Source organism: Rhodococcus sp. NPDC057529 (assembly GCF_042802055.1).
Classification (GTDB): domain Bacteria; phylum Actinomycetota; class Actinomycetes; order Mycobacteriales; family Mycobacteriaceae; genus Rhodococcus_F.
Map to the genome: position 1 here is coordinate 1 of NZ_JBHVEY010000033.1, position 44618 is coordinate 44618.

Here is a 44618-nt window from a genome sequence, read left to right on the forward strand (position 1 = left end):
CTGCTCCCGGTGCTCCGCACCGGGAGACGGGGCGAGTCGCTGCGCTCCCCGCCAGGGAGCCGCTGCGCGGCTCGCAGTGGGCCGGTTCCCGTTGCCGCCGATCGAGTCGCTTCGCTCCTCTGAGTTTCCGAGATTAGGTTCTCACCTGTATCTTTACTCGGAACGTTCGATCCGGTCCCCCACACCCCAACGAGGCTGGGGATGCGGGAGACCCGCCCCCTACTCGCCTTCCCGCGCCGCTCCATGTCATACCCACAGCATACCACCCCACCTTCGCGCAACCCAAAACAGTCGAAAACCTCGAAACACCCAAAACTATTGTTTTACAAGAGATTACGAACATTACAACTTCATATTTGTGCATAACATGTGTAAAGTATTATTGTTCAATTGATTACCCAAACATATTGCACATCAACAACTTTCAAAATCGCCTCCAAAGCGGGCGAAACAGACACCCCGCGCCCTCCACGCCCCGGCGCCGGCACTCCCCACACAGGTCGCCGGCAGCCTCCACATCACAAACCGGGGACATGTCATCACACCAGGTCACAACACCATCACACCCCCACACAGGCGGACCATCGAGCACCTCGCGCGCCGCCGCAGAGGCACCGCAAGCAACTCGTCCCGATGCCCGCCTTCGCGACCGGGTTTGCGGTGATGTGCGCACGCGACCGTGTTCCGAGGATCCCGGGACGTGTCATCTTTCCAGGTCAGAGCGTTCAGCGAGGCCGCGGCTCTTGCCGTCCATCCACGCGATCACATCAAACACCCGCAGCACGGAGATCTCATCTGGGAGGCCGGCCTCCTCCCGGATCGACAGCAACCGGCGATGCAACGCCCCGTCGTCGGCCCGCAGCGCCTCCCGCACCGGATTCAGATGTGCTCGCTCGGTGCCCAGGACCTGACTGACAACTGAGTCCCAAATCGGGAACAGCCGGGGACGTTTGCGGGCGATCAACTTCACCGCCTTCGTCCGGCCGATCCCCCGCAACGCCCACAGGGCAGTTTCCAGGTCCCACGCGAGCCACCCCGGGGCCAGCGGGGCCGGTTCGTCACCAGGGTCCCGATCCGGGCCCATCCCCGTCAGAAGGGCATTCAGCGCCTCCGCCTGAGCGTGCAAGATCGCCCGCGCGCCGTCGCGGGGGTCTGCACGGACAAGAATGCCACCGCGACCAGATCGTCCGCAGTGAACCGGTCCGCCTCCCCCACCCGGTCCCCGGTACTCAACCAGGAGTCGAAGTGCGCCCCGACATAGGCGCCGTCACCGAGGTACGGACGGCCGCAATACCTCGTCAGGGCCGCGACCGCCGAAATGTTCAAGTCGGTCGCAAGAGTGGTCGGCAACCGCAACGTCATACCCCGCACCCTCTCACCCCCTGAGTGCCGGCGACCGAGAACGGGACTGCCCCGGCTCTGGTTGACACCTGACCCGTGAGGGATCTGCCCTCACGGTGGAAGGATGATCGACATGCCGAAGCCGTATCCGGAAGAGTTCCGCCGCGACGTCGTCGCCGTGGCCCGCAAGCGCGAAGCCCCGCTGGAGCAAATCGCGAAGGATTTCGGGATATCCGAGACCTGCCTGAAGAACTGGCTCCGCAAGGCCGACATCGAGGACGGCACCCGCCCCGGCGTCACAAGAGACGAATCCGACGAGCTCCGCGAGGCCCGCAAACGGATCCGGCTACTAGAACAGGAAGCGGAGGTGATGCGCCGGGCGGTGGCCTACCTGTCCCGCGACATCAACCCAAAATGATGTACCCGCTGGTCCGTGACCTTGCCGCCGACGGAATCCCCGTCGCGGTGACCTGCCGGGTACTGGGATTCTCCCGCCAAGCGTTCTACAAGTGGAACACCGATCCGGTCTCGCGGCGGGATTGGGACGATGCCCATCTGATCAACGCCGCGCACGACATCCACGCCGACGATCCGGAGTTCGGCTACCGATTCATAGCCGACGAACTACCCGCCCACGGTATCGTCGCCGGCGAGAATCGCGTCCACAGATTGTGTTCACTGCAGCAGATCTTCTCGGTGTTCGCCAAGAAGCGAGGGCTTCATCGTCGATCCGGGCCGCCGGTCCATGACGACCTCGTCAGGCGGCAGTTCACCGCGGAGCAGCCGGATCGGCTGTGGTTGACCGACATCACCGAGCACTGGACGGACGAGGGCAAGCTCTATCTCTGCGCGATCAAGGACTGCTTCTCCACCCGGATCGTCGGCTATTCGATCTCCGACCGGATGACCGCGGACCTGGCGTGCACGGCGCTGCGGAACGCAATCGCCCTCCGCAACCCGGACGGCACCGTGGTTCATTCCGATCGGGGAAGCCAATTCCGTTCCGGAATGTATGTAGAAGTATTGGGCTGCAATGGTTTACAAGGCTCCATGGGGAAAGTTGGGGCATGTGGCGACAATGCGGCGATGGAATCGTTCTTTGCGTTGCTGCAACGCAATGTCCTCGATCGTCGCCGCTGGAGCAGCCGTGAGGAACTACGGTTGGCGATCGTCGGATGGATCGAGAAGACTTACCATCGGCGGCGCCGACAACGTGGCCTCGGTCGACTAACGCCCATCGAGTATGAGACGCTCCATCAGGCCGCACACGCGGCCTGAACTGCACACCCCGAGTGTCAACCACGGTGGGGGCAGTCCCAACCAGGAACCAAGCCAAGGTCAACCTTGACGAGTATGCGCCGCGGATTCGACCTCGAAGCCCCACCTCGCGGGGCTCCGTCATGCGTCGAGATGGCTCCGGCTACAACATCGTCGCCAGGACCGAATGCGAAGCGTGATCTCCTACAAGATCGTGAAGCGCGGACTGAGTAAAAAAGTGCCAAGTTTGAGGCGGATGATAGGCGCGGTGTGCCCGTAGATCGGCCAACGTAACCGCCGGACTCAGAGCGTTCACCTCCACCAAACGGATCGCCGTGGCAGCCGTACACCCGCGAAAGTAGGCGTCAAACTCGCTTCCCGTGATCGCCGACTGCCCTAAGACTGCACGCTTGAGCTTCGTCGGGACACCACTCACAACTTCACTAACCCGACACGTGGCGACCACTGCGGACACCGGTGCGGTCGCATAGATCGCAACCGGTTGACCGGGATCAATCTGTGGTCGGATCCGTCGAAGTTCAACGGTCTTATGCCCCGTAAGGATATTGGCTACATGGCGGGGTTGGATCGAGAGAACCATGAGCCCTCGATGCCCATTCTCAGTTGCTCTCGTCGCCACAGCCAGCCTCCTCCATCAGGTCGGTGAATAATTGCGAACTGATCCTGGTGGCCGACCATAGCTGAAGACTCTGACCATGTTGTGCTGCTATCTGTTTCAATTGAGGAAGGGGTATTGGCCGTTTGAGCAGCTCTGTATCCGCCAGGCGAAGGGCCCGGATAGATCCATCGTTTGCCTTGCTTCTCACCTGCTCGTGTGTGTAGACGCCAAGCCGCTGGAACTTGCGGTGCGCACGGTCTGGGGTGGTGTCGGTGACCTGGATGAGGGTGCTGATTGCGAAGAGTTTCTGCTCGGGTTCGCTGGCGTACCAGAGGATTCGCGCCGGTGCAATCTCCCCTGATTGTTGTCCGCGGTAGTACACGTGCTCGCGGCTCATGCCCAGGTTCGTAGGCCGCTCGAATAGTTGAGGGGGATAGCCGAACAATTCGGTCGCGAAGCCAGGTTTGATTGACAGAATCCATGATTCGATCGGCGCATCGCTCACTCTCAGTGGACGTAGCTGCCGCTCCATCGCGGAGATCTTCGCCTGTGTCGGTGTTTGGACTGCGGCTAGTAAGGGCATCAGTGCGTCTTGCTCGGTCGACGACGATCGCTGTTTGATGGCGTCCAGGCGGATCTGCACTTCGTCGATCGTAAGTACACCGTTCAGCGTCACGGCCAGCAGGCCGCCTTCGAAGGGGTGGAATCCGTCTTCGAGCAACGCCGTGTAGATCACGGTATGTATGTGCGGGTCGCGCACGATGATTGTGTCTAGTGCGTGCTCGCGTGCGAGATGCCGCAATTGTCCGACTAGTTGGGTTGCGACACTAACCTGAAGCGCACATGGCCGTACCCGCGCCAACTGGACTTCCAGTGCGGTCGCACCCGGCACAGTGCCTACCAGCGCAACAGGGAATCCTTCCGGGTCACGAATGATCACGCGCCGCGACCGAGGCCGCTGGGATGCCAGATACTCACAGATAGTGTCGTAAGAATGGCGGCGCTCACTGGCAGCGGTGTTGATGAAGTCACTTAGTTCGGAGCCATCACCTGCTGCCTCGGCCAGGGTGTAGCCGGTGGAGTGCAGGGCCTCGGGCGAGTAGGACGGTTTCCCTTCTCGTTCATCCAGTACCGCCACGAGATTTGCTGGGCTGGTCAGCACAATGTTGCCGAGTTCCCGGGCCACGTCGGCAAGCCGCGAACGGGCCTGCCGATCCCGAGTGACAATCACGTCCACCCCAGCGGCGAGCGCGTATGCGACATGGGTGAGATCGCTGCGGTCCTGTTCCCGTGCCACTGGTCCGAGTCGATCGATGATCTCTCGTGTGTACCGTTCGACAGCCGACGCCGGAACCGGCAACCTGGGGTAGCTCTGCGCAATCGCCAACAGCCGCCCTCGTTCGGCTGGGTTGTTGTTCTTGTTGATTTCGTTACTCAGTTCAGGGGTGACCAGCACCTGGAGGCGGTCCTCCATTCCCGCCATGATGGCGACTATGTCGTCGTTCGGCTCGGATCCGTGGAGATCGAGGAAGACATTGGCGTCGATCACTGCTGGGACAACCGACTGGTCTCCTCCCTGCCAGGTCAGCAGGTCGTGGTGACCGAGGTCGTACCACCAGTCAGTGAGAAGGTGTCCCGCCGTACTTCGGCCCGGCCGGTCTCCGCGGGCTACGAAACCCAATCGCGGCCACATTCCGTGAGCGGGAAAGTTTCGTCGGCAACGGGCACTGATCCCGCGACGACCCGAGTGTCGACGTGCCAACTCGCCGACCAACCTTCGGGCCACTCCGCGTCCTCGGTGCTGGGGGTCGACGACAAGGTGAGCCAAGGTGAGTTGCTCGCGCGGCAGGCGGAATGCCGCATATCCCAGCAACTCCCCGCAGTCCTCATCGCCAGAGTCAGAGTCGACCACACACAGAATTCGTCCTTGCTCGGCGTACTCCTGCCACGCGGCGAAGGGCAGCATGCCCAGATATTGGGACTGGGAATCGCCCAGTTTCTGGGCACCACGAAAGAGTGCGGACTCCGGCTCCGCAGTTCGTAACTCCACGCATCCCCATCTCTGAACTCATTGGCGATCACCATCACCTGGACCGAATAAGACAACCGAACCACAGCCATCGGGCCGGTGGTGTCAGCGACACACGGCAGCGGCCCTGTCGACGTGGCCCCCTCCCAGGTCAGCGGATTTACTGAGGGCACAGTTCGAGCCGACATCTCCGCATGGTCACCGCTGGCAACGAACCGAGTACCCCCGGAAAACTCCAACGATCGCGGAAAGAAACCGAGGCTGTGCGAGGTGCGCCTTCATGGCCACAGCTCTGGTGCTAGCAAGGATGTCTGTTCGATCGGCAACAGCCCGTCGTCGCAGGCGCGCAACTTGGTATAGACCTCGCGCATCGTCTTCCTGTCCGGCACGTGTACACCGCCAGCGGCTTTGCGCAGGATCGACACGGTGTTCACCAAGGTGATCGATCCGACCGGCTTCCCCTGAGCACGGATCCGGTCCAGACGGCGCTTCTCCGACATCGCGACAGTGGCGCCGCCCCGGTCGTCAATGATGACGATGACCCTGTCGCCGGCTTCGGCTTTGACAACGGCGTGGGCGACGACCATCGTCTCGCCCAAGTCCTTCGCCATCATCTTGCGCTCGGCCATCGGTAATTGGCTCAGTCGCCCCACGACCGCGGCCAATTCCGGGGTTTCGTCGTCGGAGAGCAGTTCGATCCAACTGGGTCGCATTTTCGCCCATACGCCGGTCACCGTGCGAAATCGTGGGTCCCGTTTCGCCTTCTCCAGCACCTCGCTCTCAACGGTCTCGGGGGTGCTGATCCGCCCGACAGCACTAGTCAGGATGCGTTCTCGGTTGATGGCAAGGAAATTCAGGGCGGGACCGGCATCGATGATCGGTCTCGCGCTCATCCAGCCGGGCCTTCATCCACGTCGCCATCCGCGTCGCCGAACTCGACATCGGGGAGATCGCCCACGTCCTCCCAGACCACGGTAGACGCCTGCTGCTCGATTCCCTGATCGGTGAGCTCCCGGATGACGGCGGCAGCTTCTATACCCCGCAGGGTCGCGAGGGCCTGCGCAGAGACGACGTTCTCGACATATCCCTCGATGGCGCGGGCGAGAAGCTTCTGCGGTGCACGCCGTCTGTCGGACTGTTGCTGCAGCGCCTTGTACTGATCCGTCCATCCGAACCGTGCGGCCAGCTTCGGCGTGCTGATCGTCATCCACAGCTCTTTGGTGCCCGAGTCCAGCAAGCCGGCCTGGTACATCGCGATGGCCGCCACCGCGGGCGAGACCTGGAACCACTGGACAAGTTTCGACAGCACAAGCGGGGTGGCAGGGGCGTCCCCGACGACCTCTCTGACCCCCGCGCCCGGCACCAGCAGGTGCCGGGCGAAGGCGTCGGCCCGGATCTCCTTGTAGGGGCGGGGCACGCTGTCCGTGGGCTGCTCGTCGGTCCAGTCCTCGAACAGCACGTGCGCCAGCTCGTGCGCCAGGGTGCTGCGCTGGCGCATCGGATGTTCGGTGCGGGCGACAGCAATGAACACGGCCCCCCGCGCGGGGTCGCGCATGGTCAGGCCGTGCTCGTCCGGTCCGACATCGAGCACGGCCACGTCGATTCCGGTTGTCTGTTCGATCAACGCGACCAGATCGCCGAGGGGCTGGGTACCGAGGTGATGCTCGCGGCGGAATCCTTCTGCCGCACCGCGGGCGTCGTCTTCTGCGGTCATGCGACGGCAGCGATGCCTTGGTCGTCGAGGTAGGCGTCGAGTTCGAGGAAGTGCAGCAGCTGCTCACGCATCTGCTCCATGTTCGCACCGTTGGTGGCGCGGGCCGCGCACTGGACGCGGCCGGCCACCGTGGAGGTACCGGTCAGCTCGGCGACGGTACAGCCTGTCGCCGTGGCGATGGCCAGCAGCTCGTTCATCTTCGCCGGCCGGGCGCCGGCCACCAGCCGCGAGAGGGTGGGCTGGGAGATACCGGTCCGCTCAGCCAGAGTGCGCTGGCTCAACCCGGCCGCGGTCAGGGCGCGTGCGATCCGCACGCCGGTCGAGGATTCGGTCATCACAACCCCCCTTTCTGAATCACTGTTCTTTGATGTGATTCAGTTTACGTCTCCCGAGTTCACGACAGCAAGATTCCTGCTCAACGGGCCAGAATCGGCACAATACGGCGCTGCTGGCTGCGCCTCGATCCGACCACGATCACCAAGCCACTCAGTGATAGTGGTTGGGTTCGTTGATGCAGCCGGTCTGACTCGTTGCCACCCTGACGCCCGCAAGGACTGCCCTTCACGTGATGTGTCGACCGACCGCGTCGACGAACGCACGCGGCCGGTCGGGCGGAGTGACCTGATAGGAGCTAGAGCTCGGTCCGTGTGTCGACGCCACCGAGGGGCCTGGTCACAACCCCAGTCCGGTGCTTCATCGGGTCGACATGCACTTCGAGCCGCCGCGCGAGGTCGGCGACAGATGCACACCACACGTCACACTCGGGCATTCCACGCCGCCGGTGACCACGACAAGACCCATGAGGAACGCCAGACTGGCGACGAGGCCCGCGTTGCCAGCCTGGCGGCCTTCCCTCGCGGCCGAGCGGGCAACGAACTCTCAACACAACAGTTCCGCCTAGCCAGGCTCCCGGCATTGACGCCAACCAGCCGAGATGTCAGACTTCATTTCCAAGTGAGATTTTACTCTCATTCCATATGAGTACCTCACTCAAGGCAAAGTCCTGGGGCGAAGAGATCGGAGCGATATGTCAGCTGAAGTCGGGCCCGGCATGGCTAACCGCGAGGCCCCTCTCATGCGTCATACCAGTGAGAGGAATCGTGTCGTCCCCGCTCTGCCCGGAGACAATGTCCGTACGGGGTTGGCGAGTTCCGGTCCTATGTGCGATTCACCTGCCATCGTGCCGCTGCCCCCACTAGCTTCTCGGTCTCCCGATTCCCTACTGGTGGGTACTGCCAGTATCGCCCTTGTCATCCTGCTTACGGTGAAGGAAACGGCACGAGCGAAGCTGGCGACATGAACACCACACTTAGCCACGTATCGAGGCCCGGTGACTGGCTGACCATGTGCTCATCCAGGTATGCGATCACCACGACCGCGGGCGTTCTGAGTTCCACCAGCGGGCGAACCTCGCAGCCGTTCCCCACGCAACTCAGGCTCCCCACGCTCGGAGCCGACAACGTCATCCACTACTACCGCCACTTGTTCGTGTTCGATCGTCATGTCGACGACGACCTGGGCACTGTCCCAAGCACGCGGGCCTGACCCGAATCGAACCTCCGCAACAGTGAAAGAGAAGACAATGAATCGAATGGTCGATCTGGTCGCCGATGTCGGCGAAGGTTTCGGCGACTACCGCATCAGCGATGATGCATCGTTGCTTGAGTTGGTCTCGTCGGCGAACGTGGCGTGCGGTTTCCACGCAGGGGATCCGCGGATCATGGACACGACCGTGGCACGGTGCATCGCCCAGGGTGTGTCGATCGGTGCGCATCCCGGTTTTCCGGACCTGGTCGGTTTCGGCCGCCGAGCAATGGATCTGACCGCGGAAGAAGTACGGACCGATGTGCTGTACCAGATCGGTGCACTGTCGGCTTTCGTCCGCAGCCGCGGCGCGACACTCGCGCACGTCGCCCCGCACGGCCGATTGGGCAATCTGTCATGGACCAAGCCCAGCTATGCCGACGCCATCGCCGATGCCGTACTCGCCTTCGACCCCTCACTGATCGTTCTGAGCCAGGAGGGTGAACTCGCACGGGCCGCACGCGAGCGCGGCCTCAAGGTCGGGATTCTCGGGATCGGGGACCGGGCGTATCGCGACGACGGCACACTCGTGCCTCGGACTGAGCACGGCGCGGTGATCCACGACCCGCAGGAGGTCGCGGCACGGACCGTGCGGATGGTGACCGAGGGGCTGATCGAGTCCGTGAGTGGAACCGACCTTCCTGTCACTGTCGATACAGTCCTGTTGCACGGCGACAATCCCGCTGCCCTGACTGTGGCTCGCCAGGTCCGCAGCGAGCTCGAAGTCGCCGGCGTCGAGATCCGGCCCGTCGCCGCGATCCTCAAGTCACGAGCCCAGGTGCACTCGTGACTGATGCGGTGACTCTTCTCACGCCACAGGTCGAGGTCGAGCACTATGGAGACTCGGCGGTCCTCGTCCTCGCGGTGGGCGGCGCGTCCGAGCAGCGGTGGCAGCTGGTCAACGCCATCGCCGACAACCTCCAGGCGCGGGCCGTCCCTGGCATCTATGGCCTGATTCCGGCGTTCGACAGCGTCCTCGTGGAATTCGATTCGTTGCTGATCTCGCATCAGGCAATCCGGGCGTTGGTCGAAGGCCTCACCACGGCGACGACCTACGCGCCGATTCCGGCGGCCACCTTCACCGTGCCGGTCGTCTACGGCGGCGATCACGGCCCCGACCTCGCCGAGGTCGCACAACATCTCGAGCTAACCCCGGACGAGGTTGTCGAACTGCACGTCTCCTCGACGTACACCGTGCGGATGCTCGGCGGACCCGCGGGTGCCCCGATGATGGACGGCCCACCGTTTCCCGCTCGGATTCCGCGCCGCTCCACCCCTCGGATCCAGTGCCCGGCCGGCTCGATCGCCGTGGCCGGCAATCAGGGCACCATCTATCCGTTTTTCAGCCCCGGCGGCTGGCAGCTGATCGCGCGCACCCCACTCAAGGTCGTCGATCTCGACGCCAACCCCATCAGCGCTTATCGTCCGGGCGACCGGATCCGTTTTGAACCCATCCCCGCTGAACGATGGGCGGATTATGCCGGCAGAAAACTGGAACGACACGATGGCTGAAACACTGACAATTTATCGCGCCGGCATGGCCACGGTCACCGATCTCGGCCGGTTCGGGTGGGCCCGCCACGGGGTCTCGGTCAACGGCGCACTCGATCAATACTCCGCCCAGGTCGCCAACGTGGCCGTCGGCAACGCGCTGAACGCCCCGCTGATCGAGATCCCAGTGATGGACTTCGTCTGCACCGCCTCCACGGACCTGCTGATCTCCGTGACGGGCGCCCCCGCCGACGTGACCATCGGGGGTCGGGCACAACCACAATGGGAACCCGCGGTCGCCCACCGCGACGAGCGGATCGTGATCAGCAATATCCGGCGCGGCCTGCGCACCTATCTGGCCGTTCACGGCTCAGTCGCCCAACAACACACCATGGGAAGTTGTGCACCCGATCCGCTGATCGGGGTCGGGCACCGCTTGACCGACGGCGATCAGCTGGCACTGGCCGGGGAATCGGTGTACATCGACCACCCCTACAGCCGCCAGGCGCTATTCCGGCTGGCCGCGCCGCTCCCCGACTTCCCGGACCGTTGGACGATCGATGCCGTCGACGGCCCCCATGCCGCGCAGTTCGGTGAGTCCCTCGGCCTGCTCTATAGCCGCGAATACACCGTGAGCCCGAGCAGCAATCACGTGGGCATGCGCCTGAGCGGTGAGACCCCGAAACGTCAACAGGGATCCGAATTGCTCTCGCGCGGTGTACCGGTCGGCGCGATCGAGAAGCCACCCGGCGACGAACTACTCGTTCTGCACCGGGGCCGCAATGTCACCGCCGGTTATCCGGTTCTCGCGGTCGCGACCTCGACGGCTTTGTCACGTCTCGGCCAGGTACGCCCCGGACAGACGATCACCTTCCGCCAACAGACGATCGACGAGGCGGTCGCGGCGCGACGCGCGGAGGCGGTCGCCCTCACCGAACTTCATCATCGGGTCAAGATCGCATTCGGCACGGTCGGGATACCCGTGAAAACCCTGTCGTTCACGCCACCGCCGAGCCAACCGCTCGCGAGCGAACTCGAGCACCAACTCCCGACACGCCCCACCCCCGACTAGCGTCACCCGACACCTCCCAATAGTGAGCCCAACCCCATGTCAGACACGCAAGAATCGAAGAACCCCATCCCGGCCGGCACCGTCACCAGCTACCAGGACAACGCCAAGACACGAAAGAGCCGTCGGCTGAGCAAGTACGACGGTGCAATGATCGAGTTCGATCGAATCTGGGCGCCATACGGCGGCCCGAGCGAAGCCGACATCTTCCGTGAATTCGGCATTACACGAGAGGATTTCGTGGGTCGGGTGAGCACGATTCGCCAACAGCGACAAACGGCCTATCCCCCGTAATCCAAGCTCAGGAACTATCCATCCTCCGCCGGGCAACACGCGACGCCACTGCCTCCGGCAGGTCACCAGACTTGGTTCGCCGTGGTGACCGATCATTTTCGTTGATGCCCTGTTCGCCCTGTCGACGACTGGGCGAACAGGGCATCAATTCTGCGCGTCGTCCCGCGACCATCACCGGAAAGGCCGATTCACAGAGTCCGTTAGTTTCATTGGGGTGAAACGCCTTTCGTAGTCGGATGCGATGGCGCAGATACGTTCTGCGGCAGTACCCGTACGCCGAGGAGTTGCTGCAGCGTGCCGCGCCGGGCGGCGCCGTCTACTGCCAGAAGTCATATTCGCTGTCACCGCCACTGGCGCGGACAGGACAAATTTGCTCCGTCGACGCCCGCCACCGCCCCGCCGAAGCACGCGAAGTCTTGCAGACCCGACAATATGATACTACTCTCTCATATAGTATTTTTATCGCAGTTCAACAATGTGCGTCGAGGTCCAACCCTCCGCACGGCCGATGTGACAAGGACGCAGGCTCATGAGCAGGTACACGGACTCCGTGGATATTTCCGCACCCGACTCCCTCGATAGACTGCCCCACCCCCTTCCAACCGAGGAGACTGCGCTCCTCGACGCCCTGCCGATAGGGGAGGTCGATGCGCGCCTCGCCCTCGCCGGCGGAAGCGGTTCCCGGGAGGCGGTGATGTCGCTGTATGTTGCGGGCACCAGCGTGCGACTCTCGCGAATCCTGCCGATTCTGCATGGTCTCGGGACCGAGGTCATCGACGAGATACCCACTGCCGTAGTGCGATCTGACGGTGTCCGGGGATGGATCTATCGGTTCAGCATCGAGCTGGGGACAACGATAGCTCCGGGTGCGGCGGCCGAGCGTTTCATCGATGCCTTCCTCGCCGTGTGGCGGGGCGAGACGGATTCCGACCTATTGAACGCCCTCGTCGCCGAAGCCGGCCTGACCTGGCGCGAGGTGTCCGTGGTGCGGGCGTACGCACGGTATCTCCGACAGACCAAATTGCCGTTCAGCCATTCCCGCATCGAAACCGTGCTGCGGGAGAATGCGGAGGTCACCACCTCGCTGATGGCGCTGTTCACCACCCGGCACGATCCCACCGTCGCCGACGGCGACCGTGCCGACGCCTGCCTCCGCCTCACCGCGGCGATCGAGGCCGCGATCGACAAGGTGGCAGGGCTGGACGCGGATCGGATCCTGCGGGCGTACCTCGCCGCGATGACGACCACCACACGCACTAACTTCTTCGCCGGCACCAGCGATGCGCTCGCACTCAAGCTCGAGCCCAGGAACCTGAGGTTCTTGCCGAAACCGCGCCCTCAGTTCGAGATCTTCGTTCATTCACCGCGAGTGGAGGGCGTGCACCTGCGCTTCGGCTCCGTCGCCCGGGGCGGACTGCGGTGGTCCGACCGCCCCGAGGACTTTCGCACCGAAATCCTCGGCCTGGCAAAGGCACAGGCCGTCAAGAACGCGGTGATCGTACCCGTCGGCGCCAAGGGCGGTTTCGTCGTCAAACACCCACCCTCGAGCACGGGGAACCCGGCGGTGGACCAGACCACCCTTCATGCCGAAGGCGTGGCCTGCTACCGCAGTTTCATCGCGGCCATGCTCTCGGTCACCGACAATCGCGATCCCGTCAGCGGCGCCGTCATCGCTCCGGCGGGCGTCGTCCGGCACGACGGCGACGACCCCTATCTGGTCGTCGCCGCGGACAAAGGCACCGCGAGCTTCTCCGACATCGCCAATACGGTGGCCATCGAGCGTGACTTCTGGCTCGGGGACGCCTTCGCCTCCGGGGGCTCCTCCGGATACGACCACAAGGCGATGGGCATCACCGCGCGCGGGGCGTGGGAGAGCGTCAAGCGCCATTTCCGCGAGTTCGGCGTCGACGTACAAACGCAGGATTTCACGGTCATCGGCATCGGAGACATGAGCGGCGACGTCTTCGGCAACGGCATGCTTCTGAGCAGACATATTCGCTTGGTCGCCGCGTTCGATCATCGTCACATCTTTCTCGATCCCAACCCCGACAGCGCCGCATCCTTCGACGAGCGCAAGCGGCTGTTCACTCTGCCGCGATCATCATGGAAGGACTACTCGCCGGCAGTCATCAGCAGCGGAGGTGGTGTGTATTCCCGCTCCGCCAAATCGATCCCGATCACCACCGAAATTCGTGACGTACTCGGCCTCGAGCATGCGGTCACCACCCTTGCTCCCGAGGCACTGATTCAGCGGATCCTGCAGGCCCCGGTCGACCTGCTCTTCAACGGCGGAATCGGAACGTACATCAAGGCCCGCGCCGAGGATCACCTGACGGTGGGCGATAAGGCCAACGATGCCGTTCGCGTCGACGCCGATCAGCTCCGATGCCGGGTGATCGGAGAAGGCGGCAACCTCGGGCTGACCCAACGCGCCAGGATCGAGTTCAACGAACGCGGCGGTCGGATAAACACAGACGCTCTCGACAATGCCGGCGGAGTCGACTGCTCCGATCACGAGGTCAACATCAAGACCTTGCTGCAGGGGGCGGTCAGGAGCGGAGAGCTTTCCTCGACGGACCGGGAGACACTGCTGGCCTCGATGACCCACGAGGTCGCCGAACTGGTCGTGGCAAACAATCACCGTCAGAACGAAACACTCGGCATTGCCCGCACCAACGCCTCCCGCGTCGCCGAGATGCATCTACGGCACATCTCCGTGCTCGCCGAGACCGGGCGACTCGACCGCACTCTCGAAGTTCTGCCCACCGCCAAAGAACTCGCCCAGCGGCCGGAAACCGCGCGTGAGCTGACCTCACCCGAACTGGCCACCCTCCTCGCTCACATCAAGCTAGCGCTGAAAGCGGAACTGCTCACCGACGATCTGGTCGACGAGAGGTTCTTCGACCCACTGCTCGCCTCCTACTTCCCCGTACCTCTGTGGTCCCGGTTCTCCTCGGCGATCGCCACGCACCCGCTGCGACGCGAAATCGTCGCCACCGTCGTCGCGAACCAGGTCGTCGACCGTGGCGGTATCACCTACGCCCATCGCCTGGCCGAGGAGGTCGGCGCCCTCGGACCGGATGCAGTGCGGGCCTACTACATCGCCGCTGAAGTCTTTCAGCTCGACCAGGTCTGGCAACAGATCCGCGACGCTGGACTGCCAACCCGGATCGAAGACCTACTGTTCATCGAGTCCAGCAGAATCCTAGACCGCGCCGCGCGCTGGCTTCTGATTCATCGCCCGCAACCGCTCGACATCACCGACGAGATCGCGCGGTTCGCCCCGGACGTGGCCTCGATGGTCCCCAAGGTCCGAAGCTGGCTACACGCCACCGACCGACGGATCCTCGCCGAACGCTCAAGCGAACTGGTCACCGCCGGTGTACCCGCCTCCCTCGCGGACGACATTTTCCGCCTCCTCGACCTTTTCGGGTTGCTCGATGTCGTCGAGGTGGCGCACGCGAGCGGGCAAGATCCTGATCGGGTCGCCGAGTTGTACTACGCGGTCAAGGACCACTTGGGCATCAACTCGCTACTGCAGAGTGTTTCCGGCCTCGACCGCACGGATCGCTGGAACTCCCTCGCACGCATGGCGCTACGGGAGGACCTCTACTCGTCGGTGCGGGCCGTCACCGCCGAGGTACTCACTCTCTCCACATCACCTAGCGCATCCGCTGGCGAACGACTGCGCGCCTGGGAGGACTTGAACGCTCCCAGACTGAGGCAGGCACGGGTCACCCTGGACGAGATAACGGCATCGGAGGTACTCGATCTGGCGCGCTTGTCGGTCGCCGCCCGTCAGCTCCGGAGCATGATTACGACCGCCGGCTAGCAGCCCTGGGGACGTCGGACGGGGCGGCTCCCCAAAAGGGACCACCGTTCCGACACCCGCCGAGGTGGCGGGAGGGCTGTCAGGACGTCGCCGACTCCCAGCCCCACACGACTCCTTCGCAACTGACAGCAGGTACCAGCCGAGCACAGACTGCGGGATTCGGCCGTCTTGCCGGAGATCAAGGGCCTCGCGTGGGTCAAGCATGTGTATATACAGGAACATCGCATGAGCAGCGGCCGCCGAGTCGATGCCCTTGGCCGACATGACTGCGTCATCGGACCCACCATGCCGCCTCGATGGCGGCGATGACGTGGCCCCCGGCATGCAGTCGCTGCAAAAGAACCCGCACCGGGAGCTTTGACCATGACCGGACCGTGGGTGGTGATCAACTCAATCCAATCCCCGAGCACATAGGAAACAACTACTCGTCGGCGCCCAGGTTTCCGCGCTGATCGACGCCAGATTCTCGATCACGGCGAGCACATAGGCGAAGATCAGCATCTCCACCGAGGAATAATGTCGGTACGCGGTCGCGAAATCCGCCCGTTCGGCAACCTTCTACATCGTCAGGTACTCGCCCTCACGGACCATCGTTGACGGCAGTCAACAGCCGGAGCCGATGGCGCCTGGTGCCTGGTGCCGCATACCGATCCCCTTTCCTGCCACCAGTCCGGGCGTGCGTTCGGCGGCGAGGAACTCCTCGGAAAACGCCAACGCAGTGCCCCCGAGGCTCGAACCCAGGCAGAGCGCACACCCACTACCGGAAAGTGCGAAGGCCCCAAATCATTTCTCCATTCGTCCGTCGCCAGCACGTGCGGGGCGCGGATGCAGCAGCGGCCTGCGTGTGGGCGCACGACATTTCACCGGCGAGGCGATTGACACCTCAAATACGAGATCGTATTCTCATTTCATACGACAATTCTATTTGAAAGCCTAGTCCGATTCCTCCGACACGGGAGCAGCCAGTGTTCATCGACGCACCTGCCGACAACTGCAGGGTCACCCAGGGCGGCCCGCGGCCGGATCCGGCGATCCTTGCCCAACTCGAGCCGTACCCCTCCGCCAACGTGGGCGACGCCCAGGACCGGCTCAACATCATGAGTTCGACCATCAAGGCCCAATGGCCCGGTGCGCGATGCGTCGGCGTCGCCCTGACCGTGCACACACGCGAGGGTGACAATCTGGCCATCCACCGAGCGCTCGACGACGCGCAGCCCGGTGACGTGCTGGTGATCAACGGCCACAGCGACTCCAACCGTGCCGTGTTCGGTGACTTGCTCGCCGAAATCTGCCTGACCAAACGCGTCGCCGGTGTGGTCATCGACGGAACGACCCGCGACCGCGATCCCATCGCGGAAATGCAACTGCCGCTGTGGGCTACGGGTGTGACTCCGACCGGCCCCACCAAGAACGGGCCCGGCATTATCGGAGAGCCGATCGCATGCGGCGGTGTGGTCGTCGAGACCGGCGACATCATCGTCGCCGACGGAGACGGTGTCGCGGTCATCAAACGCGACCGTCTCACCACCGTCGTCGACCGCCTTGCCGCCGTAGACGAGGCCGAGAATCGCATCCGCGCGCGCATCCGCGAACACGCCGCCGCGCAGGAAGGTGCACTGGCATGACGATCTCGTTCACCCCGTCAGCAGCCGTTGACCGAGTCGCGCGGACGTCGAAGCGGCCAGCCATGGGACCGGCGCCTGCCGGCGCAGTGTCCCTGGCCATGGGAGAACCCGACTTCGACACCCCCGCACCCATAGTCCACGCCGCAGAGACTGCGCTGCGCGCAGGCGAGACCCACTACGCCGACCAGAACGGCCTACCCCGACTACGCGAGGCACTGGCGGCGAAGTTGTCGGCACAGGGAGTACGCGACTTCGGCGCCAGCGAAGTCCTCGTCTCCCACGGTGCCACTGCAGGACTTGCCGCCGTCATCACCGCAGCCGTCGGGCCGGGCGACCGGGTTGTCATCCCCGAACCGTGCTACTCGCTCTATGCGGATCTGGTCCAACTCGCCGGCGGCGAACCAGTGCTTGTGCCCCCGGCATCGGACATGCACTGGGACCTCGACAAACTACGCCACGCCCTCGTCGGCGCGAAAATGATCGTGTTCTCCAACCCGTGCAATCCCACCGGAATCGTCCACACCCAGAACGAACTGATCGCACTGGGCGAAATCCTGAAGGACACCGACACGCTCGTCCTCTCCGACGAGGCGTACGACGTGATCGTCTACGAGCCGACGACCTTCGTCTCCGCCTTGGCGATCGAATCGCTGCGCGATCGGACCATCTACTGCCAAACCCTGTCCAAGACCTACGCCATGACAGGCTGGCGCATCGGATACGTCGCCGGCCCCACCGACGTCATCGCCGCCGCCTCACGGGTACACCGCACGTTCAATGGATCCGTCAACTCCTCAGTACAAGTCGCCGCCTGCGCGGCACTGGAAACCGATCAACGCATCGTTGACGACATGGTGGCCAGCTACCGCGATCGCCGAGACCTGCTGCTGGACCGACTGGCCGCGATCCCGCAGGTCACCTCGTACGACGTCGACGGCACCTTCTACTCGTTCGTCCGGTACAACGCGGACCGACCATCAGAACACGTGACCGCCGAACTCCGCGAGGCCGGCCTCATCGTGAGGGCCGGTGCGGAGTACGGGCCGAGCGGCGAAGGCCACATCCGGCTGTCGTTTGCGGCGGACTCAACCAGCATCGGTCGAGCCGCTGACATCCTCCAGCAGTATTTCGCCTCGGTTGCACCGGCACTGGAATCGTCGCCGGTATAACGACCTCTCGGCAGACCGTCGTGCGGAATGCTCAGTGGCCGCCCACCGGCACACACCACTGTAGATCGTCCAGATCGGGTCACCAGGTGTGCCGTACTGCCGAACACATTCAGGCAATACGGCACACCCTGATCAAGCCTGAGCCGCACCCTCGACACAAGACATGCACGGCACGACGGCGCGCTCCCGAGCCGAGACCTCCGATCACCACCGGGTTCCAGGCCACCGAATCTTACGATCGGGGCGCCACAGCCATGCTGCGGTCTCAGCCAGAGGATGCGGGATATCAGCCTGGTTGTTCACGACACAAAAGCACTCCAAGGATTGGCAAATCCATTGTGCGCCTGGCACACTGGAGAAATGACCATTCGAAACAACATATCCTCAGGCTCCCAGTGGGAAGCAAAGATCGGGTTCTCGCGAGCAGTGCGATTCGGCCAGTTCGTCTCTGTCTCGGGAACGACGTCCGCCGGCCCCGACGGGAATCCAGTCGGCGGCAGCGACATCGGAGAGCAGACACGTGAAATCCTGCGTCGCCTCGAATCCATCCTCGAAGAAGCCGGCGCAACGACCTCCGATGTAGTTCGCACACGCATCTACCTCACCGATATCAGCCGGTGGGAAGAGGTCGCGGTGGCACACGGCGAAGTATTCGGGGAGATCCGGCCGGCGCACTCGATGGTGGAAGTCAGCGCTCTGGTCAATCCGCAACTACTCGTAGAGATCGAAGCTGACGCAATACTTTCGGACTGAGCGAGATTCACACCGAGGGGTGGGTCGGGCGGAACTGCCGACCCACCCCTATCGACGGCCGATCGTTCCGCATGGCAACCGGGCACCGCGCCAGTCACCCAACTTCCGAAACCCCGGGAGGCACTGGCAAGCTCGAAGTAGGCCCACAACCGGCGCCCCGGCACTCCTACACCGGACCCTCCCGTTTACCAGGCGAAAGCGACCGATTCGGATGGTGCAGCACCATTCGACACCACCCGAATCGACCCCGGCCGATCACGGCATGTGCGTGCCCATCGTCGGGCGGTTCGACCACGCTCGTCACGTGCCTGGACATGCCGGCCCTGATCTCGCGGGCAGCCGAAACCGGCTACCGCTGGCAACTTCGAGGAGGTACTTTGGCTGGCCAACACGGCCATGTGACCCCGAAGCCCGTTGTGTGGTTCTGGGATTGGCAGATACGAGCTCGGTGTCGCGCTATGGACACCGAGTTGTTCTTCCCGCAGGATCCCGAACCCCGGCCCGACAGGATTCGGCGCGAGCGAAAGGCGAAGGAAGTCTGCATTGACTGCCCGGTGCTTCGGGAGTGCCGGAACTACGCGCTGGCCGCCGGCGAGGTGTACGGCGTGTGGGGCGGCACGTCCGAGTCGGAGCGTAGAACCATGCACCGGACCGAGATCCGCATCGACCGGGTGAAGGCACCGTTGCGATTCGCCGAACGCTACCGTCACGCCGGTCCCGTTCGAGGTTGACATCGCATGCGCACCCCCCGACGAGCATGATGCACTTCGCCGACCTCAGGGTGCGGGCGGTCCCGCGAGGAGGCAGGTAGTAGGCCTGCGTGTCGCCTGCCTCAGTGCCCCGGTGCCCACCCGGGTGAGCACGGAAAGGGCACCAGAACACAATGCCCGTCTGCCGACCCGGCCACGGGCGAGTGCTCGCGGTAGACGACAAGCCGACCCCGCGCTACGGACCTGCCTTGATCGGGTCCCACCGGCCAGATGGTGACACGGCGGTGCAGGGCACAGCAAGACTATGAGCTACTTTCCCGCACCGGCCCATCCGTGTAAAGCACCGAGGAAGGCGGCAGTCAGACGTTCTGACACCTCGGCGTGACTGAGGTTCGCTGCGGTACGTAGGTCGTGGACCTCACGCGGATCGAAGATCATGTTGCACAAGAACAATGCGTACTCGATCAGGTCAGTCGACAATCCCAGCTCGTCGAGCAATGCAACGAGCGGGGGACGCCACGCTCGCTCGACCGTCACGATGATGTCGTTCTCGGCATGAAGACGCTCGAGAAATCCGCGGCGGGAGCGCAACTGGACCATCGCCGCTCCGTGCTCGTCGAGCAATTCCAGCCAACACGCAACGACTGCGTCGAAATGTTCTCGACCACCGAGAGTTGATTCGGCGCTGAAAGACCGGAGCTGTTCGATCACCCCGAGAACGTACGCGGCGAGTACGTCATCCATCGTCGAGTAGTAGCGGTAGGCCGTCGCAGGGCCGATCTCGGCGCGTGCGGCCACGGCCTGCATTGTCAGATCCTCCGGTGATTCCCTGGCAATCTCGCCGACCGCTGCCATCAAACGACGATGGTTGCGCCGGGTGTCGCTGCGGAGCGGCCGGGCCTTCTCTGACTTCGTTTTTGCGGTCATCGCCTTCTCTACGACGTCGGTGCTAACGAGTAGAGGTGATACTATCACCTCAAATGAGAGTGCTCACGCTAAAGGGTCGGGGAGATCGCCACGGGCCCGAACGGGTCACCGATCGCTGAAGCCGGTGACCCGTTGCACGATGCCCGACGCGTCGCCCGCATTCGACGGGCGCGGGCGACGTCAGGGTGCTCGCTCGTCAGTTCGCCTTGCGATGGCGAACGGCATCGGCCATGCCGGAAACGGCATAGCGCGCTATCTCCGGGTTTTCCTTCAGCCTACGGATCGACCACAGGTGCAGGTCGGATCCGAAGTGCACGGTCGCTCGAACAGGATGACCGGCGTCGACGAGGCTCTGCCTGAGCGTCTCCTGCACCCCCATGATCATCTGGAACTCGTAGTTTGCCGGGTCGACACCGAGTTCGCGAATCATGTTCAGCGCCCGAACGATGACGTATTCGTCATGTGTCGCGATGCCGACGAACACGCCAGCCTCAAGGTACTGCCGTACGAGAGCAACGAAGTTCTCGCGCACCGATTCGTAGAGCTGGAACGCCTTGAGGGGCTCCTTGTAGGTGCCTTTGACGATTCGGGCGGGGATGCCGTCGCGGATCAACTGCTCGACGTCGTTGTTGGTGCGATGCAGATAGGCCTGGACGACGGCGTAGACATTGGAGTACGACGACAGCTTCGCGGATCGCACCATGTCGAGTGTGCGATCGACATACTGCAGTTGCTCCATATCGACTTCGACGATCCGGCCTGCATCCTGCGCGTTGCTGGCGATCGCAATCAGGTTCTTGGTGGCAAGTTCGTTGCTCACGTCGATGCCCAGCGCGGTCGGCTTGATACCCAATCGCACGTCCAGGTCGGAACGTCCCGCCTTCCGGAGAGCGTCGAACACCGACTCGAGTTCACGCATGTGCTGATCGGCATAGCCCTCGGTCGTCGCCGCCTCGCCGAGGACGGCGACCGTCGAGTTGATCCCAGCATCCCGCAGCTCTCCAACGACGCGCATCGCATCGTCGACAGTGGCTCCCGCGGCATACTGCTTGGCCATCGATCGGATGACGCTCGGAGGCAGCGTGCCGACGACACCGCCCATAACCTTTCCGGTAAAACTCATCGAACGAGCTCCTCGGCCTCTGCGGACAGGGGGAAGTCCAGTCGGTAGCGGTGCCCCGGCATGACGCCGGCCGCCTTCGCGCCGTCGATCGGAAGAGCGACACCATTGATGAATCGCGCGGCATCCGAGGCAAGGAACACCACCGTGGCGGCGACCTCCTCGGTGGTGGCGACCCTGGGGTCGGGACAAGTCGCCAAGATGCGGTGCAGAGCCTCGTCCCGCGGAACGTCCTTGAAATTCCCCCACAGCATCGGTGTGTCGATCGGCCCCGGGCAGATCGCGTTGACCCGGATGCCCTGATGCGCATGAGCAAGCGCAAGCGACTTGGTGAAGCCCACGACACCATGCTTGGTCGCGACGTACACCGGGTCCGGGGCCCTGCCGATCACTCCCCCGTTGGACGCGTTGTTGATGATCACGCCACCGGATTCATTGTTGAGCAGGTGAGGCATGGCCGCTCGGCAGACCAGGATCGTCGCGCGCAGGTTGATGTCGAGCAGGTCATCGATGTGCTGGTCGGAATGATCGACCAGTAACGCATTGAACCCGGCACCGGCATTGTTGAAGACGACGTCCAGTCCACCGAAGTCGGACACCGCCTGCTCGACCGCCCCGGCGACCGCATCTGCCGAACGCACGTCGACGGAGGCGAACCGCGCAGCGGAACCGATCCCGTCGACAACCTCGCGTCCCGCCTCTTCATTGCGATCGCATACAAGCACTTTGGCACCGGCATCAGCGAAGGCACGCGCGCATTCCGCGCCGATGCCTGATGCGCCGCCGGTGACCAGAGCCACCTTTCCGTCAAGTTCTTTGGTCATTTCGCCTCACTCCGATGGGTTTAGATAACCCCGGCTCGACCGGGGTTCTGGATCTACAAGTCATCCAACGTCGACGCGATCCGACACCACGCGGACCGCGGGCGGTTCTCTCGACCACGCTGACGTTCCGGCCTCCGGGAAGGACCTCGGACGCTGCCGGAAACAAAAGCAGTTGAATGACTCAAGTGATAACACTATCTCACCTAACAGCCCCGGAACGCCAGGTCCCGTCCGAATTTGCACGAAAGTTACGCGGCCAGCTATTGACCGGGTCAAACCGGTTGTGGGAATGTTCTATCACTTAATTCACTGGCACCATTTGACACGAGCGTCTGGATGTTCCGGGCTTGTGATCAGGTGTCGACTGACCGCCGATCGGTATGATCGGCATTCGAGGAGAACCATGTCCCTGACACCACGCTCAGACGGTGTTCACAACGGTGGCTCCGTGCAGTCTGACGGCGGATTCCAGCGCAAGATCACGCTGTGGCAGCTCATTGCAATCGCGGTGACCATCCAGATCGGCGCCTCCTGGCTGTTCGCGCCTCTGGCGACCGCCGGGCTGGCCGGGCCCGCCGCGATCTTCACCTGGGTGTTCGGGGCACTCGTCTTCGCCATCATGGCCATTCCGTGGTTGGAGATTTCGACGGCACTTCCCCGCACGGGCGTCAGTGTCCGCGGACCACAGTTCACGCACGGATCGCTGCTCTCCTGGATGAACGGGTGGGGATACCTGGTAGCCCTGGTGACCCTGCCCCCCATCGAAGCGCTCGTGGCGCTGACCTATCTCGGTGGCCAATTCCCCCAGCTCGGCCTACTCCACGTCGTCGACGGAGTCACCCTGCTCACCTGGCCGATCGGGGTGCTCACCGCGACCGCCCTGGTCTTCGTCTTCTTCCTGCTCAACATCTTCGGCGTGCAGCTGCTCGCCAGGGCTACCGCCTGGCTTTCGGTATGGAAGATCGTCATCCCCTTCGGCGCCGCGGCACTGATGTTCACCGCGATGAAGTCGGAGAACTTCACCGAGTACGGCGGGTTCGCACCACTCGGCGGATCGGCAGTGATGCACGCAGTCACAGCCGGTGGCATCGTTATGGCATTCAACGGTATTCGAGTGATCGCAGATCTTGGTGGCGAATCCGTCAACCCACGCAAGCACCTCCCGATCGGCATGATCGTCGGTGGACTGCTGATCCCGCTGGCCTTCTACCTCGCCCTGCAGATCGGGTTCATCGGCGTCATCGACTGGGACAGCCTCGGGATCGCCCCGGGCGCCTGGTCCGAACTCGCCTCGAGCAACTGGGCGTCGTCACCCCTCGTGCACGCACTCGGTGCGGCCGGATTCGTCTGGTTCGGCACCCTCCTGCTCATCGATGCCGTCGGTGCCCCCGCAATCACCGGCATGACCATGACCGGCGTCGCCGGCCGAACTGCGTATGCCAACTCCGTGAACGGAGCGCTTCCAGCCGTCATGCAGCGCCTCAACCGACACGGGGTGCCGTGGGTGGCGATGCTGGCGTGCACCCTGGTGAGCCTGGTCTTCCTCGCCCCGTTCCCGAGTTGGTACCAAATGGTCGGCATCGTCTCGACCGCCCTGGTCCTTTCCTACCTTGTGGGCAGCCCGCTGGTGATGGTGTTGCGGCGCACCGCGCCCGGACTGGACCGCCCGGTTCGCGTGCCTGCCGTGACAGCCGTCTGCGTTCTCGCACATGCGGTGGCGGTGACCGTGATCTACTTCGCGGGCTGGTGGACGCTGGTGAACCTGATGACCGTGTTCTTCCTCGCCATTCCGGTGGCAGCCTCCTACATCGCACCTCGACTCGGCTGGTTCTCCCGCACCACCGGCCTCACCATCGCCGGCACCTTCACAGCAGCGTGGATCGTGCTGGCCTGGGCGGGCGGTTGGATCATGTCGACCGCCGGAACCAAACGGAGCGGAGCCCCACTCGGGGACCTCGCCTACATCGCCGTGATGATCATCCTGGTGGTGGCAGTCCTGGGCGCGATGTGGATGGCAAGCAACCCCGACGGCAAGAAGCAAACCGCGGCCTCGATCTGGCTTCCGGCTTCACTCCTGGCCGTCCTCGTCGCGTCCTATCTCACCGACACCTCCGGCGGAGGCGACAAGATCCTGGGCGATACCCCCACCCTCGCCCTCGTCTTCATCGTCGGTATCGCCAGCGCCTGGTGGGCAGCCCACAGCGGATACGAAACCGACGAACTTCGCGCACTGCTCGCCGAAACCGCCAACACCGAAACGGACACGGCCACCACGCCCTCGAGCCCGCAGAGTTCGTCCGGCGACTCCGCTGCCGAACCTTCTCTTCGGCCGTAGCTGTCCCGTCGTCCACGAAAATCGGCGCGACGGATACCTCTTCGTACCTGGATCTCTGTACCTAGATCGTTACGCGGCACGCAACACCGAACTGGAGTACTCGATATGCCACTGTTAGCGAGATTGGATCGACTCCCGATGTCACGGCCGCACTACTGGCTGCTGATCATCGGAGGACTCGGCTACACGTTCGACGGAATGGACAACGCCCTCGTCGCCTTCATTCTTCCCAGTATGGCCAAAGAGTGGGGCTTGGAAAACGGCATGCTGGGCATCCTCGCTGCGGCGACACCCGTGGGATACCTCATCGGTGCGCTCATCGCGGGGGTGCTCGGCGACAGGTTCGGTCGAAAACCGGTCATGATGTACGCCCTGTTCATCTATGCCGCGTTCACCCTTATCGCCGCAGTAGCACCAAACTACGAAATATTCGCTGCTGCAAGGATTATCGCGGGTCTCGGCATCGGCGCAGAGAGCGTGATCATCGCCCCCTATCTCGCCGAGTTCGTGCCGCCGGCCAAGCGGGGCTGGTTCGTCGGATGCCTGACCGGGTTCTTCGGGTTCGGATATGTCATGGCAGCGCTCCTCGGACGTTACATGGTGCCTGTGATCGAGGACGGATGGCGCTGGGCGCAGGTCGTGACCGCGGTACCGATTCTCATGCTGCTGTGGTGGCGGCGGTCATTGCGCGAGTCGCCTCGTTATCTGATCTCGCGTGGCAGAGAAGCTGAGGCAGAAGTAATTGTCGAAGAGTACGAACAGCGAGTACGAAAGGCCACCAAGACCGAACTGCCACCGTACGATCCCGTCACGACTGCATCGACAGCGCCAGAACCGCCGAAGATCGGAATGATCCCGGCTCTACGACTCCTGTTGTCGCACTCGTTCCGGCGGCGGACAGCGGTCGTGTGGCTGGTGTGGTTCGTCAACGTCTTTGCCTTCTACGGCTTCTTCACCTGGATCCCGACACTGCTCCTCCAACGTGGAATCGAAGTAACAAAAAGTTTCGAATTCACCATCATCATCTATATGGCTCAGATTCCGGGGTTCTTCTCCGCTGCTTGGGTTTCCGAACGCATCGATCGCAAGAATACGATCGCCCTCTACCTGACGGGAGCCACGGCGAGCGCAATCTGGCTCAGCCAGAGCGGCAGTCCTGCGCTCATCCTCACCTCGGGCGCGTTACTGTCGTTCTTCCTCAACGGTAGTGTCGCCGCGACCTACTCCTACACCCCAGAACTGTTCCCGACTCATGTCCGGGCGACCGCAACCGGACTGGCCAGCGCGTTCGGTCGCATCGGAAGCATCACCGCACCCATCATCATTGGCTTTTCGTCGGCAACCATCGGTTTCGCGGGGGTATTCGGAGTCACCGCAGCCATCCTGTTCGCCGGCGTGTTCGGCGTGATCGTCCTCGGTGTCTCCACAGTGGGAGTGAGTCTGGAAGATCTCAACGAGAAACCTTCCGACCCGGAGCAAGTGCCGCTGGCTCTCGAGAAGGAACGTCAATGAGTAAGCACTCCCACCGCACCGGCGACGGCCCCGGCATCGATCGGCTGGGCACCGAATTGTGGTGCAAGATCGCGGCCACAACCCCCGCAATCTTGCTGACCATCCTGTCCTGGGATCCCCAGCAAGGGACGCTGACCCGCATCTACAGCAGCGATCCCGCCTTCAACCCTGTGGGCGGCACGAAGAAGCTCGAAGTGAGCCAGTCATGGACTGACACCTGTATCGACCAGGGACGTCGTTTCGTCGCCCCGACGCTGACCGAACTTCAATCGGCATTCACCGACTGGAAGGCGATCCAGCAGTACGGGGGCGGCGCGATCGTCAATCTCCCCCTCGTCGCCGAGAACTCCACAGTCGCGGTGGTCAACATCCTTGGCCCGTCCGGATCGTTGACAGAAGACGACATCGAGCGTGCCGACCATCTCGTCAGCAATGTCGCAGACGAACTCGTTCGATACATCATCAACTCCACTCCGATTGCAGGAGGTCACTAGCCATGCACTCATTACTCGTCAAGAATGCAGATGTCCTCGATATTCACACCGGCAACTATCACCGCCTGGACATCCGATGTTCGTCAACCATCGGTGAGATGGGACTTGGACTGGCACCGTCACCCAACGAGCTCGTCATCGATGCAACCGGGAAGTTTGTGATCCCCGGATTGATCGACTGCCACGTCCATGTCACCGCTGCAAACGCTTCACTGGGCGTCAACCGACACACCTCGCCGTCCTACGTGACGGCCCGCGCAATCGACATCATGTCGGGAATGCTCGACAGAGGATTCACCACCGTACGCGACGTCGGTGGAGCCGATCACGGATTGGCGGCTGCACAACGAGAAGGCTTCATCGTAGGACCCACCTTGATGTTCGGCGGACCAGCGTTGAGCCAAACCGGTGGGCACGGAGACTTCCGCGCCGCGGCCGACTCCACGCATGATGTGTGTTGTCACGGTATCGGCCGCATCGCCGACGGCGTCGACGAGATCCGGCGAGCAGTTCGAGACGAGATCCGACGCGGTGCCGACCACATCAAAATCATGGCTTCCGGAGGAATCGCGTCACCGACCGATCGCATCGACTCGATCCAGTACTCCCTGGAAGAAATGCGAACTGCAGTCGAGGAAGCCACGGCAGCCAATCGCTATGTGGCCGCCCACGCATACACCCCACGCGCCATCAATCGCGCACTCGAGGCAGGAGTTCGCTCCATCGAACATGGCAACCTCCTCGATGAGAGCTCGATCGAGTTGTTCATCGACCACGAAGCCTTTCTGGTCCCCACGATCTGCACCTACCACGCCCTGGTCCAAGAGGGGCAGAAACACGGCCAGACCGAGGAACAATTGACCAAGGCGAGAACTGTCCTCGACAAGGCGATCGACGGCCTGGCGGCCGCCCACGAAGCAGGCGTCAAGATCGCCTACGGCTCCGACCTGATCGGCGGGATGCACCGACTCCAATGTGAAGAGTTCAAAATTCGAAGCAGCGTGATGACGAACCTGGCCGTGCTTCAGAGCGCGACCGTTGTGGCAGCACAACTCATCAACCGAGACGGCGAAGTCGGACAGATCTCACGGGGTTCCCGAGCGGACCTGTTGATTCTGTCGGCAGATCCCCTCCGCGACATCGACGCGGTCGCCGATCCCGGCAAGTACCTCGACATGGTGATCCAGGACGGTTCGATCCGGCGTGACATGGAACAGGCGAGGAATTCCAGTCGTGCCCCAGTCTGACATCCGTTCACCCGCCCCCGACGGCCTCGAGCCAACTGCGCCCACCGGTGTCGGCACAAGCCGCGATTCCGAGCAAGACGACAGCCGAACGACAAATCGCCGTCGCCGCAGTTCGGTAACCGGCATCACGCTGTCGCTGGCGAGCAGCATCGCGAACCAGTCCGGCGCCGGCATAGGCGCACTGGCCTTTCCCTCGATCGGCCCGGTCGGGGTCGTCGCTGTCCGCCAGATCGTCGCTGCAGTGGTCCTCGGGATCGTTGCACGACCATCAGTCCGCGGCCTTCGCTGGCCCCAAGTGTGGCCGGTACTCGCGCTCGCCGTGACGCTGTCAATGATGAATCTCTCCTTGTACACCGCAGTCGACCGCATCGGACTCGGTCTCGCCGTCTCCTTGGAGTTCCTGGGACCGCTGTCCGTGGCACTATTCGCTCTTCGACGTCCGCGCGACTGGATATTCGCGGTCACCGCTGGCATCGGGGTGTACGTCCTGGTCCTCCCCGGCCCGTCAACCGACTACCTCGGTGTTGCACTCGGCCTTCTCGCCGCGACATGCTGGGCGACCTATATCCTGCTCAATCAACTTGTCGGGCAACGATGCGCTGGACTCAAAGGCTCGGCACTTGCCACCGGGCTCGCTGCCGCCCTCTACTCGCCAGTCATTGTGGTCTTGGCAGCCGAGGGCAGTCTCTGGGGAAAGACGTTGGTGTACACCGCAGCCGCAGGGATCCTCGCGTCCGCGATTCCCTACGCCGCTGACATGATGGCCTTGCGACATCTTCCTGCAGGAACGTTCGCCATTCTCACCAGCCTCAATCCTGTGTGGGCTGCGCTCGCAGGAATGGCATTTCTCGGGCAGTTCCTCACCGCGCACGAATGGCTCGGCATGGGCTGTATCGCGGCCTCCAATATTGCGGTAGTCATCTCCCAGAACCACCCGGCGAAGGAGACGACGAAAACACGGGCGCATTCGGCTCGTCCAAACGAGCGCCGTCGAGGCACTCCGCGCCACTCAGGACAAGCGCGGAATGGCTGATGCCGACGCCAACGCCGCCCGGCCGCGGCGTTGGCGTTCCCGCGGACCGTCAGGTGCGCCGATCGGTGCGCAGGAGGTCGCGACCGCTGACAACCTGCTCTTCGCAAGCATGGCGGAGCGTGGCCGGCCAATGGTACGGGCGTCGTCTACCGAGGACCGACCGGCGGGACGGGGCCCATCCGCGAGTTCGCGAGCAGCCTGAGACCGTGCGGCGCTCAGGAGTTAGCGGAGATCCATCATTTCGCGCCACGGGACGCGGAAGCGCGCCCTACTTGCCGCGGATGGCGTCGAAGACCTTGGGGTCGACGAGGGTGGAGGTGTCGCCGAGGTCGCGGCCTTCGGCGATGTCCTTGAGCAGGCGCCGCATGATCTTGCCCGAGCGGGTCTTGGGGAGTTCGGGGACGATGGTGATCTGGCGGGGCTTGGCGATCGGGCTGATCTCCCGGGACACCTCGGCCTTGAGTTCGGCGATGAGGGTGTCGCCGGTGTTCTCGACGCCCTCGCGGAGGATGACGAACGCGACGATGCCCTGGCCGGTGGTCTCGTCGGCGGCGCCGACGACGGCGGCTTCGGCGACGCCGTGGTGGCCGACGAGGGCGGATTCGACCTCGGAGGTGGAGATGCGGTGGCCGGAGACGTTCATGACGTCGTCGACGCGGCCGAGGACCCACAGGGCGCCGTCGTCGTCGTACTTGGCGCCGTCACCGGCGAAGTACCAGCCCTGCTCGGGGTAGCGGGACCAGTAGGTGTCGCGGTAGCGGTCCATGTCGCCCCAGATGCCGCGGAGCATCGCCGGCCACGGCTTGTCGAGGACGAGGTAGCCGGAGCCGCCGGCGCCGAGTTCGTGGGCGTCATCGTCGACGATCTTCGCGGAGATGCCGGGCAGCGGGGCCATCGCGGAGCCGGGTTTGGTGGCGGTGATCCCGGGCAGCGGAGAGATCATGATGGCGCCGGTCTCGGTCTGCCACCAGGTGTCGACGATGGGGGCCTGGTTGCCGCCGATCACCTCGCGGAACCATTTCCAGGCCTCGGGGTTGATCGGTTCGCCGACCGAGCCGAGGAGCCGGATGCTGGACAGGTCGTGGGCGTCGGGAATCTCGCGGCCCCACTTCATGAACGTGCGCACCAGGGTGGGGGCGGTGTAGTAGATGCTGACGCCGTACTTCTCGATGATCTGGAAGTGGCGGTGCTCGTCGGGGGAGTTCGGGGTGCCCTCGTAGACCACCTGGGTGACGCCGTTGGACAGCGGTCCGTAGACGATGTAGCTGTGGCCGGTGACCCAGCCGATGTCGGCGGTGCACCAGTACACGTCGCGGCCGGCCTTGTGGTCGAAGACGTTGTGGTGGGTGTACGACGCCTGGGTGAGGTAGCCGCCGGAGGTGTGGATGATGCCCTTGGGCTTTCCGGTGGTGCCGGAGGTGTAGAGGATGAACAGCGGGTGCTCGGCGTCGAACGGGGTCGCCTCGTGGGTGCCGGAGGCCTTGTCGACGGTCTCGTGCCACCACAGGTCCCGGCCGTCGGCGACCTCCACGTCGATGCCGGTGCGCTTGACGACGAGAACGTGCTCGACGGACGCGGCCCCGTCGACGGCCTCGTCGACGGCGGGCTTGAGGGGTGCGGCCTGGCCGCGGCGCCACTGCCCGTCGACGGTGACGACGAGTTTGGCTTCGGCGTCGTCGATGCGCGAGCGCAGGGCGCTGGCGGAGAAGCCGGCGAAGACCACGGAATGGGTCAGGCCCAGGCGGGCGCAGGCGAGCATGGTGACGATGGCCTCGGGGATCATCGGCATGTAGATCGCGACGCGGTCGCCGGCGACGAGTCCGAGGTCGGTGAAGGTGTTGGCGGCCTTGCTGACTTCGGTGAGCAGGTCGTCGTAGGTCAGGTCGCGGGTGTCGCCCGGTTCGCCTTCGAAGTGGATGGCGACGCGGTCGCCGTTGCCGGCGAGGACGTGGCGGTCGACGCAGTTGTAGGCGACGTTGAGTTGTCCGCCGACGAACCATTTCGCGACGGGTGCGTCGGACCAGTCGAGGACCTCGGTGAAGGGCGTGTGCCAGTGCAGGCGCTCGGCCTGTGTCGCCCAGAATGCGAGTCGGTCCTCGTCTGCGGCGGCCTGCAGTTCGGGTCCGGCGTTCGCAGTAGCGGTGAACTCGGACGATGGTAAGTAGGCGGCAAGGACGTCGCTGTTGGCCTGCACTGGTGGACCTTTCTGCTTAGCTTCGAGACATGCATCGATACCAACGAGACCTCATGGTCCCGTTAGCGTTCCGGGCGTCACCGCGGACACGGCGGGTGGGTGCGACGAGCATCAGGAACCACGACATCAGGTCTATGATGTAGGTGAAAGGCCGCGTTCCTCAACATGTTTCGCACCCAGGCGAGGGCCGCTCCATTAGCTCACGGTGAGACGCGCCCCACAATGGGGCATCTACTTTCGTGTATCTCGGTGCGCCGATCAGTCGATCAGCCCGAGCGCACGTGCCGCAGTGATCGCCTGGACCCGGTTGGTCACGTTCAACTTGCGCATCGCCGTCCTCAGGTACGTCTTGACCGAGTTCTCGACGAGGTTCAGGTTTGCTCCGACAGCACGGTTGGTCAACCCGCGCGCAGCTTCGCGCAACACATCGATCTCACGGCGGGTGAGGTTCGATGGGGTCTCCGGGCCGCGGACGGCTCGTGGGCCACCCAGCCGTGCGCGCACCTGTGCCAGGCGGGCGCGCAGCGCTTCACTGTCCATCTCGGCAGCTATCTCGTCGAGCTCGCGGAGAACGAAGGCGATCTCGCTGTCGCGAAGACCGGACTCCAGCGAAGTGGATCGACCCGGTGAGCGCTCCAGCGCGGACACTGCGTGCACGACTCCCTGCACCCACGGTCGGAGCTGTTCGTACCACCTCTCGCCGAGGTTGATCCGGCGACGATTCCCCAGGTAGATCAGGACGTCGGGCGAGCCCGACAAGACGGGAGGAAACGCCGCCAGTGTCTCGAGTCCCTCGCCCAATACTTGTGCGTCGTACTCGTGAGTGATGCCGCCGGCTGTCTTATAGCTCGATACCGCGACGGGACGGTTCAAGAGCAGCGCCTTGCCTCCAAGGCCAGCGCCACGTTGGACGACCAGGTCGGACATCGTGCCGGTACGGGCTCCGTGGGTCGAGGTGACCTGCACGGCGTCACACGAGGGAAGAACGCTCGCGACGAACACCATCTCCATGCCCGACCGAGTTCGGAGTGCGTCCATGGCGTCGAGCACACTCGTGCCTGCGGTCGGGACGGCGGACTTACCGGTCATGTCAGCAGAATAGTGAAATCCGCAACCACCAGGACTTTCAGGACCACGGACACCTCACTAGTCATATCTCGGGCTTCAAGGTCGCGGTCGGCGACGCGACGGTCAACGATCTGTTGTACGCGGTCGCCGGCACAAACGCTGTGCGTGTTGTCCAGGTTCGGGCAGGTACAAGCGGCGTTCGCTGAGGAGACGGTGTCGCTGGCCACCCCGGAGCCGAGCGACAGCCGGCCGGAAACGGTTCGTTCCGCTGTTCCCGGCGCCGCATAAGTCGTCGAGCACATCACCGATGCGCATGAATGATCGGCACGACTATGTGGGGCAACGTTCAGCTCGGCGAGCCAGCCGCACGAGTGCAGCTCGCTGATGAAACCGACGCCGTAGTGTTCGATACCGTCGCAGACTCCTCCGCCACCTCCGCGGTTTCCGTCCCGCCGCGGCACCAATCCATCAACCACATGCTCGGGTGATGACTTGTACGTCCGAGCGCGGTGCCGATGTCGGTGCACCCACACCACGCCCGGCTCCGCCGCGATCAACTCCTGCGCCCTCACCTCGGCGCTGTGCGGCGAAAGTTGTCGGACGGGTACTGCTCGGCGATCGCGCTGGCCACCATCGTCCACCAGGTCAACTGCCCCGCCGCTCGATCCACGACCCGCATCAGATCCGTCCACCGACCCTGCGGGCTCGCAGAGCCACACCAACCGCCAACTCGCTTTCGGACAACGTCTGCACAGCTGCTCTACCGCGGATGACCCCATTCCTCACATTCGGCCGCAGCACAACGCCGGTGCCGACGATCGGAGACGGCCATGTCATACCTCAGCCCCGCACCCACCACGACCCGCTGAACCACTCCCGGGCATTAGCACCCATATGGACCATATTGGCGCTAGTCCCCTGTCGACCCCGGCACATTGTCAATGCGGTGTGGAGACGACGTCGTAGCTTGACCGCTGTGGTGGCGCCATCGGACCTCGGCGGTCTCGACCGCGCCGTATTGCGTGGGCCTCGGGCATTGGCGAGTTCCGTTGCACAGCACAGCCTGTCAATGCCCGCGAATGCGATTCCAAGATGAACTTACGTCTGCGGCTGACGGAGAACCGTCAGAGTCGCTGCAGACTCTGCCCACCCACTCATCAAACTAGCCAGCCCATGCACTTCGGCAGGTGAGAGCACCATTCTTCGATAGGCTCTACCCGAGCAACGGTGCCCGGGTCGGGGTCATCGCGGCGAGATTACGGAGAGAACGTCGTCAATCGCCGGCGGCGGCGATGCGGCGACGTCGAACTGCTCGGGAAGGTGTCCGACACCAATGAGGGTAATGACGACCTCGTTGTCGGGAATGTGGAAGGCGTTGCGGAGGACCTGGTCGTGCTCGCGGTCTTCCGACCAGTTCAAAACGCACGTTCCCAATCCCGCTGCATGGAATCCGTAGACCAACGACATCGCGAACAGTCCACCGTCGATCCATGGCTGGTTGCGCTCACCGATCATGTCGAACTCGCGGATATCGACGGCAACCACCAGCACAGCACCGAGTTTGTGGCCAAATCCCGAATTGCCGTGATGATAGCTGAGCAGATTGTTGCGCAGCTCCGGTTCGTAGGCAGCATATATGCGACGCGACTCCCGGTTGCACACCCGCGGGGATTTCAAGGCTTGTCCCACAACGGTCCGCACGTCAGACGGCGCGACATCTTCTCCGGTGAAATGCCTTACGCTGTAACGGGTTTTGATGAACCTGTCGTAGTCGAAATCGGTCGCCTCTTTGATCTCTTTCCGAGTCAGCGTGACCGCTCCGCCGGGGAGAGGCTCATCTCCCGACTCCGCGGCAAATGCGCGCAGCTCCTCCTCGAGGTGAGCCGGCATCGCGAGTCCGCGCTCATCGTGGAAGCGAACGTAGGATCGGACGGATCCGCGAGCGCCTCGTGTTGCAACACTTACGTTGCCGGTCGCCTCCAGTTCCCGGATCGCGGCCAGGATCGATGGAATCTTGCGCACTCCGAATCCCGCTCGGGGTACCTCCATGGCCAGCCCCTTTTCGAGGCTGTGATAGGCAGAGGTGAGGAACGACGCCAATGCAACAGGGTCGGGGTTGATGTCCCTTGTGCTCGAGTGCCTCAAGAACCTGTCGCGGTCGTACTCGAAGTTGCTTTCCACTTCAGGAAGTTCAGCCTTCGGCGTATAGGCGCGTCGAGCCTCCTCCAGGTCGAAGCCCACGGTCACGGCAGTAGTGGTGGTCATATTTCCGTTCCTTCCGATGTCAGCTCTGTTCAGTGCCCAGACGTCAAAGAGCAATAGCTATTGATGTAACGCCCTACCAATATCGGGCTGATTTGTAGCCACGTAGAATCGCCGCACTACCGAATTTGGTTGCGGTACTTATTATTCTGAGATTGTTAACTGCTTGCGGAGGGGCTATTCCGAAGAATCAGCGCAGCGGTCTCGCGCGCGAGTGAGACCGGGGAATCAAAAGCTCTGGTGCCGAGCGTTACCAGAGCCCCCTCGAGCAGCAGCTGAAGTTGGCATGCAACCCGATCAGGGTCGGTAAATCCCGCTTCCGCGCAAAGTTCGCTGAACCGAGAACGCATCCAGGTCTTTTGCTCTGTGACCTCCTGCGGAATCAGGTGCCCAATCGGGTCAGGCCCTTCTTCCGCACGAGCGTTGACAGCGCTGCAGCCTTTGGTGGATCGACCGGGATACCACGAATTCGCCGCATCGAAAACCGCGAGTATTCGATCAATGCCCGGTTCGGGGTGTTGCTGCAGGTGATCGTGAAGGATTGTCCGCCACTGATTCTCACGTTGCTGAAGGTAGGCCAGAACAAGGTTCTCTTTCGACCCGAAGCGGTTGTAGAGGGTCTTTTTGGTCACGCCCGACTCCGAGGCGATGCGATCCACCCCTACCGCGTGGATACCGTGCGCATAGAACAACTGCGACGCGGTATCCAGCACGGTCTGCGCTTGTCGCGTCAACGTGACTGGCGCGTCGGTGTCTGCGATCGGCATGAGACATTTATACCAGATTACACCGATCTGTGTAAACTCAGAGGAATTGCCAGGTCAAACAGACTTTCGACTCCGCGAGCGCGCCTGGACCACGTTTGGCGACAACAACCGCGCGTCTCTGGCGTCGTCGCTGGGACTCGGGCGCGCCGTGGCACCTGCAACGTTGCCCATATCAGCAACGATGATTCGCACAAGTATTCATTTGCAACATATTTCGCCGCGTCACTGCTGTGGGTAGGCGACCCGAGCCTCAGGCACCGCTCCACCGCCTGGCGCCCCGACCGACCGTCGCCGTCGGGCTGACACTGCACGCAGCCAGGACTTCTCCCCTTCCGCCGGATCTACCAGAAGCTGATGAAGGTCGCGGGCCCGAGTGCGCCGCATGAGGGCCTGCGATGCTCGGGCCCAAACCTGAGTGCCGCTACGCCGGAAGCAGCGACGCATAGCCAACCCTGTAGATCTATCTGCGCGCCGGTGGCAATTCGACCTGCGCGCGTATCTCGGATAGTGCACGCCGCTGCCGACCGTCGATGGTGAAGTTGTCCGGCGCCAGCCATTCCTGGAAGGCTTGTCGGAGCGTCGGCCAGTCCGCGTCAATGATTGAATACCAGGCCGTGTCGCGGCTACGTTCTTTGTAAACCATGGCCTGACGGAAGATTCCTTCGAATCTGAACCCTAGTCGTTGGGCCGCCTTACGCGAGGGGCGTTGAGGCTATCGCACTTCCATTCGTACCGCCGATACCCGAGGTCATCAAAAACATAGGCCATTATCCGGAATTGTGCTTCTGTCGAGATGGCAGTCCGCTTCAGCAGGGGCGAGAACATCACGTTGCCTACCTCGATGACACCGTTGTTCGGGTCCTGCCGCATCAAAGACAGCGTGCCTACCGCCTTGCCTGCCTCACGGTCGATTACTGCGTAGTCCTGGCGGTCGGGGTACTGGGCGACCTCCCGGACATAGCGGCGGTATTCGACGGCGTCGGTAAAGGGGTCGGCAGCCATGTAGGTCCAGTCGCGGTGGTCCGGCGCCACGCGGTAGGCCGCATAAAGGTCGTCGGCGTGCTGTTCCGGGTCGAGTGGTTCCAGCCGGCAGTACGTGCCGTCGAGCGTGGTCGCGGCAGGAGTGCGACGGGCAGTCCAATCGGGGACCGGTTCTCCGATGGGTTGGTTGTATTGATTTCGGTGCGCGGACATCGATTTCTCCCGGGTCGATTCGTGACGGGTTGATTCGCTTCAACCGAGTGCTACGTGCGGCTGTAGGTCTATCTGCTGCTCGCCGGCGGTCAGCAGTTGGGATGCCCCGAGTTCGGCGAGCCGATCCCGGCGGTGGTGCCAGGAAGCTCGCGTGCGTCGGCGGCCTCTTGCTACTGACTGGCGGACTCCTGTTGTGCACTGGCTACCATGGCTGACCATCTCGCATGGACTCGTGCGAGGGCGAGATTCGTCAGGATTCGCTGGATCGATCGGGTCGTACGGCGTGTTGCCATGGTGACGCACGCGATCGCACTATGAAACCTGAGTAGTGACATTTCGAGGAGTTCCTGAATCTGCAGTGACGCGCCGCGTCCGGTCATCGGGTAGGCGATGGTCGGTGGAATTGATGCCCACACCCGGGCATGGCGGCTGCTGCGCAGTGGAGCTGATCACCTGAATCGTACGGACCGTCAGACGATTTCGAGCAGACTCCACCAGTCTCGGGTGGGGTCTCATTCGAACTGAGGTTGACGTTTCGCCAAGAAGGCCGCGACGCCTTCGGCGTAGTCGTCGCTTGTGTACCCGTCCGCATAGAGCCCGATGACTGTGTCGTCTTCCCCGGTATTGTCGAGAATCTTGTCGATTATCACTTTGCTACTGCGCACGGTGTTCTGGGCGCGGCTGCTAATGGTAGTTGCGAGCTCTCTCACGCGGGCGTCGAGGTCGTCGGTGCCGACAATCTCGTTGAGCAGACCGATACGCTGTGCTTGGTCGGCTGAGAGATGGTCGCCGGTAAAACAGCATCTGTTTGGCCCACGCAGGACCGACCAGTCGTACAAGGGCTCTGGTGGAGCGATAGTTATACACGAGGCCGAGCTTGGCGGGCGTGATCGCCATGATGGTTTCGGGTGTGCCGATTCGAATGTCGCATGCCGCTGCCAGTTCGCAGCCACCGCCGATGCAATAACCACTTATCGCGGCGATTGTCGGCCTACTCAGGGTGACGATGGCAATTTCTGCACGTTCAACCACATCGTCGTAATGTCTTCCGGCATAGGCGCAGCCGCGCACGGTAGCGAATTCACCGATGTCCGCGCCGGCCGAAAAGTGATCGCCCCCGCGGATGATCAGAACCTTGACCTTCGGGTCGGCTTCGACTGCGGAAATCAGCTGCGGAAGTTGAGTCCACATACTCAGACTCATGGCATTGCGCTTCTCGGGTCGGTCGATCGTCAGCGTCGCGATGCCCGAGTCAGTAGTGAGCGTGAGGTGTCCACTCATTTCTGGACCTCCGTCTGCGCACTTGAAGCCAATTCGAGCGACGTCAACGCGATCTCTTCGTCGATACTTGGGTGGTGCGCTCTGGTACCTAACGGGTCGCCCGTGGCCGATTCGGCCGCGTCTGGCGACGACGGTGCGCCGCGTCGCTGCGTTTCCGATTCGGAGCCACCTGCGGGATGGAGGGCGGAGTCGGCGACCTCCTGCGGAGCACGCGTTTGAACTCTGCTAATAGCCGCCCCCGCTCTACCTGCAGCTGCGAGAACCGATGCCGTTGTCTCGGAGCTCAGTACTGCCTGGAGAACTGAATCCAATTCCTGTTGGTTCTCGAGACGGGAACGGTTGTCGACGAACCGGGGGTCGTCCCTCATGCCGGGCAGACTCAACGCAGCGCAGAGTCGGCGCCACTGTCGGTCATCGTCCGCGACAACCGAAACCATGCCGTCGGATGTGTTGAAGGCTCCATGCGGCGCGATCACCCCGCCCTTCAACATCTCGGCCATGCCGCGCTTGACGCGCGCCGTACCGGTGGTGGGGGTGGTGTCGGGGGTGCTCACAGCGAACTCCTGAGGTGTGGCGTGGATTGATTGCGATAGCGGCATCCATGACGTCGACTCGCATGGCGCAGCTCGAATACTAGGACACCCACCTTCATGGCTTTGCCGCCAGTCACCGATGGCTGGCGAACCTTTGGACGTCACCGCCTGGGTTTGCAAGCGGCAGGCAGTTTTTCGGAAGTCTCGTAGGTGCACAGAACTGAGCGCAGCAGTGTCCGTGGATAGAGCGAGACGACTTCGGACTCATCCTGTGCCAGAGGTGATCTTGCGGTCAACAGCGACGCGTTAGGCGTAATCCCACGATGCTCGGTTGCATACGCCGCGGTGCTCCGTGACCGGTACCTCGATTCGAGCTCGGCCCGAAAGCGGTAGCATTGCTACCGCTTCACGTCGACAATGTTTTACTAGTTCTGATCGTTTCGATCCCCGACAATTGCTGCGTGGCCAACGAATCAACCTCCCGCGCGCGCACAGTCGTTCGCACGCGTCTTACCGCCGCATCTGTCGATCCGCGGCTGCTCGCGCTCGCAGGCGCCTCGGTGGCGTCGCTGACCGGGAGTTTCATCAAGCTGTCGGGGGTTTCACCAGCGACGTCGACCTTCTTTCGGTGTCTGCTTGCCCTCCCTGTCCTCGGTTTCATGGCGTCTCGAGAGTTTCGGCGCCATGGTGCCGTTGCGTCTCGAGTGCTTGCGGCTCAGGCCTTCGGCGGTCTCATGCTGGGAGTGGACTTCGCGTTGTGGGCGCGCTCGATCGACATGATCGGTGCTGGTATATCCACCGTGGTCGTCAACGTTCAAGTCGTCGTGGTGCCACTGCTGGCATGGATCTTCTTCCGGGAGAAAGTTCCGGTGCGCTTCCTCGTGGCGGTCCCATTCCTCTTCAGCGGTGTCGCACTTGCCGGTGGAGTGCTCGGAGGCGGTGGCGAAGGGAATCAACTGGTCGCCGGCACATTGTTGGCGCTGGGGGCTGGCGTGTCCTATGGCATCTATATCTTCGCCAGCGGCAGGGCCGGATCTGCGCAGCGCGCGTCGACGCAGGTGTTCGTCTCGACCATCGCCGCCGGTGTCGTCGGCACTGCAGTCGGCTCGCTCTGGGGCACCGTCGATCTGACTCCGGGTTGGCACGCCATGTGGTGGTTGGTGACCTTGTCGTTGAGCGGTCAGGTCCTCGGCTGGGTTTTGATCGGGTTCGCCCTCCCCCGACTCTCTTCCGAGGTAGGGGCGACGCTGCTGCTCGCGCAGCCGGTGATGGCAGTCGGGTTTTCGATCGTGCTCGTGCACGAGCGCCCCAGCGTCAGCCAACTCGTCGGGTGTGCGGTCGTGGTCGCTTCCGTGTGGGTCGTGGCCCGGTCGCGGACCACGCGTCGCCGACGGCCGGACACTGCGCCGGCGCTGGTCCCGGACGTCGTGCGCAACACCTGATCATCGTGCGCATCCTTTCTGCCACGTCGGATTGACCGGCGAGCTCCTGCCTGAGCCCTTCGCCCTGACGTCGACCTGGCAATCGAAAACAGGTGAATTCCGTGCCACTCGCCACTCATGAAGGACATGGTTTACACCTTGGTCCGGCTTGACTCGGCTGACGTTCGTTGCGAATCGGCTGTTCACCGATGGGTATCGCATCGACTCTCCTCAGCTCGCGGACATGCCCCGCGACCACGGGGAAACAGAGCACGGTTTCCACTCCCGGCCGGCCGCTATGAGGGTTTGCTCGAGAATTGAGATCGGCGCCGGGCAGTCGGGGTGAATGTCAGGTCTGCTGACGGGTGTCCAAGATTAGGATCGCGGTGTGTAGCGAGGTTCGCGATTCCGCGTCATAGAGGTCGACGCCGAGCATGCGTTCGATCGCCGACAGCTTCGTGTACAACGTCGGCCGCGAGAGGTGCAGCCGTTTGGCGAGGTCAGACTTGTTCAGGTCGGACTCGAGAAACGCACGGAGAATGTCCAGCTCGTCACCGCCGTGTCGGGCGAGGTGGTCCAACAGACCGCGCAGCTCACTCTCGGCGAACGCTTGGACTCTCGGATCGGTGCGGATCAGTGCAAGCAGCCCGCGCAGTCGGATGTCCTTGGCACGATGGTAGGGCTTGCCGTCCTGGGGCAGAGACTGGGCAACATCGGCGATGTGCGCGGAGTCTGCAAGCCCGAGCGCCGAATCGAGCAGCCGGGTCGATTCCGGACCGACGCCGATCGTGCACCGCAGAATGCCGTCGACTCGCCTCAGTGCGGATCGAATCTCACTGCACACCGCAACAATCGCCTCTTCCGCCGGGCCCGTCTGCGGATAGGCGAGGATCAGATCGACCTGCCCGGTCCTACGGTTTGCCGTCAACGCCGATTGATGCGCCGACCGCACACTGTGGCGCACCTGGTCGAGCATGTGGAGTTGGCGGCGATGCGCCGTGCTCTCCTCCAAGGGCGCACTATCTGTCACGCGTACCGTGATCGGCACGTACTTCGACGCGGACCGCAGTCCCAGGGCGTGCGCACGGGCGGCGGCGTCTGCCTCGTCATCGATGCGTCCGCGCGCCAGTTCGTCAACTAGTCCGCTTTGCGCTTGTTGCTCGAACGCTGAGCGGTCGTGCTCGACCATTCGGGTCAGCGCGAGTGCCTGAGCGGCCCGTTCGATTGCCATCCGGGTACGCGCCGAGGTGTCGCCCGGGATCGGTGCAACGAGGCGGCCCCACCCCTGCCGGTCCGGACCGACGGGAGTGGTCATCCACGGTTCGGGGCCGTCCACGGACGTGCGATTCGATATCGGCGTCAGGCGCGAACGTCGTTCCCAGTCGGCGAGCAGGTCCGCGGGACGCTGTCCTTGCGCGGAGAACGTGAGAACCTTTCGGTTGAGATCCTCGAGTACGAGCGAACCGCCGATCATCTCGGCCGCTGCTTCCACGATGTCGCTCAGAGGGGCACGTTTCATGCTGAGGTCCGTGAAGATCTCGTGGGCCGTGCGCGCGAAGGCAACTTCTTCGTATTGGTCGGCAACGATCGCCCGGTGTACTCGCTCGGTGACATCGACGAACCGAATGGTCCGATGCAGCGCGATCACGGGCAGCTCGATCTCGTCGGCGGCCCGCGCAACTTCAGGTGGAATGGCGTCGATGTACGTTCCGAGTTCGACGATGACGCCTGCGGCCCCCGCTTCAGCCAGGTGTTCGAGGTACGACATACCCCTGGATTCGACTGCGAGCGCCGGCCCGGTCGTGAGGACCAGTTCACCGCCTTGCAGCATGTTGGACATGTCGTCTACCTCGGCGATGTGAACCCACCGCACTGCCCGATCTAGGAGCGCGCCTCCACCGATGACCTCCGGTTTCCCCTCCTGCACCACGGGAAGGGCCAGGATGTCCGCGATCGAGAGCTGCATTTACAGATTGTAAAACACTGACATCACACAGATACAACTTGATTTCGTCAGTAGGTGGTTTTCGGCCTCAAAGTAGAGAGCAGACCCGGTGAATGCCGCGCACTTCCTCCACGAAGGACAACGTCGATGATCTTCAGCCACGACACGACAGTGACGTACCAGCTTCTTCCCCTCTGACGTCGCGGCCCGCGCCGCGTGCTGCGGCCCCGCCGTAGTCGTTGCAAGCAGTCGATCTCATCCACGGTGGCGCCAAACATCGGCTTCCCCAAGACACACAACTGAGCAGGGAAGGACTACATCACTCATGACGACAATTGCCCCGCAGGATCTCGATCTCCTACCGACCGGGCAGAGCCTGGACGACGCCCGCGCCGAGGGCGAGCGCGCGTATGAACTCGACCGCGCGCACGTGTTCCACTCGTGGTCCGCCCAGAGTCAGATCGATCCGAAGCCGATCCTCGCCTCCGAGGGTTCATACGTGTGGGACGGGGCCGGCAACCGTCTGCTGGATTTCGCGTCCCAGCTCGTCAACATCAACATCGGACATCAGCATCCGAAAGTCATTGCGGCCATCCAGGATCAGGCGGCGAAGTTGTGCACCATCGCACCGCAGTACGCGAATGACGCTCGCTCCGAGGCTGCGCGGCTGATCACCGAGCGGACCCCGGGTGACCTGAACAAGGTGTTCTTCACCAACGGCGGCGCCGACGCCAACGAGCACGCGATCCGGATGGCCCGCCACCACACGGGCCGGTACAAGGTGCTCTCCCGTTACCGCTCGTACCATGGCGGCACCGACACCGCGATCAACCTGACCGGAGACCCGCGCAGGTGGCCCAACGACTACGGCAACAGCGGGGTCGTGCACTTCCACGGGCCATTCCTGTACCGCTCGCAGTTCCACGCGGAGAACGAGCAGCAGGAAACCGAGCGGGCTCTGGCGCATCTCGACCAGCTGATCCGATTCGAGGGGCCGGACTCGTTCGCCGCGATCATTCTCGAGTCCGTTCCGGGCACTGCCGGGGTCATGGTGCCCCCGCCGGGGTACCTGGCCGGCGTTCGGGAGATCTGCGACCGGTACGGGATCGTGTATATCGCCGACGAGGTGATGGCCGGATTCGGCCGCACCGGAAAGTGGTTCGCGGTCGAACACTTCGACGTCGTGCCTGACCTCATCACGTTCGCGAAGGGCGTCAACTCCGGATACGTCCCGCTTGGCGGTATTGCGATCAGCGAGAAGATCGCGGCGACCTTCGCCAACCGCCCGTTCCCCGGCGGGCTCACCTACTCCGGACATCCGCTCGCCACCGCGGCCGCCGTCGCGACGATCAACGTGATGGAAGACGAGCGGATCGTCGAGAACGCTGCTCGCATCGGCAGCGAGATCCTCGGTCCGGGGCTGCGAGGCCTTGCCGACCGGCACCCGTCGATCGGGGAAGTCCGCGGACTCGGCGTGCTCTGGGCGATCGAGCTGGTCACCGACCGTGCAACGAAGGAACCGCTCGCTCCGTACGGCAGTTCCAGTCCGGCGATGAACGAAACTATCGCCGCCTGCAAGGCAGGGGGATTGCTGCCGATGGCCAACTTCAACCGCATTCACGCGGTGCCGCCGTGCACCGTCACCGAGGCCGAGGTCCGCGAAGGTCTGGCGATTCTCGACTCGGTACTCGACATTGCCGATTCGCACGTCGGCTCCTGACAGATCCGAACTCCCGCGCGGTCAACGGCGCCCGCGCGGGATGTTCCCTTGTCGGTCTCGACTACAGGTCACGGACCGCCTTGCACACATCGAACCGCTCACCAGTACAACTACCTCCTCGGGACGCTTCCCTACTCCCAGGACGCTAGAGAGAAGGGCATAGATGAAAGCCATCGTTGTCAACGAAAATGGCGGACCCGAGAAGGTCACGCTTGCCGAGATCGACGCCCCGGAACCCGGCGCCGAACAGCTTCAGGTCGCCGTCGCAACCGCCGGCGTGAACTACCTCGACATCTACCAGCGACAGGGAGCCGCGCCGGCCCCCTTCGTCGGCGGTGTCGAAGGTGTCGGCCGCGTGACCAAGGTGGGATCAGGCGTCGACGCGAACTTGGTCGGCCGTCGCGTGGGGTGGCTCGGTGCGTTGGGCAGCTTCGCGGAGACCGTCGTGCTCGACGAGGCAAAGGCAGTCGCGATTCCCGACGACGTCACCAATGACGACGCCGTCGCGCTGCTCATGCAGGGCATTACGGCCCACTACCTCGCCACCAGCGCGTTCGCCGTCGGCAAGGACTCCACTGTGCTGGTGCACGCCGCCGCGGGCGGGGTGGGACGGCTGCTGACCCAGATCGCCCATCATCTCGGCGCCACCGTCATCGCCACAGCATCGACGGAAGAGAAGCGAAACATCGCTCTCGAGGCCGGCGCGGACCATGCCATCGGCTACGACGGCTTCGCCGACGCGGTCCAGCAGATCACCGACGGCCATGGCGTCGATGTGGTGTACGACGGCATCGGCCGCGACACCGTCGAGGAGGGGCTGAAGAGCTTGGCCGTGCGTGGCACCCTCGTGGTGATCGGCGCTGCGAGTGGTCCGCCGCCGGCAATCGAATTCAGCGCACTAGCTGCCAAGTCGCTGTCGGTTATCCGCCCCTCGGTGGCGCACTTCACCGCGCGTCCGGGCGAACTGTCCTGGCGTGCCGAGGAGGTATTCGGCTGGGCGCGAGAAGGGGTGATCTCGACTGCCATCGCGGGCCGGTACTCGCTGGAGGACACCGCGAAGGCACAGCAGGACCTGACTTCCCGGTCGCTCGCCGGCAAGCTGCTCATCGACGTCGCTCCCATCAGCGAAGGCTGACGCCCGGGCGCTGGGGGGGGGTGGGTGGCGAGCACCAGGGGAGCCCACTGTACCCCCCTCCCGCCCCCCAAAAGAGGGCAGGGGGGGGGAGAGGGGAGGGAGGGTATCCCCAAAAACAC

The 44618-nt window shown here is 63.4% G+C and carries 37 protein-coding genes and 2 pseudogenes; 19 read left to right on the forward strand and 20 right to left on the reverse strand.

Annotated elements, in window-relative coordinates; all coding sequences use genetic code 11:
• Nucleotides 1-703 precede the first annotated feature (703 nt).
• Nucleotides 704-1362 (reverse strand): annotated as a pseudogene (locus ACFU5V_RS38865) (DUF6308 family protein).
• A gap of 112 nt (nucleotides 1363-1474) precedes the next feature.
• Here ACFU5V_RS38865 and ACFU5V_RS38870 point away from each other — a divergent pair.
• Nucleotides 1475-2619, forward strand: a protein-coding gene (locus ACFU5V_RS38870) for an IS3 family transposase (RefSeq protein ID WP_378706339.1) whose coding sequence is annotated in 2 segments (ribosomal slippage) — nucleotides 1475-1754 and nucleotides 1754-2619 — 1146 coding nt in all. Because the reading frame shifts where the segments join, the coding sequence is not laid out codon by codon here.
• Nucleotides 2620-3218: 599 nt separating this feature from the next.
• Here the strand turns inward: ACFU5V_RS38870 and ACFU5V_RS38875 are convergent.
• The 5 genes and pseudogenes from ACFU5V_RS38875 to ACFU5V_RS38895 form a co-directional block, all read right to left on the reverse strand.
• Nucleotides 3219-4766 carry a PIN domain-containing protein gene (locus ACFU5V_RS38875; RefSeq protein WP_378706340.1) on the reverse strand — a complete coding sequence of 516 codons (1548 nt, stop codon included), beginning with the start codon at nucleotides 4764-4766 and terminating at the stop codon, nucleotides 3219-3221.
• Between the two features lie 123 nt (nucleotides 4767-4889).
• Nucleotides 4890-5183 (reverse strand): annotated as a pseudogene (locus ACFU5V_RS38880) (GNAT family N-acetyltransferase); the annotation flags it as partial.
• A gap of 341 nt (nucleotides 5184-5524) precedes the next feature.
• Complete coding sequence (locus ACFU5V_RS38885) at nucleotides 5525-6139, reverse strand: hypothetical protein (RefSeq protein ID WP_378706226.1); 615 nt, start codon at nucleotides 6137-6139, stop codon at nucleotides 5525-5527.
• Nucleotides 6136-6960 (reverse strand): ImmA/IrrE family metallo-endopeptidase, encoded by an 825-nt coding sequence (locus tag ACFU5V_RS38890; RefSeq protein WP_378706228.1) that lies wholly within the window; start codon nucleotides 6958-6960, stop codon nucleotides 6136-6138. The genes ACFU5V_RS38885 and ACFU5V_RS38890 overlap by 4 nt, the downstream gene beginning before the upstream one ends.
• Nucleotides 6957-7295, reverse strand: a complete 339-nt coding sequence (locus tag ACFU5V_RS38895) for a helix-turn-helix domain-containing protein (protein WP_378706230.1) — start codon at nucleotides 7293-7295, stop codon at nucleotides 6957-6959. Before ACFU5V_RS38895 ends, ACFU5V_RS38890 begins: the two co-directional genes overlap by 4 nt.
• A 961-nt stretch (nucleotides 7296-8256) precedes the next feature.
• On the opposite strand from ACFU5V_RS38895, the gene ACFU5V_RS38900 reads away from it, so the two are divergent.
• From ACFU5V_RS38900 to ACFU5V_RS38945, 10 genes are all read left to right on the forward strand, one after another.
• Entirely contained in the window at nucleotides 8257-8505 is a 249-nt protein-coding gene (locus ACFU5V_RS38900) for a hypothetical protein (RefSeq protein ID WP_378706232.1), read from the forward strand.
• Nucleotides 8506-8542: 37 nt separating this feature from the next.
• Nucleotides 8543-9334, forward strand: coding sequence for a LamB/YcsF family protein (locus ACFU5V_RS38905; protein WP_378706234.1), 792 nt, complete (start codon nucleotides 8543-8545; stop codon nucleotides 9332-9334).
• Nucleotides 9331-10056, forward strand: coding sequence for a 5-oxoprolinase subunit PxpB (pxpB, locus tag ACFU5V_RS38910; protein ID WP_378706236.1), 726 nt, complete (start codon nucleotides 9331-9333; stop codon nucleotides 10054-10056). Before ACFU5V_RS38905 ends, pxpB begins: the two co-directional genes overlap by 4 nt.
• Nucleotides 10049-11107: a biotin-dependent carboxyltransferase family protein gene (locus ACFU5V_RS38915; protein ID WP_378706238.1), complete on the forward strand. Its 1059-nt coding sequence runs from the start codon at nucleotides 10049-10051 to the stop codon at nucleotides 11105-11107. Before pxpB ends, ACFU5V_RS38915 begins: the two co-directional genes overlap by 8 nt.
• A gap of 36 nt (nucleotides 11108-11143) precedes the next feature.
• Entirely contained in the window at nucleotides 11144-11398 is a 255-nt protein-coding gene (locus ACFU5V_RS38920) for a hypothetical protein (protein WP_378706240.1), read from the forward strand.
• 529 nt (nucleotides 11399-11927) lie between these two features.
• A complete protein-coding gene (locus ACFU5V_RS38925) occupies nucleotides 11928-15230 on the forward strand; it encodes an NAD-glutamate dehydrogenase domain-containing protein (RefSeq protein ID WP_378706242.1) in 3303 nt (1100 codons plus the stop codon).
• Nucleotides 15231-16195: 965 nt separating this feature from the next.
• Nucleotides 16196-16855: an RraA family protein gene (locus ACFU5V_RS38930; protein ID WP_378706244.1), complete on the forward strand. Its 660-nt coding sequence runs from the start codon at nucleotides 16196-16198 to the stop codon at nucleotides 16853-16855.
• Nucleotides 16852-18024, forward strand: a complete 1173-nt coding sequence (locus ACFU5V_RS38935; protein WP_378706246.1) for a pyridoxal phosphate-dependent aminotransferase — start codon at nucleotides 16852-16854, stop codon at nucleotides 18022-18024. The genes ACFU5V_RS38930 and ACFU5V_RS38935 overlap by 4 nt, the downstream gene beginning before the upstream one ends.
• A gap of 360 nt (nucleotides 18025-18384) precedes the next feature.
• Nucleotides 18385-18777 carry a RidA family protein gene (locus ACFU5V_RS38940; RefSeq protein ID WP_378706248.1) on the forward strand — a complete coding sequence of 131 codons (393 nt, stop codon included), beginning with the start codon at nucleotides 18385-18387 and terminating at the stop codon, nucleotides 18775-18777.
• A gap of 314 nt (nucleotides 18778-19091) precedes the next feature.
• Nucleotides 19092-19508, forward strand: a complete 417-nt coding sequence (locus tag ACFU5V_RS38945; protein WP_378706250.1) for a WhiB family transcriptional regulator — start codon at nucleotides 19092-19094, stop codon at nucleotides 19506-19508.
• Nucleotides 19509-19796: 288 nt separating this feature from the next.
• Here the strand turns inward: ACFU5V_RS38945 and ACFU5V_RS38950 are convergent, their stop codons facing one another.
• The 3 genes from ACFU5V_RS38950 to ACFU5V_RS38960 form a co-directional block, all read right to left on the reverse strand.
• Nucleotides 19797-20414 carry a TetR/AcrR family transcriptional regulator gene (locus ACFU5V_RS38950; protein ID WP_378706252.1) on the reverse strand — a complete coding sequence of 206 codons (618 nt, stop codon included), beginning with the start codon at nucleotides 20412-20414 and terminating at the stop codon, nucleotides 19797-19799.
• 196 nt (nucleotides 20415-20610) lie between these two features.
• A complete protein-coding gene (locus tag ACFU5V_RS38955; RefSeq protein ID WP_378706254.1) occupies nucleotides 20611-21516 on the reverse strand; it encodes a proline dehydrogenase family protein in 906 nt (301 codons plus the stop codon).
• Nucleotides 21517-21533: 17 nt separating this feature from the next.
• Nucleotides 21534-22334 (reverse strand): SDR family NAD(P)-dependent oxidoreductase, encoded by an 801-nt coding sequence (locus ACFU5V_RS38960; RefSeq protein ID WP_378706256.1) that lies wholly within the window; start codon nucleotides 22332-22334, stop codon nucleotides 21534-21536.
• Between the two features lie 472 nt (nucleotides 22335-22806).
• Here ACFU5V_RS38960 and ACFU5V_RS38965 point away from each other — a divergent pair, with 472 nt between their 5' ends.
• From ACFU5V_RS38965 to ACFU5V_RS38985, 5 genes are all read left to right on the forward strand, one after another.
• Nucleotides 22807-24693 carry an APC family permease gene (locus tag ACFU5V_RS38965; protein WP_378706258.1) on the forward strand — a complete coding sequence of 629 codons (1887 nt, stop codon included), beginning with the start codon at nucleotides 22807-22809 and terminating at the stop codon, nucleotides 24691-24693.
• Nucleotides 24694-24831: 138 nt separating this feature from the next.
• Complete coding sequence (locus ACFU5V_RS38970; RefSeq protein ID WP_378706260.1) at nucleotides 24832-26205, forward strand: MFS transporter; 1374 nt, start codon at nucleotides 24832-24834, stop codon at nucleotides 26203-26205.
• A complete protein-coding gene (locus ACFU5V_RS38975) occupies nucleotides 26202-26699 on the forward strand; it encodes a GAF domain-containing protein (RefSeq protein WP_378706262.1) in 498 nt (165 codons plus the stop codon). The genes ACFU5V_RS38970 and ACFU5V_RS38975 overlap by 4 nt, the downstream gene beginning before the upstream one ends.
• A 2-nt stretch (nucleotides 26700-26701) precedes the next feature.
• Nucleotides 26702-27946: an amidohydrolase family protein gene (locus ACFU5V_RS38980; RefSeq protein WP_378706264.1), complete on the forward strand. Its 1245-nt coding sequence runs from the start codon at nucleotides 26702-26704 to the stop codon at nucleotides 27944-27946.
• Nucleotides 27933-28979 (forward strand): DMT family transporter, encoded by a 1047-nt coding sequence (locus tag ACFU5V_RS38985; protein WP_378706266.1) that lies wholly within the window; start codon nucleotides 27933-27935, stop codon nucleotides 28977-28979. Before ACFU5V_RS38980 ends, ACFU5V_RS38985 begins: the two co-directional genes overlap by 14 nt.
• A 268-nt stretch (nucleotides 28980-29247) precedes the next feature.
• Here the strand turns inward: ACFU5V_RS38985 and acs are convergent, their stop codons facing one another.
• From acs to ACFU5V_RS39035, 10 genes are all read right to left on the reverse strand, one after another.
• A complete protein-coding gene (acs, locus tag ACFU5V_RS38990; RefSeq protein ID WP_378706268.1) occupies nucleotides 29248-31173 on the reverse strand; it encodes an acetate--CoA ligase in 1926 nt (641 codons plus the stop codon).
• A 258-nt stretch (nucleotides 31174-31431) separates the two neighbouring features.
• On the reverse strand, nucleotides 31432-32262 hold the full coding sequence (locus ACFU5V_RS38995; protein ID WP_378706270.1) for a response regulator transcription factor: 831 nt from the start codon (nucleotides 32260-32262) through the stop codon (nucleotides 31432-31434).
• The gene (locus ACFU5V_RS39000) at nucleotides 32259-32882 is read right to left on the reverse strand and encodes a hypothetical protein (RefSeq protein ID WP_378706272.1); all 624 of its coding nucleotides are present in this window, start codon (nucleotides 32880-32882) and stop codon (nucleotides 32259-32261) included. Before ACFU5V_RS39000 ends, ACFU5V_RS38995 begins: the two co-directional genes overlap by 4 nt.
• A 601-nt stretch (nucleotides 32883-33483) precedes the next feature.
• A complete protein-coding gene (locus ACFU5V_RS39005; protein WP_378706274.1) occupies nucleotides 33484-34506 on the reverse strand; it encodes a nitroreductase family protein in 1023 nt (340 codons plus the stop codon).
• 155 nt (nucleotides 34507-34661) lie between these two features.
• Nucleotides 34662-35270, reverse strand: coding sequence for a TetR/AcrR family transcriptional regulator (locus ACFU5V_RS39010; RefSeq protein WP_378706276.1), 609 nt, complete (start codon nucleotides 35268-35270; stop codon nucleotides 34662-34664).
• A gap of 460 nt (nucleotides 35271-35730) precedes the next feature.
• The gene (locus ACFU5V_RS39015) at nucleotides 35731-35913 is read right to left on the reverse strand and encodes a hypothetical protein (RefSeq protein WP_378706278.1); all 183 of its coding nucleotides are present in this window, start codon (nucleotides 35911-35913) and stop codon (nucleotides 35731-35733) included.
• A 32-nt stretch (nucleotides 35914-35945) separates the two neighbouring features.
• The gene (locus ACFU5V_RS39020; protein ID WP_378706280.1) at nucleotides 35946-36464 is read right to left on the reverse strand and encodes a GNAT family N-acetyltransferase; all 519 of its coding nucleotides are present in this window, start codon (nucleotides 36462-36464) and stop codon (nucleotides 35946-35948) included.
• 512 nt (nucleotides 36465-36976) lie between these two features.
• The gene (locus ACFU5V_RS39025; protein WP_378706342.1) at nucleotides 36977-37222 is read right to left on the reverse strand and encodes an enoyl-CoA hydratase/isomerase family protein; all 246 of its coding nucleotides are present in this window, start codon (nucleotides 37220-37222) and stop codon (nucleotides 36977-36979) included.
• Nucleotides 37149-37745, reverse strand: coding sequence for an enoyl-CoA hydratase/isomerase family protein (locus ACFU5V_RS39030; protein WP_378706282.1), 597 nt, complete (start codon nucleotides 37743-37745; stop codon nucleotides 37149-37151). The genes ACFU5V_RS39025 and ACFU5V_RS39030 overlap by 74 nt, the downstream gene beginning before the upstream one ends.
• Complete coding sequence (locus tag ACFU5V_RS39035; protein WP_378706284.1) at nucleotides 37742-38299, reverse strand: CoA transferase; 558 nt, start codon at nucleotides 38297-38299, stop codon at nucleotides 37742-37744. The genes ACFU5V_RS39030 and ACFU5V_RS39035 overlap by 4 nt, the downstream gene beginning before the upstream one ends.
• A 440-nt stretch (nucleotides 38300-38739) precedes the next feature.
• Between ACFU5V_RS39035 and ACFU5V_RS39040 the strand changes: the two genes are divergently transcribed.
• Entirely contained in the window at nucleotides 38740-39720 is a 981-nt protein-coding gene (locus ACFU5V_RS39040; protein ID WP_378706285.1) for a DMT family transporter, read from the forward strand.
• A 328-nt stretch (nucleotides 39721-40048) separates the two neighbouring features.
• Here the strand turns inward: ACFU5V_RS39040 and ACFU5V_RS39045 are convergent, their stop codons facing one another.
• Entirely contained in the window at nucleotides 40049-41665 is a 1617-nt protein-coding gene (locus ACFU5V_RS39045; protein ID WP_378706287.1) for a PucR family transcriptional regulator, read from the reverse strand.
• 304 nt (nucleotides 41666-41969) lie between these two features.
• On the opposite strand from ACFU5V_RS39045, the gene ACFU5V_RS39050 reads away from it, so the two are divergent.
• On the forward strand, nucleotides 41970-43364 hold the full coding sequence (locus tag ACFU5V_RS39050) for an aspartate aminotransferase family protein (protein WP_378706289.1): 1395 nt from the start codon (nucleotides 41970-41972) through the stop codon (nucleotides 43362-43364).
• Between the two features lie 163 nt (nucleotides 43365-43527).
• A complete protein-coding gene (locus ACFU5V_RS39055; protein WP_378706291.1) occupies nucleotides 43528-44499 on the forward strand; it encodes a quinone oxidoreductase family protein in 972 nt (323 codons plus the stop codon).
• Nucleotides 44500-44618 lie beyond the last annotated feature (119 nt).

Excerpts from the sequence above, each read along its gene's own strand:
- ACFU5V_RS38945 (WP_378706250.1), top strand. The coding sequence starts at position 19,092 with ATGCCGGCCCTGATCTCGCGGGCAGCCGAAACCGGCTACCGCTGGCAA.
- ACFU5V_RS39020 (WP_378706280.1), bottom strand. The coding sequence starts at position 36,464 with ATGTCCGCGCACCGAAATCAATACAACCAACCCATCGGAGAACCGGTC.
- ACFU5V_RS38900 (WP_378706232.1), top strand. The coding sequence starts at position 8,257 with ATGAACACCACACTTAGCCACGTATCGAGGCCCGGTGACTGGCTGACC.
- ACFU5V_RS38885 (WP_378706226.1), bottom strand. The coding sequence starts at position 6,139 with ATGAGCGCGAGACCGATCATCGATGCCGGTCCCGCCCTGAATTTCCTT.
- ACFU5V_RS38920 (WP_378706240.1), top strand. The coding sequence starts at position 11,144 with ATGTCAGACACGCAAGAATCGAAGAACCCCATCCCGGCCGGCACCGTC.
- ACFU5V_RS38890 (WP_378706228.1), bottom strand. The coding sequence starts at position 6,960 with ATGACCGCAGAAGACGACGCCCGCGGTGCGGCAGAAGGATTCCGCCGC.
- ACFU5V_RS38975 (WP_378706262.1), top strand. The coding sequence starts at position 26,202 with ATGAGTAAGCACTCCCACCGCACCGGCGACGGCCCCGGCATCGATCGG.
- ACFU5V_RS38955 (WP_378706254.1), bottom strand. The coding sequence starts at position 21,516 with ATGGGCGGTGTCGTCGGCACGCTGCCTCCGAGCGTCATCCGATCGATG.
- ACFU5V_RS39015 (WP_378706278.1), bottom strand. The coding sequence starts at position 35,913 with ATGGTTTACAAAGAACGTAGCCGCGACACGGCCTGGTATTCAATCATT.
- ACFU5V_RS39005 (WP_378706274.1), bottom strand. The coding sequence starts at position 34,506 with ATGACCACCACTACTGCCGTGACCGTGGGCTTCGACCTGGAGGAGGCT.
- ACFU5V_RS38940 (WP_378706248.1), top strand. The coding sequence starts at position 18,385 with ATGACCATTCGAAACAACATATCCTCAGGCTCCCAGTGGGAAGCAAAG.
- ACFU5V_RS39055 (WP_378706291.1), top strand. The coding sequence starts at position 43,528 with ATGAAAGCCATCGTTGTCAACGAAAATGGCGGACCCGAGAAGGTCACG.
- ACFU5V_RS38995 (WP_378706270.1), bottom strand. The coding sequence starts at position 32,262 with ATGACCGGTAAGTCCGCCGTCCCGACCGCAGGCACGAGTGTGCTCGAC.
- ACFU5V_RS38935 (WP_378706246.1), top strand. The coding sequence starts at position 16,852 with ATGACGATCTCGTTCACCCCGTCAGCAGCCGTTGACCGAGTCGCGCGG.
- ACFU5V_RS38980 (WP_378706264.1), top strand. The coding sequence starts at position 26,702 with ATGCACTCATTACTCGTCAAGAATGCAGATGTCCTCGATATTCACACC.
- ACFU5V_RS39045 (WP_378706287.1), bottom strand. The coding sequence starts at position 41,665 with ATGCAGCTCTCGATCGCGGACATCCTGGCCCTTCCCGTGGTGCAGGAG.
- ACFU5V_RS39030 (WP_378706282.1), bottom strand. The coding sequence starts at position 37,745 with ATGAGTGGACACCTCACGCTCACTACTGACTCGGGCATCGCGACGCTG.
- ACFU5V_RS38925 (WP_378706242.1), top strand. The coding sequence starts at position 11,928 with ATGAGCAGGTACACGGACTCCGTGGATATTTCCGCACCCGACTCCCTC.
- ACFU5V_RS38905 (WP_378706234.1), top strand. The coding sequence starts at position 8,543 with ATGAATCGAATGGTCGATCTGGTCGCCGATGTCGGCGAAGGTTTCGGC.
- ACFU5V_RS39010 (WP_378706276.1), bottom strand. The coding sequence starts at position 35,270 with ATGCCGATCGCAGACACCGACGCGCCAGTCACGTTGACGCGACAAGCG.
- ACFU5V_RS38895 (WP_378706230.1), bottom strand. The coding sequence starts at position 7,295 with ATGACCGAATCCTCGACCGGCGTGCGGATCGCACGCGCCCTGACCGCG.
- ACFU5V_RS39050 (WP_378706289.1), top strand. The coding sequence starts at position 41,970 with ATGACGACAATTGCCCCGCAGGATCTCGATCTCCTACCGACCGGGCAG.
- ACFU5V_RS38915 (WP_378706238.1), top strand. The coding sequence starts at position 10,049 with ATGGCTGAAACACTGACAATTTATCGCGCCGGCATGGCCACGGTCACC.
- ACFU5V_RS38950 (WP_378706252.1), bottom strand. The coding sequence starts at position 20,414 with ATGACCGCAAAAACGAAGTCAGAGAAGGCCCGGCCGCTCCGCAGCGAC.
- ACFU5V_RS38970 (WP_378706260.1), top strand. The coding sequence starts at position 24,832 with ATGTCACGGCCGCACTACTGGCTGCTGATCATCGGAGGACTCGGCTAC.